The sequence below is a fragment of the Pedobacter cryoconitis genome (assembly GCF_003259615.1).
Classification (GTDB): domain Bacteria; phylum Bacteroidota; class Bacteroidia; order Sphingobacteriales; family Sphingobacteriaceae; genus Pedobacter; species Pedobacter cryoconitis.
Genome location: NZ_QLLR01000032.1, coordinates 1 through 57,671 on the forward strand (window position 1 = coordinate 1; position 57,671 = coordinate 57,671).

The window sequence follows — 57,671 nt, forward strand, 5'->3', positions numbered from 1 at the left end:
GTTTTTTCAAAAATAAACTTCACGCCTCCTTCAATAAAGGATTTTAAGTTCAGTTCCAAGCCGATTTTTATTTTCGTTGTAGCTACTTTAGAATCCGTATTCTCTGTATCAACCTGACCACCGCCCTCAACTTTAGTAAATCTATTCCCGTTTGTTGGTGGATAATAATTCCAAACGTCAAAAGGATTCAAACAGAAATGAAAACCCGTATCGCAGCATTTTGCACGATTAGTAGTGTAACTTTCACCTAATTTGTATTGGAAATCTCTACATATTAAATTTTCACCGAACCCTTTAAACCCAGAGACCGAATGGATAGATTCAATTACATCAACAAATGACTGTGGTAACGTGATATTGTCAATGTTAACCAGATTCTTAAATAGCGGAGCAACCTCTTCACTTTTAAAGCCAGCAATACCGCAGCCGATTTCGGTTACGAAGAATGTTGTTTTTAGATTTTCAGATGCATATAGTCCAAATTCATTAACGCTATTTTGGAGGTTCTCAATGCTTATTTTAGCCATAGCATAATTAAGCGTTGGAATACCATAAGATTTGCCCTGAATTCCTTTTCCTTGGTTTTCAATTGCGCCAAATGACTCTTTTGCTAATTTAGCAGCGCCGCCAATATGATGTCCATTAAGATTAGAACCAAAGACGAAAACCTCGTTTTTCTTGAGTTTGCTAATGTTTGAAGGGGTGATTTTTTGTGTTAACATAATTGTTATTTTAAAAAGTTTGAGATTAATTTTTAAGCATACCCCTCCTTCCAGCCTTTTGAACTACTGCAATTCAGAGAAATAATGTTTAGTTTATTTTTTAAGGGTGACTTAATGCCAGGTTTGCTGCAACAGGAAGAAAAGTATTAAGCCTACCGTCACAATAGCTATTTCAGCCCATGGAAATGAGTTTGGATCTTTGATCTTGTTTTTCATAAGCGAACTTTTATTGAGTTAAAACTAGGATTATCTTCCGCAATCCGCAGCGACTCTAACAGCGATCTGGTTATCTCCCAGTTATCCTTTTTGGTTTTACGGATCTTGCGCTCTCTTATCCATCGGTCTACTCTTGGGCGGCCATATTGTCTATATGCTTCCTGTTTAGAGATCCCAATTTTCATTGCGCCCGTTTTTTCAAGCATCATAGTGACGGTTAGCTCTGCAACACCGTGCATTAAGGCTGCTATATTATGAGGTAGCATTGATTCTATTTCTCCGGCCATGTCTCTAGATGTTTTGTTATAAAATTGTTAATTTCTTCAAGCTGACTCCGCTCTAGTCTAATGTCGTTTCGGCTATTAGAAACCTCGACACCAATAAAAATATCATTACCAGTAAGCTTCAGAACGAAAAAGTCATTTTCGCTATCCGTCTCCCTTGTTATTATCTGATGCTCTAGCATGATTTTACAGCGTTTAATTCTAATAATTTGTTTACAAAATAAACCTGGCCTAACCCGGTAACTTTCGGAGTCTTACTAATTGAAGTATGCCCGTCGGCATGAGAGATTACCGTCTCCTTTATCTCAAAGAATTTCCTATTCATACTTTCCTGAGTAGGCATATTATAATCAGATCCATTCCTTTTTATCAGCCAGCCGTTTTCTCTGAGCCAGATAAAAAATCTGTTTTGACCTATATCAATACCATTTTGTTTTAAAATTTTTGCCAGCTCCCCGACAAGTAAGCTCGTTTTTGAGGCTGAAACAGCATTAGCGAAAATTACTTTTGGTTCTTGGAGTGTTAATTGATTTTTTAAACCTTCATTTAGGTTTTCAGCATCTATTACCATCTGAGCAAGTTCTTTTCTGCTTAATGGACGGGTTTGAATTGCTAACGCGGCTTTTTCACATGCTATAAAGTATTGACGAGCTTGCTTGCCTTTGTCAGTACGTTGAAGCATTGATATTTCTTTTGCAGTATCAAGTGTTAAAGCGTAATCGTCAACCTCTCTTTTAGCTCCATTATTTACAACTGTATAATTTTGTACGCTTGTAAAATCTTGATTTTCGATAAAACCATACTGAAACATTCTATCAATCCAAATAGAAAACCTCTCCTTAGACTCCAGATAATTATATAGATCCCTTGCAGAAACGACCTGCTCTCCGTTATTATCTGTTATTTTTATTAATTCGTTTGTCATAATTTTTTGAATTTCAAATAATAATTAAGCTAACCTGTCTGCAACTGGACCCGTTTCGTCTACATATACACGTATCCATAAACTTGCATTTTCCTTGTGTAATAATGCTTGACGATTGCGCCAGTAACTAATTGAACCGATAACCGGGATTTTATCCCCAACTTTTAAACTTCTTAAAGTTGTTTCCACTTTTGAGGGGGATCTTTTGTTTAATCTTTTAATTCTTTCTGCCATTGCCTGATATTTTTTCCAATTTATTTTCCAAATGTGAAACTATATGTTATATTTGCAGCGCAACACTGAACAACATATCATCTTCACCGATTCAAATGTAGTGATAAACTGAACACATTTGCAAATTAGTGTAGTGAATAACCATACACAATTATGCAAACACTTGATTATCAGGGAAAAAACTTTAATAATTTTCTTACAAAAAAGAAGATATCCAAAGTAGAGGCAGCAAAAATGTTAGGCATTTCCAGGTCGGCTATATATGATTATTTTAACAGCAAGAATCTATCAAGGGAAACTGTGCAAAAAATAACGTCGGCGTTTAATACTACGGAAGAGGAAGTTTTCAATAGTAAAAACAACGAAACTATTTTACATGAATTAGAAAAATTCAGGCTTAAAAAAGGGTTTACATATTCAGAACTTGCGGATATAATTAATCTCGATGAAAACACATTAAAGAATGTAATATCAGGAGTACGACAACTCCAAGAAGGTGAAGCAAATAAGATATATAAAGAGTTAGGTATTTCACTAACCCAATACCAACCGAATTTAAGCCTAAATATCGTAGAAGAAAATAGTTTACCACACGAAAAAGGAGGTGTATCCATCAACAATCAGCCTAACGCTATACCATTTGCGGGTGATTTTGATACATTAAATATGTACGTAGTCCCAGTAAAGGCTTACGGAGGTTTCTTATCTGGATATGAAAACCCTGTTTTCATGGAAAGCCTGACTAAATCATCTTTCCCGTTTATTAAGGGTAAGTGCTTTGCTTTTGAAGTTGATGGATTTTCGATGTACCGGGACTTTGTTCCTGGAGATTGGGTAATAACAACACTAGTGGAGAACTTCAACTGGCTATCTAAAGGCAAGGTATATGTTTTTCAGACTATTGACGGAATAATTATAAAATGCTTTGATAAGATAGAAGGAGAGTACATTCACCTATATTCACTAAATGACGAATTTAACCCGGTTGAGCCTATACACTTAAAGGATGTGAAAAAGGTCTATTTCAAAGAGAAGGTTTTAAAAAACTAACATGAACATTATTGACAAAGAAATCGGGAAGCGCCTGAGGGATGTGCGGGTGAACATCCTTAAAATTAGATCTACCCATAAAATGTCGGAACTAACTGGCATCCCTCAATCAACGTATAGCGGATATGAGCGGGGAACTCTTGGTGTTTACACCGGGTTCCTTGTTAAGCTTCACCGAATTTATGGGGTTAACCCAAACTACATCACTTTAGGTATAGGAAGTATTTTAACGACCAAAGAGGATAAAACCCCGGTAAAATCTCAGATAGCGGAATTAAGAAGCCAGGTATTAGCTCTCTCCGCTGTCGTTGATTATCTCGCTAAAAGGGGGAAGTAAGGCAATGACTGCCGCTTGAATTTGATCTACAATAGCCCACGACCTACGTATATAACCCCTCGTAACTTTGTTTTCTCTTCCGTAGTGATTTAACATAGCTCCTACTTGTTCGGTTGAGTAGCCGCATTCGTTAGCCGCTATACTTGCAATTGAATGTCTTGCTGAATACATATCCAGTTTTTCAAACCCCGCTCCTAAAATCTTCCTCAACTCCTTTATCCCGTAGTGTAGAGATAAATTTAGGCTACCAATATTAGAATAACGAACCTGCATCTTACCCATGTATTTATCATGTAGAGATACCGCCTCGTCAATTATATTTACGCTCATTAGCGCCTTATCAGTTCGCTTTCCTTTTGTTTTCTGCCTATTGTAAACTACTCTCTCAACATTTTTTCCTGAATTATGAAATATATCCACAGAGTTCATCCCGCACAAATAAAATGACAACATCCAAATATCTCTCGCTAATTCAGTTCTTGAGTTAACTTTAAGCTTGCAATCTCTTATCTTAACAATTTGATCAATTGAAAAATCACGATCTTCAACCTCGTCCCTGGCGACAATTTTATATTTCTTAAACGGGTTGTTAGGAATTAGAATCACCCCCTCGTCTTCATCATTGTATTTTTCTTTTGCAAGATTGTGCAGTTTTCTAATATTATTCATCTTTGCATTAACCCCACTATTTCCTAGACCCGCCCTTTCAGTCTTAATAAGCTTGCCATTAACTAAACGAGCTACCTCACGATCAGATCTCAGGAATTTTTCATACCCTTCTAGAAACACAGGAGTTATTTCAGTAGCAGGAATATCAACGTGGTTTAAATAGTCTGATAAACTTTGATAGGTAGTTTTGAGTATTTTGTATGTACTGTACTGCTTGAGCTTGATGCTTTCTGTGTGTTCTTTTGCGAAGTTTAAAAACATTACCTCTTCACCTGGTTTATATTCATTTCCTATACCAGTAAGTAGCTCTTTTAATTGTAAGTGGTCTATATGCGGGAGTATAGATTTCTTTTGTTTCAGGATCTCGTTGTATTCATTTAAGATATCAGTTAAATGACTTACCACAAAACTTGTTTTAATATCCCATTCTTTGGTTAAATGTTTTTTTGATACAAATTCATCCGTAGAAATATAAGCACTCTTACTTTTATGTCCGATTCTAATTTTAACATTCCACTCGCCTTCTGCGTTTGGTTCTTCGTCTAATATTACTGGGGTTAACTTTGCCATATCTACTAAAGTTTTACTAAAGCTTTTGCTGTAAAACTAATCAAATAATGTTGTTTTTCCTGCGTATATTAACTAATATACTTAGTAAACAAACATGGAAAATGAGTAAAATAAACGACAAAAAGCCTCTTAATGATCATTAGGAGGCTTTTTTGATAGATAAAATTTATTAAAAAAATTATACTAATAATTGTAGGTGTATGGATAATAAGAGTCCATTAATAGCGGAATTCTTTAATGAAATCAATCGCATACTTCACATTATCAAAAGGAATATCAGGCATGATACCATGACCTAAATTAAATATAAACCCTTTCTCACCGCGCATGCGCTCAAACAACTGTAAAATATGTTTCTTAATCACCGGCTTATCAGCATATAAAATATGCGGATCAAGATTTCCCTGAACAGCAATGCCAGCAGGTAAAGCCTGTTTAATATTTAATAAATCAGCATTCCAATCCACAGAAATCACATCCGGTTTTGCAGTAGCCATAATAGGTGCAAACACAGAACTACCCTTACAGAAAGAAATTACAGGAATATCTTTTCTATTTAAATTAGCGATGATCTCCTGAATATAACGGTGAGAAAACTCCTGATAATCATTCCATGACAAAGCCATAGCCCAGCTATCAAAAATCTGTATCGCATTCACACCAGCAGCAATCTGTAAATTCAGATAATCAGCCGTTACCTTTGCAATCTTCGCCAATAACTTGTGTGCAACCTCAGGATGATTGTGCATCAATAACTTCGTCAATTTGAAATCTTTCGAAGAAGCACCCTCAACCAGGTAACTCATTACCGTAAACGGAGCACCAGCAAAACCGATCAAAGGAATACTTCCATTCAAACGCTGCTGGATTACTTTAATCGCATCAGCTACATACTCCAGCTGATCCAAACAATCAACATTCAGATTTTCTACATCCTTCAACGTACGTACAGGATTCGCAAAACGAGGCCCTATACCCTGCGTAAAGCTCAGGTCACCGCCCATTGCCTCACCAGTAACCAATATATCACAAAACAAAATAGCCGCATCAATACCCAATAAATCTACCGGTAACATCGTTACATCAGCAGCAATTTCAGGCGTTTTGCACATTTCTAAGAATGAATACTTGTTTTTAATCTCCCAATATTCCGGCATGAAACGACCAGCCTGACGCATCATCCATACCGGTGGACGTTCAGTTTGTTTGGACCATGCTGCATCTAAAAATAAAGTGTTCATCTAATCTTAATTTGTTGGTAAGCTATTTGCTTCTTTTTCTATTTTATTAATTATCTCTTTCGTTCTCTCCGTATTCGCAAGATCCTTTGCTTTATCAGCATAGGCCAATGCTCTTACCTTATCCTTTTTGCGCAGCGCAAGATTAGCCAGATGTATCAATACAAAAGACTTATCACTTTTTGTGCCCAGAGGAAACCTGCTCGCTACCTGAAAATGATATTCAGCAGCCTGGTAATCCTCCTTCTTCAGCGCGATATTCGCAATCATAAATTCATAGTAACCACGCCTGTTTTTGGCCAGACGATCCGGATTTGGCACTTCTGCCAATAATTTCTCAGCCCTGTCGTAATCACCATTCTTAAAATACTTCGAAGCAATTAAGATCGAGCTGCTTTTAAAATGGCTCCAGACTACAAATCCCGCCATTAATCCTGAGATTACTGACAGCTGGAACTGGTCATAAAAAAGGCACACCCCAGCGGCAATCACAAAAATTGCCATCAGAGCATACCTGCCTTTTGCGTTATACATTAGTTATGAATATCCGTAAATTTATAGCCTACACCACGGATTGAGTGGAAATAAACCGGGTTTTTCTGATCTGGTTCAAAATACTTACGGAAAGTAAGGATGAAATTATCAATCGTACGTGTCGAAGGATAAACATCATAATTCCAAACCGTCTCTAAAATCTGCTCTCTTGAAACCGCTTCGTTTTTACGCTCAATCAGTAATTTAAGCAACATCGTTTCCTTTTTAGTTAAAGGTACAATCACACCATCATCCTGTTTCAGCTCAAAAGAATTGAAATAGATAGTTTTTTCGCCGATTTTATAAGAATTCAATTCCTTTAAATCATCAGACTTCATGCTGCGTTTAACCAGGATACCAACTCTTAAGATTAGCTCCTCTAAATTGAAAGGCTTCACCAAATAATCATCAGCACCTTTCTTAAGGCCCATTACACGGTCTTCACTCGTGTTTTTAGCCGTTAAAAATAAGATAGGAACCTCCGTATTTTCTAAACGTATAGTTTCACAAACCTGGAAACCATCCATTTCAGGAAGCATCACATCCAGGATGATCAGGTTAAAACGTTCCTCTTTGAAAATCTTCAAAGCCGTTTTACCATCCTTCACTGCATGGACTTTATAACCTTCTAATTCAAGGTTTAATTTTATAGCATCTAATAAATGGTCTTCATCTTCGACCAATAAAATTCTTAATTTCTGTTGCATAATGATCAACTAAATGTGATTTCAAAAATCGTACCCTGCGGCACATTGTCTCTTACGCTAATATCAGCGTCATGTTTTTGCAAAACTTCTTTGACTATAAATAATCCCAGTCCCGTTCCCTTCGCTTTCCTTGTATTCTCTTCACCAACGCGGTAAAACTTATCAAATATGAGCATTTTTTCCGCATCCGGAATACCAGGCCCTCTATCAGAAACACTCAGGAAAGGATGTCCATCACGCATTCCCAGTTCAACACCCACTTCAGCACATGGGCCAGAATATTTCACCGCATTTTCTACCAGGTTGGTTACTACAGAAGAAAGGGTAAAAGGATCTCCCAGTACGATTACATTCGGCTGGATCACAGGATTGATCACCTGTTCACATCCGCAAGAATGAATTTGTAACCTGTCAGTTATTTTGGTCACCAGTTCTGAAAAATCAAACTCTTCCTTAGGGAAGGAATACGAGCGGTTTTCAATTTTTGTAGCCAATAGCATATTCTCCACCAGATCATCCAGACGTTCAATATCCTTCAATGAATTGTTCAGTAAAGAAGTTTGACGTGCCTTATCCAGATCACGTTTCACAATCGTCTGAAGTGATAATTTAATAGCTGCCAGAGGCGATTTCAATTCATGCGTAACAGAAAGCAGGAAATTCTGCTGCTGCTCCCTTAACAAATCCTCTTTTTTGATCGACTGATGCAGGAAATAGGCCCCCACACACAAAAGAAACAAAAACACAGATCCCTCTCCCATCACCATGGCCATTCTGGAAGGCTGGAGCTTCACGACAAGCGTTCCCCAGGAGATCAGCTGTACCAAAGAGTACAGCAACATGAAATAAAATATGATAATTGATTTCTTCAAAATGTCTAATCTCTTGGAACTGTTCAAAATCAAACAGTTCTTAAATATACGCTAATTTACTTATTTCCTAAAAACAATGTCCAGCGCTTCAAGAATCGCTCTTTTAGCTTTTTCCAGCTCTATTTTTGTATGCGCAGCAGAAACAAATCCTACCTCGTAACCCGAAGGGCCCAAGTAAATGCCCCTGTTTAACAATTCACGGTGCATGATCTTGAATTTCTCCATACTTGCCGGATCAATATCCTCCGCACACTGTATCTTATCCTTGTCCGTAAAAGCGAACCAGAAAATAGAACCTACATGAAACACTTTGAATTTATAGCTTCTTGCTGTAGCAAAACGCTGAATACCTTCGGCAAACTCAGTAGCTTTTGCATTCAGTTCTTTATAGAAACCTGATTTCAACAACTCAGTCAGCTGGGCCACACCCGCAGACATCGCTACAGGGTTTCCAGATAAAGTACCCGCCTGGTAAACACCGCCATCAGGAGAAATATGTCCCATGATTTCCGCAGATGCCCCGTACATTCCTACCGGTAAACCACCACCTAATATCTTACCATAAGTAACAATATCCGGCTTCGCGTTATAATAACCCGCAGCACCTTCAAAACCTAAACGGAAACCTGTGATCACCTCATCAAAAATCAGCAAAGTACCATTGTCCTTACAGATTTTCTGCAGGAATTCAATATAAGCAGGGTCCTGGATCAATAAACCATTATTTGCAGGAATACCTTCAATAATTACTGCAGCAAGCTGATCTTTAAACTGTGCAAAAGCCTGGGTTAAAGCTTCCGTGTCATTTAAAGGAACAACAATCGTTTCTTCCGCAAAAGACTTTGGAACACCTAAAGACGAAGTCTCACCAAAAGTAACCAGGCCTGAGCCCGCTTTTACCAATAATGAGTCACTGTGTCCATGATAGCAACCCTCAAATTTCAGGATTTTATCTCTTTTAGTATAACCACGTGCCAGACGGATTGCAGACATTACCGCTTCCGTACCAGAACTCGTAAAACGAATTTTCTCTACGTGTTTGTTATTTTTGATAATCAGTTCAGCCAGCTCATTTTCCAAAGCAGTAGGTGCACCGAAGCTCATTCCATTCTGCATGGTTTCGATTACTTTCTCTCTTACTTTAGGAGGATTATGACCTAGAATTAAAGGTCCCCAACTACCGCAAAAATCAATAAATTGATTCCCGTCAGCATCCCAAACGAAACAACCATCACCTTTTTGGATGAATAACGGTGTTCCGTAAACAGATTTAAACGCTCTTACCGGTGAATTTACGCCACCAGGGAAATAGGTTTTTGCCTTTTCATACAGCTCTTTGGATTTCTCTCTTGAAATATCTGGTTTACTTCCAGTATTTACAGGCATATCTCCTTCGTTGCCGGAAAACATCTTTTTTAACGATTCTAACATAGTATTACATCCAGTTCTTTTCTACAATATCTCTTATATGGTAAGTGGTAATTATGCTTGCTCCCGCACGTGCGAAGGCATACATAGTTTCCATTACAATCTTTTGCTCATCAATCCAGCCCTTTTGCGCAGCCGCTTTCACCATAGCATACTCTCCTGATACATTGTAGCAGGCAATAGGCAAATCAGTATTTTGTTTCAGGTTATGGATTACATCCATATAAGCCAATGCCGGCTTCACCATTAACACATCCGCACCTTCACTCTGGTCAAGCAATGCCTCACGTAAAGCCTCCTCAGGATTTCTGAAATCCATCTGGTAAGCCTTCCGGTCACCTTTACTTGGTGCACAATCCGCAGCCTCTCTGAACGGCCCGTAATAAGCAGAAGCAAATTTAGTCGCATGCGACATAATCGCTGCGTTTACATAACCATGCTGATCCAGCAAATTCCGCATCGCACCAATACGTCCGTCCATCATATCTGATGGCGCTAACATATCTGCCCCCGCCTGTGCATGTGTCAAAGCCATTTTAGCAATCACCTCTACCGTTTCATCATTCTGCACATAATCATCTTTTAAAATACCGCAATGACCATGTGTGGTATAAGAACAAACGCATACATCAGTAACTACATATAAATCATCACCAAAGTTTTTCTTTAATTCACGAACAGCAGCAGGTACCAGTGAATGATCATGATAAGCAGAACGCGCATCATCAGATTTTTCATCCCCCACACCAAAAAGCATGATCTTATTTACCCCCAGCTCAAGGCCCTTTTCAACGTCTCTGATCAGCATATCCGTTGAAAAATGGTTTACTCCAGGCATCGAATCGATACCATGTTTCACTCCATTTCCAGGAACGATAAAATATGGATAAACAAACATGTCTTTCGACAACTTTGTTTCGGCCATCATTTCTCTTACAATTGGGTTCTTTCTTAATCTACGCGGACGGTGCAACATAATCAACCTCTCTTTTTTATTTAATATCAATTCCGAATACTGCTTCTGCAAGGCCGATTTCATCAGGTGAATACGGAAGGACATACTCCACTCCCATTTCCTCAAATTTCTTCCCTGTTGAATTTCCGATGGCAATTACCTTTTGTCCCGGGTCCAGTAAGTTGTCAGCGAAATAAGCTTCCACATTGGATGGGCTGGTAAAAATCAATACATCAGCATAAGTATGATCTATATTTTCTTCAATGACCGTCTCATAAATAGGCAGGTCAATGATTTTTGTGTCTTCAGCTAAAGATTTCTGGATGCTTAACAGTGAATCCTGTGCACGCGGGAATAAAACAGTCTGGTTTCTCACCAATACTGCAAAATCTTCCGCCACCTCAGTAATATCACCGCTTTCACCTACATAATCAGCTTTATGACCATGTTTTCTAAGTGCATCTTCTGAACCTCTGCCCACTACACCAAACTTTACATGTTTAGGCAGCACAGGCTTCAGTTTAAAGAAGTATTCTACCCCATTGCGGCTACTGAAAAATATCCAGTTGATATGTTTCAGGTAAAAAGGGTCCAGTACATTGACAATAGGGAAAGTACGGATCAATGATCTGCCTTCTATCTCTATTTTATTGACTTCAAGCGCTCTTCTGAAGTAATTATGTTCCCCGATTTCTCTGGAAATGAATACCCTTGCAGGCATTTTTCTGTCTTTATCATATTTAGCGACGATCTTTTCTGCTAATCCTTCCAGGTTATCTACCCTGAAAAACAAGCGGTTCGGAAAATCATCAGCCGTTAATGCTTTGGAAGTCCATACTTCATATTTGCCGTTTTCTTTCTTGCAGTAACAACCTAAAGGCATGTGGCAACCACCTTCAAAAAGGTTCAGTACTTTACGTTCCACACCAATTTCTTCCGCAGTATCTGCGTTATGGATTCCTTGCAGCACATCATATAACTCATGGTCATTTTCTCTGATTTGAATAGCCAGGACCCCTTGTGCAGGAGCAGGAATCAGTTCAGTAGTGTCAATTACTTCCATATGGAATTCTGACAGATCAAGATTCAGACGGTTTACCCCTGCTTTTGCCAATAAAATAGCATCATAATTTTCATCCCTTAATTTTTGAATACGGGTATTTACATTACCACGCAAGTCTTCAATATTAAGATCTGTTCTTAAAGCAAGCAATTGTGCTTTACGTCTGTTGGATGACGTACCAACCTGTGCACCTGTTTTCAAAGAAAGTTTTTGCGTAACATCTACACAATCTTTCAAAATCAGTAATAATTCTGAAGCATCTTCCCTTTCAGAGACTGCAGCGATGGTTAACCCTGCAGGGTGTGTGGTTGGTAAATCTTTGTGAGAGTGTACAGCAATATCAATGCTGCCGCTTAATAATTCTTCTTCAAGCTCTTTGGTAAAAAAACCTTTTCCTTCAAGTTTGTCCAGCCTCAGGTTTAGTATTTTATCACCCTGGGTTTTAATGATCTTCAGTTCAGCTTCGACACCAATTTCCGCAAGTTTGTCTTTCGTATAATTGGCCTGCCACAATGCAAGATCACTGCCTCTTGTTCCGATAATAAGTTTCTTCATCAGTATATATTTGTTCTTTTATAAAGTTTCCGCCAACCGTTAACAAACAATTGAGTTAAGCTTTTGTAGCTATCACGTATTTAGATTCGCGCAAATTTAACCTAAAAGAGCTATAGTCTTAAATAATAAACAAATAATGTATTTGTGCTGACTAATCTACCCCGGAAGGTTAGCTGTTGTTGACCAGAATTTCTTTTGCCATGATCATCGGTACGCTAATATATTTCTTTTCCATGTAATCCATCACCCGTTCAAGAACCAGTCTTGAATTTTCATCCAGTGTATTGATTTCCTCTGCAAAAACAATGTCCAGTGCTTTACTTTTAATTGCTTTAATTTTCTGAGGGACTTCACTCATCGCGATTTCTATTTTGCGCTGGCGAAGAACTAAATCAAATTCTTTGATATTCTGATCGATAATTTGCTCTGCATTAACCAGTTCATCATAACGTTCCTGAATATTTTTGCGGGCGATCTCTTTTAAAGATTCAACCTCAATATAATGTACAGGGAAGTTTTGGATAACAGCTGGTGCAGTATCATTAGGAATTGCAAGATCTACAATAACTTTTTTGCCCGTTTCGCCATTTAATAGCTTGCGGTAAATTTTTTCTGTGATGATTGGTTCAGTAGCACCGGTACAGGTAATGATGACATCAAAACCCTGATCGAAATTTTCCAGTGCAGTCAATGGATAAGCAATACCATTTAAATCTTTTGCCAGAGATTCTGCATTTTCTACCGTTCTGTTGAAGATAGAAAAATTAGAGTACCTGTGTTTTTTAAGGTATTGCGCTAAGTTTTTGTTAGTCTCACCAGCTCCGATAATCAGAATTCTTGAGCTGGCAGTTATAGTCAGGTCCCTTAATTTGCGGTAAGCTAAAGACACTACCGAAACCGGGTTTTTAGAGATATTCGTATGGGTATAAACTTCCTTTGCCGTTTTGACTACGCGGTTCATGATCATTCGCATATAATCGGCTGTAAAGCCAGAAACACGACATGCCTCATAAGCCCGGCGTACCTGGGCAAGGATTTCTTTTTCACCAACTACCAGACTTTCCAAAGAGCAGGAAGTACGTAATAAGTGATTGAAAGCTTCCACTTGTTCATAAACAGAAACGCTTTCCAGGAACTTATCCATATACGCTTCCGGGAACCCCATGTCAAGCACAGTCAGGAAACGAAGGATGAATTCACGGTCCAGTTCGTGGGCAGTGGTAAAAACAAACTCAACGCGGTTACACGTACCGATATAAAAAATTTCTTTTACATCCAGTTCATTTTGAATATTCTTCAGTCTGTCATCCAGTGTCTGCTCACAGATAACTAATTTCCCTAAAGACTTTAAGTCAATTTGTTTATGAGTGAAAGCAAGTATCTTTAAATATTCCAATTTGGGTTTGTGTTGTGTTTATATAGTGGAAACAAAAGTAACAAGACCACCCTTAGTGTCTGTCATTATGCTGTAATTAAGATTAATTTAGAAAGATTTTAAATTAAATATTCTCAGGAAAAACAAGAGATCATTATGTTTGTTAATAAGCTAACCACCTATAAAAGAAAGTTATGATTAAAAAAGAGCACTTTATTCTGTCCGGATCTAAAGATAAAACCATTTCAGGTGACCTTACATATGACGATAAATATACAAACCAACCCTGCATTTTATTCGTACATGGCTTCAAGGGATTTAAAGATTGGGGTGCTCATAACCTCGTAGCGTCCTTTTTCGCCTCCAATGGCTACCGTTATTTCAAATTTAACCTGAGCCATAATGGCGTAACAGCACAAAACCCAAATGATGTTACTGATTCAGAAGCCTTTGCTGCAAACACAGTCAGCATGGAGCTCAAAGACGTAGATACCGCCCTGAATTATATTGCCCACACCTACCCATTAAGCCCTGTTTATGTAATTGGCCATAGCCGCGGTGGTGCTTTGGTTATTTTAAAAGGTGCAGCCGATGAACGCATCAGCAAAATCATTACCTGGTCTGCCATTTCAGATTTTAGTTCCTTATGGAAAAAAGAACAAGAGAAAGAATGGTTATCCTCAGGCAGGATCTTCGTGGAAAATGCCAGAACAAAGGAGAAAATGCCATTGAACAGCACACTACTGGAAGATTTCAATGCACACAAAAATGAATTCGATTTGCTCCATGCTGCCGCAAGCGTTAAAATCCCCTGGTTAATTCTGCACGGCGATGATGACATTAACGTAAAATTCAGTGTAGCACAAGAACTCGCACAGGCACAGCCAAAGGCCCAATTGCAGAAAATCAAAGGCGCTAACCACGTATTTGGTGCTTCACATCCTTACACAGCGACCGAATTACCTGCTCAACTGCTGGAAGTATGCGAAAAAACCCTTGCCTTCATCAAAAATGCCAGCCTTATAAATTAATACAAGCTGGCATTTCAATGCTTTACAACAAAAAAACTTTATTTCACTTCTGTCCAATTTCCGTCCTCTTTGATCAGATCGATCAGATCATCCAAAGCTTTGGCAGAGCTTACATTTTTTTTCACTACTTCTTTACCACGGTATAAAGTAATTTTACCCGGGCCTGTGCCTACATAACCATAATCGGCATCAGCCATTTCACCGGGCCCGTTCACAATACAACCCATAATTCCGATTTTGATCCCTTTCAAATGATCAGTTCTCGAACGGATCAGCTGTGTTGTTTCCTGTAAATCAAACAATGTTCTGCCACAACTCGGGCAAGAAATATATTCCGTCTTCGAGATCCTTGTGCGGGTGGCCTGCAGAATTCCAAAACTTGTAGAATTCATAACCGGAAGACCAACTGTCTCAGGAGCATCAATCCACACTCCATCCCCTAAACCATCTGTAAACAGCGCCCCTAAATCAGTCGCCGCATATAACTGCAAATCGTCTGCACTAATCGCAGCATAAGATCTCTTCACAATAACCGGGATCTGGTTCCCGCTTTTCATCAGGTCAATAAAAAAGGCTCTCTGCTCAATAGTCCCCTCTTCAGAAGAAGTCTCCAGAACCAGCACTACCGTTTCATCCAGCAGCGCTAACAGTACCTTACTATAATTCTTTGCATTAACAGCAACAAGATTCAGGATAGGATCTTTCTGAACAGCAGAAGCATAATCTTCCAGTTTAATCAGCGGATGACAATTGCCTTTATCCTTCAGTACTAACCATGTTCTGTAGTTATAAATCTGGCGTAAATTGCCCGGAAAAGAGAAAGAAGGTAATTCATCGCCCAAATAAACAAGATCACAAGCCTGATCGGCCATGTTATACTTATCTAGTCCTGCACTGTATTTATACCCCACCTCAGTCAGGAAATAAGGATCTTTTAAATTCTTTGAAGACACATCCAGCATCACTACCGGATGATGATGCCCCCCAATATGCTGCACAGGTAAAGTTACCCTGCGGCTATATCCATAAGGATTATAAGGTAAATCCCGGATCTCAATTCTTTCCTTCTCTACCACATTCAAAGCGCGGTTTACATAACGATCGGCAAGCGCCTTAGCTACCGGAGCTTCAAATTCAGGATCTTCCGTTAAAGAAACCCTGATAGTATCTCCCAAACCATCTTCCAGTAAAGTACCAATACCAACCGCAGATTTGATTCTTCCATCCTCTCCGTCACCTGCTTCAGTAACCCCAAGGTGCAGCGGATAATTCATCCCCTCCTTCACCATCGTTTCTACCAGCAAACGATAAGCCTGAACCATCACCTGTGTATTACTTGCTTTCATGGAAATCACCAGGTTATAATAATTCAGGTCCTCACAGATCCTCATAAATTCCATGGCCGATTCCACCATACCGCGTGGTGTATCTCCGTACTGGCTCATAATCCTGTCTGATAAAGACCCGTGATTTGTACCAATACGCATTGCAGTACCATATTCCTTGCAAATTTTCACTAGAGGTGAAAACTTTTTATAAATTCTTTCCAGCTCGGCCTGATAAGCCTGCTGCGTATATTCTATATTTTCAAAACGCTTCTTATCTGCATAATTACCCGGATTAACCCTTACCTTTTCCACAATACGGGCAGCAGCCTCAGCAGCATTGGGCGTAAAATGTATATCGGCTACTAAAGGGACATTATACCCCCTAAACCTCAGCTCCTTCTTAATATTAGCCAGATTTTCAGCCTCCTTCATACTCGGCGCTGTAATCCTTACATACTCACAACCAGACTCTACCATCCTGATAGTCTGTTCTACCGTTCCCAGCGTGTCCATAGTGTCAGTAGTGGTCATAGACTGTATCCTGATTGGATTCAATCCGCCCATAGGAATATCCCCTATAGAAACCTCACGTGTTAAGAACCTGGAATACTGGTTTAGATAATTACAATAACCCCCGGCCAATTCTTTTTGTGCTGCTACGTTTTCCATAAGGGTACAAAGATAAAGATTATGTTTTATATGTGAATTCACATAGAAATTATAAAGATTAAGTTTTGTAGGTGAATTCAGATAAATTCCAAAACAGCCCTGTAATCCCAATAAATGGTGGAGGAGAAAAAATAAAAAAGGAATAGCCACATTCCGGACATTGTTCATTCTTCATGAACGCCGACCGGAATGTGGCTATTCCTTTTTTGTTTTTAGATCAGGCGATCTTTGATAACCAAAGTCCCTGCAGCAACGTCGTGAAAACACTGTTGCTTCTTATTCAAAAAACTATACAGATACCCAAAAAATAGTGGTGCAACAGATAAAATCTTCCCCAGGTTCCTTACAAAAGACAAACCAATACTCACCCTTGCTCCCCCCATATCCGTTACCTTAATACTTAATAACCTTTTCCCAATCGTCCCCTGCTTCGCAGAAGCCTCCGCAAATACACCATAAACAAACTTGAACACCGGAATCAGCGGCAAAAGCAACAAAGCGAAAGAAATCCTTTCCCCCTGCCCATTCACAAAAGCAAAACAACAAAGCACCACTACAATATAAACCAAAAACAAAATAAAGTAATCAATCACAGCAGCCAGCAAACGCTGATCAAAAGAAGCAAAATACTGCGGAGCGGTCTGTTCATAGCTGAAACCAAAAAGCGCACGGAGTTCAGGGAACTCGTGCGCTTCTTTATAATCGTCCATTCCGGGCTTTCTCACAAAAGTTCCCGATACAATACTCATATCCTTTAAATGTTCAAAATCGTATGGCCCCTCAGGCTTTCCATTAACGACTACAATATAATTACGTTCCAATAGCTCTTAATGTCTGGTTACTTCAAAATTACTCAATCCACCATCCAGATTAATAAAAATCTTTTTAGCAGATCCATTATAATTTGAAGTCTCGTAATTATTATTGTCAATCTTGATAAAACCAGGAAAATCCTTTGCAGAAAGACCAGTTTTAGTTTTAATCCTGCAACCCGAAGCCTCAGGAATACTGATCTCTACCGAAGCCACCCCTGTTTTCACCGCTACATCAGTAATCGGCAATAAAGACCCTATCTTCACATCAACAGAAGCTGCGCCACCATCAAACCTGAAACTTCTTACCTTATAACCAGTCAGGTCTAAATCTACCTCACCAGCACCCATATTCATATTCACAGTCCATTCAGGTCTTTTATTCAACCTTAAATCAACATTGTTCCCTCCATTTCCAAGCGACCAGTTTCCTTTTTTCTCTTTCATTTTAAAAGTCACTGTATTCACAGAATCTGAACTCTCTTTCTGTAAGATGAAATTTCCATTTTTGCGCTCTACATCCGCTGTAACCAGCTCATCCGTTTCCCCTTTCAAATTAAAAGACGTTCCTCCGCCAGAAATATTCAGCACCGTCTTTTTCAGGCTATCCGCAGCAACAAACGGCTCTGTAAATTTGATATTTTCCGTTTCTTCATCCCCGGCGCTGTCTAAATCCAGGTCAAGATCTTTAGTGAACCGGTCACCAATCCAGTTTTTATGAAGCGGAGGCTGTTGCCCTCTGTAAAATACAAAACCAAGCATCAGGACCAGTACGCCCAGAGAGATCATGTTTCCAGTCTCCGACTTGTTCCTGTTAAACAGGATATTTACTCCCGCAATGATTAAAAATACAGGCCAGAAGCTCCATACATTTCTCCAGTAAAAATTAATGACATTAAAGTTCTCTAATAAAAGGACTGCACCTACAAACAGTAGTATCACACCCCACATTACTCTATTCAATTTCATAAGCTTTATTAGTTAAGGGGTTTTACAATTGATTATCAGGAGTCTGATCTGCAGGTTTCGCAGGTTCCGGGGCAACAGGCTGCTGCGCTGTGGTATTCAGATCCTCAGGCTGCTCAGTCTTCCATTCTTCCCATGTATTTTTACGTTTTGCTTTCAGAATGAAACTTAAACCGATCGCAACGAACAATAAAGGCCATAATTTACCCAGTCTGAACCAATAAGGGATCAGGTTAAACTCATTCATCAGAAAATATAAACCGATAACCAAAAGGACTAATCCTCCGACAGTCCGGCCCGTATCATTATTTTTTGGCAGAGATTTAAAATCTACCGGATTCTGCCATTCCTGTGCAGGTGCTGCTTTTACATCCGGATTTCCCGGTGCAGCAGCTGGTGGTTGCTGCCCAAACGGCGGCGTATTAAATCCCTGAAAATCATTCTGTTTTTTGAAATAATCATTAAACTTTGAAAATTTCGCAGCCGGATCATTGTTGACCGGTACTACAATCCACATCACCAGATAAACCAGGATACCAGTTCCAACCAAAAATATAGTTGACAATACAAATAATAACCTGATAATCGTTACATCTACCTGCATATACTCTGCTAATCCTGATGAAACGCCTGCAATTATCTTGTCATGTTCGTTTCTTAACAATCTGTTTTCCATAAATCACTCTCCTATATTATTAACAATAAAATCATTAACGGTCTTAACAACATTTATAATGTTTAAGTTTCACAAGCTATAAACATTGATTAAGCCTAAATACACAATTAAGACTAAGCAAGTTCTATTTAGTTACAAAAGACTGCAAAGCATTTTTTCTCCCCCTTGAAAATTCTATAGATCAAATCCTAACCGGCTGCAAAAAACCGCATTATTCATCAAATAGCAGAATATTTTTTTGAAATAAACAAACCCACAACATTTTTTGTTGTTTCTTTGTATTATTATAGTATTAATACATTAGCTAATTTCTTACTGAATGAACTTCACCAATTTTGGTAGATACCTGTTGCTGTTGAGAGCAGTTTTCAGGAAACCCGAAAAATTTAAAATATATCTTAAGGCCATCTTTCAACAGATGGATTTTGTAGGTGTCGGCTCCCTTGGTTTGATTGCTATCATTTCTACCTTTATCGGGGCGGTTATGACTTTACAGATCGCATTCCAGCTGGTGAGTGACTTTATACCTAAAACTATTATTGGTTCGGTGACAAGGGATTCAAGTATTCTGGAACTCAGCCCGACGATTACAGCAATCGTACTTGCGGGTAAAATTGGTTCTGCCATTTCTTCGGAAATTGGGACCATGCGGGTGAGTGAGCAAATTGATGCGCTTGAAATCATGGGGATCAATTCACCAGGTTACCTGATCCTCCCTAAACTGATTGCAGGGATTACCATGGTACCGGTTTTGGTGATTTTTGCCATGGTATTAAGTATAACAGGTGGTTATCTGGGTGGTACTTTATCAGGCGCAGTAACTCCGGCAGAATATATTCAGGGTATTACTACTGATTTTAATCCTTACACCATTGTTGTGGCACTGGTCAAAGCATTTGTTTTTGGTTTCATCATTACGACGGTTCCTGCATACGAAGGTTTTTACGTAAAAGGCGGGGCATTAGAAGTAGCTCAGGCAAGTACAAGAGCGGTTGTCGTAAGCTGTATCAGCATCCTGGCTTGTGATTACATTGTAACCCAATTATTATTATGATCGAAATCAAAGACATTGAAAAATCTTTCGGGTCCAATACTGTCCTGAAAGGCATATCAGGTATATTCAAAGAAGGTTTAACGAATTTGATCATTGGTGGTTCGGGTTCAGGAAAAACTACCCTGCTGAAATGTATGATAGGTTTACATACCCCTGAAAAAGGGAGTGTACAATATGATGGAAGAGAGTTCATTGATATGGATTTCGAACAGCGTATTGAAATCCGTAAAGAAATCGGCATGCTTTTCCAGGGTTCGGCACTTTTTGACTCGATGACTGTGGAAGAAAATATCATGTTTCCACTGAATATGTTTACCGATCACAGTTTTAAAGAAAAACTGGAACGTGTTAACTTTTGCCTGGAAAGGGTTAACCTGGAAGGTAAAAACAAACTTTTCCCGGCTGAACTTTCAGGAGGAATGAAAAAACGTGTGGGAATTGCCCGTGCGATTGCCATGAACCCCAAATATCTTTTTGTGGATGAGCCTAACTCAGGGCTTGATCCGAAAACATCAATCGTTATTGATGAGCTGATTAAGGAAATTACTGAAGAATATAATACCACTACAATTGTAGTTACCCACGATATGAACTCGGTTATGGGAATTGGTGATTATATTCTGTTCTTACACGAAGGAAAAAAATTCTGGGAAGGTTCTAATAAAGAGATCGCCCATACAGACATAGCAGAACTTAATGATTTTGTTTTTGCCAGCCGTTTCATGAAAGCTGCCAAGAAAAACTTTTAATAACATTTGTACAAAAATATTTATGATAAGCCTACTTACCCCCACGCACTGGAAAGATTATGAGTTGATTGACTGTGGAGATTTTGAAAAATTAGAGCGCTTTGGCAATCTGATCCTTTGCAGACCTGAGCCTCAGGCTGTGTGGAAAAAAATGCTTCCTGAACAGGAATGGAAAAAACTAACACATATCAGGTTTAAAGGTCGTTCTGCAACTTCCGGAGAATGGGTAAAATCTACTGGAAATGTTCCTGACCGCTGGAATGTAGAATACAAAAATGAGGAGGTAAAAATTAACCTTCGCCTGGGTTTAACTTCTTTTAAACATGTAGGTGTTTTCCCTGAGCAGGCAGTAAACTGGGATTATATCTCTTCTTCGATTAAAAAATTCAAAAACCCAAAACCGAAAGTACTTAACCTTTTTGCTTATACTGGTGCAGCATCATTGATTGCACAGGCTTCAGGTGCGGATACAACACATGTGGATTCAATCAAACAGGTAGTAAACTGGGCTAACGAAAACCAGGAGTTATCTCAGCTGAAAGATGTAAGATGGGTTGTGGAAGATGCTTTGAAATTTGTAAAACGTGAATTGAAACGCGGTAAAAAATATAACGGTATCATTTTAGATCCTCCTGCATTCGGACATGGCCCAAATGGAGAGAAGTGGAAACTGGAAGATCATATCCAGGAAATGATGCAGGATGTAGTACAATTACTGGATGAGGAAGAACACTTCCTGATTCTGAATACCTACTCTTTAGGGTTCTCTTCTGTCATTGTAGAAAATCTGATTAAAACTTCTTTCCCCCAGGTAAGAAACCTTGAAACTGGTGAATTATATCTTCAGGCCACTTCGGGCATCAAATTACCATTGGGTGTATTTGGAAAATTCAATACTTTCTCTTCTTAAGAAGAGAAAGTATTTTTTGTCTGAGCTGATTAGGTGGTTCCCGGAATAATTGCCGCCTCCACCAATCTATATTCTATAACTGGTGCTCCCGCTACTCCTCCATCGGCATTACTGGAACTTACAAACCTGAGTTTATAAAAGTTTCCATCTGCATCTTTAATCACATAAAAACGATCTCTGTTCACGACAGGTCTATCATCCGGGGTTAATGATCTCCATTTTACCCCAATCGCTTCACGTGTATTTAAATAGGTAAGTCCGGCCAATTTACTTTTATCGAAGTTCTCATATTCTTTCGCCGACTGATCTTTGATCATCACTTCGGAAGAAGTTACGCCCCCTAAAAAGTTAATGAGTACAAAATCATGGGTGGCTATAGCTTTACCATCTGCGGTATTAGAGGTAGTCCATGTCCATTGTATATCCCACAAAGATTGTGCAGGCTCTCCGATTGGAGAAGGGCGGTTAAAGCTGAAAAAATTAAAATTATAGGAAAGATCTTTATTGACTGTAAACTCTGTAAAAGAAGGATTATCATTACTCATTGGTGCAAATTTGATGCGGTATCCATTGGTTCCTTTATAAACTTTCACTTTAAACCACGGCCTTTTAAGAGGTACAGACGGAATAAGCGGTGTGGTTGGCGTAGCAGGTACAGCAGTAGTCATTGGCGGCAGTCCTGCATAACCAGTGTTCACAATATAAATCTTACTTGATGCTTCATTCTCCCCTACTTCAATTGTTGTCAGCTTAGACAAATATTCGGTCGGTGTGCCGGTTACCGGATCTGCAAGTGCAGCGCTACCAGCAGCATTAAGCTGTAATGATTCAATTACCTTAATAGAATCTGCCTGTAATACATTGGCGAAACTTGTTTGACCTGAATAAACAGCCAGCGCCCCCATGGTATGGTTGAGAATAACTTTAAAATCTGATCCGGGATAAAGACCAAGATCCCAGTTTGCCCGCGTTACCGGAGTCACTAAACCCTTACTAAAATCGACAAAAACGCCGTTGGCAGCATTCACACCGAGCTCAGTTCCAGCCACACCGGGAAGCGTTACCTGCTGTCCGTCAAATGGCTTCGGGTATCTGTAGTCGACGCTGTCTTTTTTACATCCGGCAAAAGCTAAAACTACACTGCAGCAAATAATAAGTATATTATTTTTATTCATGTTAAATCTCTAATTCTCTAAAAACGCTAAGAAACGTAAAGATAATATTCCTGACCTTGAAATTTTCACAAATCTGGTGCGGAAAAGGCAGATTATCTCAGTTTCAGAGGTCTGAGTGTTATTAATCTGATAATTCTTTTACGGATTGGAGATTTTGTCAGCCGAATGTGTAGTTTTGCAGCCACACGAATTCATATTAAATCACTTTATAACCTATGAAAATACCACAACTCGCGGGAACATTATTAATTGCATTTACAACAGTCACTCTTTTTGCCAATTGTACTTCTGGTACAGATAAAAAAGGTGAAAAAACAAAAACGACTATAAGTGCATCAGGAGATTCTTCGGAAGTTGCTGTTACTGATACCTCACGTAAGCCTATTGATACGGCAAAATACAATGCTTTAATGTTAAAGCTTGCACATGGCGACACTACGGGAAGATGGCCGGTTAAGCCTCAGCCTTATCCGCTGCCTGGCGCAATTTTACCTTACAAAAGGATTGTTGCTTACTACGGAAATATATATTCAAAAAGAATGGGTGCTTTAGGGGAATACGCACCTAAGGAAATGTTATCCAGACTGGATGTTGAAGTAAAGAAATGGGAGAAAGCTGATCCTTCGACCCCTGTTCAGCCTGCTTTGCACTATATCGCTGTGGTAGCTCAGGGTGATCCTGGTAAAGATGGCAAGCACAGATTCAGAATGCCTGATAAGCAAATTGATTCAGTACTGGCTATTTCAAGAATGCGCAAAAACATGATTGTGTTCCTTGATATTCAAGTATCGTTAAGCACGATCAGAGATGAATTGCCTTTATTGGAAAAATACTTGAAAATGCCTAATGTTCATTTGGGTATAGATCCTGAATTCTCTATGAAAGAAGGTGTAAAACCAGGAAAAAGAATAGGTACATATGATGCTGCTGATATTAATTACTGTTCACAGTTCCTGGCTAACCTGGTAAAGAAATACAATTTGCCTCCAAAGGTTTTTACGGTTCACCGTTTTACAAAGAGAATGGTTACGAACTACAAAAATATCAAGTTGCGTCCTGAGGTTCAAATCGTCATGCACATGGATGGATGGGGAGAACCTGAACTTAAAAAAGGTACTTACCGTCACTTCATCTTTAGCGAACCAGTTGAGTTCACAGGTTTCAAATTGTTCTATAAAAATGATTTGAAAAAAGCGCCAAACAAATTGATGACTCCAGAAGAGTTAATGAAACTTACGCCTATACCTGTATATATACAGTACCAGTAGGTCTGCTGATTTTTCTATAAAAAGCGCCCTGTTATTAATTAACAGGGCGCTTTTTTATTGCTGCCAAACCGGGTATCTAAAACGGTTATGCTGTAATATTATTGTTTGTTGCCTTTGGGCCCCAACAATTATACTTTCATTGTTAATTAAAAATTAATAAGTTTGATCTATGCAGGATTTCTCGTTATACTTCGAATTGGGTTGGCAACATATATTAAACTGGAGGGGATATGACCATATTCTTTTTGTGATAGTTTTATGTGGTGCTTATACTTTGACGGATTGGAAGAGGGTATTATTACTGGTTACTGCTTTCACTATAGGTCATAGTATTACACTTGCTTTAAGTGTGTTAAAGGTGATTACAGTTAAAACTAATTTAATTGAATTCCTGATTCCGGTAACGATATTGGTTACTGCGGCTTCGAATATACTTGGGGGTAAGTCGTCAAGGCCCAAGGGTGTGCAGCTGAAGTATATACTTGCCCTGTTCTTCGGATTGATCCATGGAATGGGCTTTTCTAATTATCTGAATAGCTTATTAGGTAAAAGCACCAATATTGTAGCAGAGTTATTTGCTTTCAATATCGGGCTTGAATTCGGTCAGATTCTTATTGTAACCGGGATATTGCTGATTTCTTTTGTCCTGGTCAATATCTTCAAGGTCAAAAAGTGGAATTGGAATTTCTTTTTATCTTCCGCAATATTTGGTATCTCCTTTATTATGGCCGCAGAGCGATGGCCTGACTTATTCCGTTAGAATAAGCCAAGCTGACCTTTATCGTCAATCTCTACATCATCTGGATTAGTGATTTCGAATTTAACATTTTTATTGAGTGAAGCTTCTTTGGTGACTTTACTTTTAGCATCGTCAGTTTTCTTTTGCTTCGCTGGTTTAGCTGCTGGTGTTTCAGTTTTTTCAGGAGCAGCAGGAGTAACTGGCTCTTCTGCTTTCACAGGAACAACTGGTATTTCCGCTATTTCAGGAATAACCGGCGCTTCTGCTTTCACAGGAACAACTGGTGTTTCCACTATTTCAGGAGCAACTGACTCTTCTGCTTTCTTCCTGCGTTTTACTGGAGTCTGTACAATTTCTTCAACAGGCTGTACTATATTTTCCTTCCTGATCCATTCCTTTTTAACAACAGGGGCCTCTTTTTCTTCTTCAACTACAGAAGGACTCTCGGGGCGTTCAGCAACACTATCTTCAATTTCAACTATTTCTTCCTCAGCGGCTATTTCTTCAGCATCTGTACCGGTTTGTCCGGCTTCTTCTTCAACCGGCGTAACGTCATCGCCAGTTTCAGTTTCATCATCGGTTTGGACTTCGGCTTCAGCTTCGGTTAATCCTGCTGAAACCGCTGGCTCCTGATCATCCTCAGCAATCTCTTCTGCTGCTGCTGTACTTTCTTTAACCTCTTCTTCAAGAACCGGCTCATTCTCTTCCGCATTACTGATGGTAATAGTTTTCACATCATGCTGGCTTAACCGGTTACCGTTAGCTTTGATACCTTTTAAATCTATAAAGTCTGCAAGCACGATTTCCAGTGTCTCAGGAATCTGTGTTTTACCTTTTAATACATCAACGGTCAATGTTGCCTCAGGATTACTGGTCAGGTGCAGGAATCTCGAACCAGTTTCCTCACTGATCAGCGTTTGTTTTTTACCTATCGCAATAGGTTCAAAAACAAAGCGTTTAATAAAGTAGTTCTTAGCCTTTCCTTCATACTGTACTACTGCAAATGGTTTTTCAGGATCAAATTTCTGGATCAGCAGCAGATCGGCATCGAAATGGTTACTCAATTCAAAAGAACTCAGTTCATACCAGCCTTCTTTATGAACTTGCAGGATCTTATCATCCCCATCAAATTCACCCAGGTATTTACCTCTGCCATCCACATTTAATCTTCTTAGTAAATCATCATACCAGATTTTCAGACCAGACAGCGTTGAAACACCTTTGCTCTTTAATAAAACCTTTTTAATAGGATATTTGGAAACTATATTTCCCTGAGAAGCACGTCCTTTAATAGCAATATCTGCAAAGTCAATATCAAACTGCAATTTCTTCAGTTTGGTATGCGGTTTAAGCAATACGGTAATGATCTCAGCCTCCCCATTAGGATTAGGTGTGAAATACAACATCTTCGATCCTTTACTTCCTTTTGTTAAATCGTACTCTTTGTCACGGGTCACACCCATTACAGCGAAACGTTTGATATAAGAAGTACCGCTTGCGCCATCTTTGTAAATCAGGTTATATATAGTACGGTCATCATTCTTTTTAAAGACCTGTGCGTAAACAATCCCTTTTCCTACAAATGTTTTGTCTGCTACTTTAGTAATAGTGCATTTACCGTCTTCCCTGAAAACAATGATTTCATCCAGGTCAGAGCAGTCGGCAATAAATTCATCTTTTTTAAGCCCGGTTCCGATAAAACCATCTTCCCGGTTCATATAGAGTTTAACGTTGGCCAGAGCAACTTTGGAAGCCTCCACCCTGTCAAACAGACGGATTTCCGTTTTACGTTCTCTTCCTTTTCCGTATTTATCTTTTAATTTCTGATACCATGCAATCGCATAATCGGTCAGGTGACGAAGGTGGTTTTTCACTACCTTAATATCATCCGCCAATGCTTTCATCTGGTCATCTGCTTTTTTAACATCAAAGCGGGTAATGCTGCTCATCGGTTTATCGATCAGCTTTTTAAAATCTTCCGGTAAGATCTCTCTGTACAGCTGTTCTTTGAAAGGGGTAAACAATATATTCAATACCTCTACTACAGCATCGAAATTACTCGCATTCTCATATTCAGCATGCTTGTACATTCCTTCCTGAATGAAGATCTTCAATAAAGAACTGAAGAAAATCTTTTCCTGAAGCTCATGCAGCCTGATTTCCAGTTCCTGTTTTAACAGGTTTTTGGTATTCTGAGTATTTTCTAAAAGGATAGTATTTACACTCAGGAACTGAGGTTTATCATCTTTAATAATACAGGTATTCGGAGAAATAGAAACCTCACAGGAAGTAAATGCGTAAAGTGCATCTATAGTCACATCCGGTGATATACCCGGCGCAAGCTGAATGACAATCTCCACATGTGCGGCTGTATTGTCTTCAATCTTCTTGATTTTGATTTTACCTTTATCATTAGCAGAAAGAATACTGTCAATGACAGAGCCGGTAGTGGTGCTGTAAGGGATTTCAGTAATGACCAGGGTCTTCTTGTCCTTTTCAGTGATTTTAGCACGTACACGAATCTTACCTCCACGCATTCCTTCGTTATAAGCAGAAAAATCTGCCATACCCCCGGTAAAGAAGTCAGGAAGGATATTAGGTTTTTCACCTTGCAGAATGGCAATGGAGGCATCAAGCAGTTCGATAAAGTTATGCGGCATAACTTTAGTAGCCAGACCTACTGCAATTCCTTCTGCTCCCTGTGCTAATAGCAGCGGGAATTTTACAGGTAAAGTAAGCGGCTCATTATTCCGTCCGTCATAACTTAATTGCCAGATAGTTGTATCTGCGTTGAAGACAACTTCTGTGGCGAATTTTGACAGACGTGCTTCAATATAACGCGGCGCGGCTGCACTATCACCGGTAATCGGATCTCCCCAGTTACCCTGACAGTCAATCAGCAGGTCTTTCTGACCAATCTGCACCATGGCATCCCCAATAGAAGCATCCCCGTGCGGGTGATATTTCATGGTATTTCCAATCACATTGGCTGCCTTATTGAAACGTCCGTCGTCCATTTCTTTCAGCGAGTGCATAATTCTACGCTGAACGGGCTTCAATCCATCATTAATATGGGGTACTGCCCGGTCTAAAATTACATAAGAGGCATAATCGAGGAACCAGTTCTCGTAAAGGCCATTAATAGGTATTACGGTATGTTTTGTCTCTTCGTTTACGTTATTATCTAATTCGTCGCTCATCAAGAAAGGGGTTTGGATGGCGTAAAGATAAGGCATCCGCTCAAATTTTGAGAACACAATTTCCCAACAGTTTTAAAAAAAACTGCCGGGGTGCTTAGATTCTGGAATTAATCCGCCAAACGGTCTTCTACAAAGACAAAAGGCAATAAGCTTTTGATACCTTTCACTTTTAGAACCTTACCGTCCAGGCAATAAAAAATCACTTCTATTTCTTTATTTTGTTTCCTTTCAAATTCGGCCATCACCTGTAAACAAGCGCCGCAGCAGGTAATGGGCTGCTCAATTTTAAAGTTATCGGTATGGGCGGTAATCGCCATAGTTTCTATGATCGCATTGGGATAAGTTGCCCCAATTGTAAAAAGAGCGACACGCTCTGCACAAAGTCCTGATGGATAAGCCAGGTTTTCCTGGTTACTACCGGAAACGACCACACCATCATTTAACCTTACCGCTGTGGCAACTTTAAAATTAGAGTATGGAGAATAAGAGGTTTTAAGCGCTTCCTTTGCTTGCACACATAAGGATTGATCAGCTGCGTTCAGTTCTGCTAACTGATCGTAGGATTCATAAGCAATGGAAATATTTAATTTATTCATATAAGTTAAAAATTAAAATAACAGACATCATGGTTGATGGTTCATGCCTGGTAACAATTATATCCCGATAAAAAATGGGGGCTCACAATATACGTTGTTAATTTGAAGAGATCCTAAATAACATAAATACATGTAATAATAAAACATATTGTTTCCAATATAGATAAATATTACCAACAATAGAGAAATGCAGAGTAAGTTGGGCATAAATCAATTGAATTATGCCAGATAAGATGAACAAGTATATTGATCCGTTGTCAGATTTCGGTTTTAAACACCTTTTTGGCGGTGAGCCGAACAAGGATATTATGATTGAATTCCTAAATGCGCTATTTAAAGGGCAGAAAAACATTACCGATATTGTATATAGTCCAACGGAGTATGCAGGTGATGACCAGGAGTACAGAAAGGTTTCTTTTGACTTATTATGTACGGGAACACAGGGAGAGCAGTTTATCGTAGAAATGCAGCGGGTTTCGCATTCCAATTTTAGTGACCGGTGTATTTTTTATTTAAGCCGGCTGGTCCATCAGCAAAAGTTACTGGGTAAAGGGAACTGGAATTTCAAGCTGAAGGAGGTCTTCCTGATTGCCATACTGGATTTTAAAATGAAAAGCAGCACAAACGACCATTATCTGCAAAGTATTTCACTGGTGAATACCGGTACAGGTGAAATATTCCACAATGGACTGGGATTTAAGTTTTTGGAACTGCCTAAATTTGATAAAAAAGAAGATGAACTGGAGACTGAACTGGACAAATGGGTTTATATGCTTAAACACATGCAAAGTCTGGGTAAGATCCCGGGTTATCTTGACAAACGTATTTTTCAAAAAATATTTAATGTAGCTGAAATGAGCAGACTAACAGCCGAACAACGATTTATACATGATTTAGATCAGCAGAAAAAATGGGAATATCAATGTATTCTTGATGAAACCCTCCAAACAGGAATGGAAAGAGGTGAAGCAAAAGGGCTGGATAAAGGAATGCAGCATGGGATTGAGGAAGGTATTGAGCGGGGATTCAAGAAAGGAATACTGGAGGGCATCGAAAAGGGAATTGAACAAGGTCTTGAACAAGGAAAACTCGAGATTTTCATTGAATTGGCAAGAGAAATGAAAAAAGAAAATTTTGATATGCTTAAAATCGCACAATTCACGAAGTTATCCTCCGAAGTCATTAAAAATCTATAATCCTTATATTAAATATATAAAGACCTTGAAACCGGGTCTTTATATATAGTTTCCTATATTTATTTAAACAATGTTTTGGTTTATTTGTAGTATACTACAGGTTAAAACAGGCTAATGGCATAGTTTTTATACCTTGGTTATTCATAAATTTCTCAAAATCTACTTGAATTGAATAAATACGTACGTAAAAGTTTAAAGGTTGTACTCTGGATAATCGCCACAATCATCTTATTGGTTGTAGGAATTGCTATATCTTTAAATATCCCTGCCGTTCAGGACTTTGTTAAGGGCAAAGCTATTGCCTACCTGAAAAATAAAACCCATACTGAAGTTAGTCTGGAAAGTATTAAAATTGCCCTTCCTAAGGATATTGTGCTCAATAAATTCTACATGGAAGATAAAAAAGGCGACACTTTATTGTATGCACAGAAATTAGCTGTCGATATTAGCCTTTTTAAATTGCTCAATAATAAAATCGAAATTAATAATATCGAACTGGAGAAAATCCGGGCAAATGTGACCCGTATTAATCCGGATACCACATTTAATTTTTCTTTCCTTCTGGATGCTTTTCTGTCTGAACAGAAAAAGCCGGAAGACGAAGTTAAAAAGGATACTACTTCTACCATGAAGTTTTCTATCAGTAAAATAAGCCTGAAAGATATAGGTATTGTTTACCGTGATGATGTTGCAGGTAATGATGTGAGTGTATATCTTGGAGAATTTCAGACCAATATCAAAGATTTTGACCTGGACAACCAGCACTATGTAATTAAAGACCTGATCCTGAAAAATACCTCTCTGAAATATTTGCAGCAAAAACCACTTACCCAGCTGGCGGCTCATTTGGAAAAGAGCATTGATACTGCAAAAACAGCTTCAGGAAAACTTCCATTAGTAGAAATACAGGATGTTAATTTTAACAATGTAAAGATCAACTTCAATGACATGCTTTCAGACATGCGCGCTGATCTGAATATTAATGAACTTAACCTGAAAAAACTCTTCGCCGACCTGACTAAAAGTGATTTCAAATTAGAGGAGGCTACATTGAATAAATCCAATATTCTCTTTGCTTTTAAGCCTCTTTCAGTTGCTTCAGGAACAAAGTCTGTAGATAGTACAACAGCTAAACCTTCTGCTTTAGCTGTTCTGGTTAGCAAATTAAACCTTGCAGAAAACAATATACAATATGATAACCTTGCCGTAAAACCTACTGCAAAAGGACTGGATTATAACCATTTAAAAATCAATGGACTTGGTTTAAATGCAGAACAGCTCTCCTACAGTCAGGCCGGAATCAAGGTAAATGTTAAAAGTGGCGCATTCAAAGAAAGAAGCGGCTTTGAACTTTCAAAGTTGCAGGGTGACGTAATTTATAGTGATAAAATGGTTAAACTAACCAATCTTGTCTTTAAAACACCTAACACCAATATTGAGAATAATACCACGCTAAACTATACTTCACTGGATGATTTAACTAAACATCCCGAGAAAGTAAAAATAAATATAACATTAAAAAACGCTGTACTTGGCTTAAAAGATGCAACCTATTTTAGTGATGCTATACCTGCAGACTACCGCAATGAAAAGATTAAAATAACTGCACGCGCGAATGGATATATGAATAATCTTTCTATTCCTCAATTGCAGATTAGCGGATTAAAAAGCACCAATATAGAGGTTAATGGTACTGTTAAAGGTTTGCCGGATGTCAATAAAACATTCCTGGATCTTAACATTAAGCGCTTCTCTTTAACTAAAAGAGATCTGCTGGTTGTTATTCCTAAAAAATCTCTGCCTGCTAATATTGAATTGCCCAACACGATCGTAGCTAACGGAAAGTTTAAAGGGTCTATGACCGATTTCAATACCGATTTCAATATCAATACAGATATGGGTGCAGCCAAATTAATCGCTGGCATGAAAGGACCTAAAGGAAAAGAAAGTTATACTGCGAATATTAATCTGAATAACTTTAATGTTGGCCGTTTACTAAAAATGCAGCCACAGTTAGGCCGGATTAGTGTAAAGGCGACTGTAAATGGAACAGGGTTAGACGCAAAAACAGCTAATGCAAAAATTAATGCACAATTATTAAGTGCTTATTATAATAAATATACCTACAGAAACTTATTGCTGAGCGGTACTTATTCAGGTCAGAAAATGAATATCAAAAGTGAAATGGCAGATACCAATGCTAATTTCAATTTAACTGCTTTTGTAAATATGGCTGGCAAATATCCTGCAGTTAAAGCAGATCTTAACTTAAAGCAGGTTGATCTGCAAAAATTAAATTTCAGTGCGACTGAATTAAGGATGGCAGGTGTTGTTAAAGCAGATATTAAAACCGCCGATCCGAATTACCTGAATGGTGATGTAAGCATCAGGGGTTTACAACTGGTTAAAGATGGACAACGATTTAATGTAGACACGATCGATGCACATGCTGAAGCTACAGCTAACCATACCCTATTGACTTTAAAATCAGAACTGCTGAGTGCACGTGTTGACGGGCAGTACCAACTTACCAACCTTGCTCCGGCAATGATCAATCAAATTAATAAATATTATGCGTTTGGTGAAGTAACCAGGATACCAGATCAGCGTTTCAGATTCAATATGAAAATTTACAATCCTAAGTTCATTAAAAACTTTGTTCCTGAACTGACCACCTTCTCCCCTTCCAGGATCAATGGTTTACTGGATACAAAAAAAGATAGCTTAGTCATGAATGCCTGGATTCCACAAGTAGTTTATGGTGACTATCAGGTGGACAGCACACGCCTTACTGTGGACAATGCCAATCAAAAACTGAACTATAAATTATTGGTAAAACATGTACAAAGCAAATCAATAGCCTTATACAATACGGAACTGAGTGGTGAAGCGGCTAATAATATATTAGGGGTTAATATCTTCCTTAGAGACAGCAAACTGAAAGATAAGTATGTGCTTGGTGGTACATTTAAATCAATTAATAAAAACTTTCAGTTCAGTTTCGATCCGCAGAAGTTACTGCTGAATTATGATAAGTGGAGCGTTTCCCCGGAAAACTTCATCCAGTTCGGGGCTTCGGGTATCCTGGCAAACCAGTTTAACCTGAGCAAAGGCGGACAGTTACTGAGTGTGAATAGTTTGAACTCAACACCGGGTTCACCACTAAAAGTAGAGTTCAAGAATTTCCAGATAGAAACCCTGACCAAGTTTGCAGAGCAGGACAGCTCTTTAGTAGGCGGAGCGATTAATGGAACAGTGGACGTGAAAGAATTAACGGGCAGCCCAAAATTTGAGGCTAACCTGACAGTAGACCACCTTCGTTATCAGAAAGATCAATTGGGAACGTTACGTGTCGCGGTAAATAACAATACGGAAAACGCATTTGAAACGAATATCGCTTTAACCGGGGTACATGAGTTAAGGGTTAACGGATTCTATTATACGAAAGCTGAAAATGCTTTAGATCTCACTTTGAATATTGATAAGATAGATCTTAAAGCACTGGAAAGTGTTTCCATGGGACAGATTAAACAGGGTTCAGGAACAATAACCGGGCAACTTTCTATTAAAGGGGCCATCGCTTCACCAAAGGTATTAGGGGATATTAAATTTAACCAGGCTGCATTCAATGCAACTTATGTGAATTCATATTTCAGAATGCCGAATGAGACGATCAGCTTTACTGAAGAAGGTGTTAAATTCAATAACTTCACCATCATTGACTCGCTGAATAAACAAGCTACAATAAATGGCGGAATCCTGACCAAGGATTATAGGAACTTCAAGTTCAATATGGATATTAAAACTGATAATTTCAGGGCACTGCATTCTACAGCGGCAGACAATGAAATGATTTATGGAACGGTCTTCTTATCCAGCCTGATCAAGGTAAGAGGTGACTTAAACCAGCCGGATATCAATATGAATGTTCAGGTAGAGAAAGGGACTAAGTTCTTTTTCGCATTACCTCCAGATGATCCTTCGGTAATCAGCCAGGAAGGGATTGTACAGTTTATTGATGCGGATGCGGCACCATTTAATGGCCAGAAAGCACTGAAAGCAGACAGTATCAGTAAATCGCCGATTAAAGGAATTAATCTGAGTGCCAACATTAAAATTGACCCGGATGCAGAACTGAATGTGGTGGTTGACCCTGCTAATGGGGATGCGCTGAAAGTCAAAGGAACAGCCAACCTGATTGCAACGATGGACCCTAGCGGTAAGACAAGCCTAACGGGCCGTTATGATCTGAATGAGGGTTCTTATAACTTATCTATCGGTGGTCTGGCCAAAAGATCATTTAAACTGGTTAAAGGAAGCAGTATCATCTGGACAGGAGAGCCTACAGAAGCAAATGTAGACCTGACTGCACTGTACGAAGTAAGTGCAGCGCCAATTGACTTGCTGAACCAGCCTGATATGGTTCAAGCTAAAACCAAGCTGCCTTTCCAGGTTTATTTATATATGAAAGATCAGTTGATGAAACCTACCATATCCTTTAAACTGGATATGCCAGTAAATGAGCAGGGTGCTTTGGGCGGACAGGTTTATACGAAGATACAGAATGTAAACAGGGATGAAGGGCAATTGAATAAACAGGTATTTGCTTTATTAGCACTAGGCCGGTTCATTGCAGACAATCCATTTGAGAGTCTTGTTGGCGGCGGGGGCGGTGTATCCTCAATGGCCCGTTCAAGTGTGAGTAATTTACTGACAGATCAGTTAAACAATCTGGCTTCTGATTTGGTTAAAGGCGTAGATATAAACTTCGGAGTGAATTCATCTGAAGATTACTCTACAGGTTCATTACAGCAAAAAACAGATCTGGAAGTAGGTTTATCTAAAAAACTACTGAATGACAGGTTAACAGTAACTGTGGGAAGTTCATTTGGTCTGGAAGGCCCGCAGGCACCCGGACAGAACTCAACCAATATTGCAGGTAATGTAAACGTGGAGTATGCGCTTTCCGCTGATGGCAGATACCGTTTAAGAGCTTACAGACGTAATCAGAATGAAGGTGTAATTGAAGGGCAGATTATTGAGACAGGTGTTGGATTTGCTTTAGTTGTTGATTATAATAAATTCAAAGAGATCTTCCAGAAAAGAAGAAAGCGGAATCAGATCACCACGGAGCAGAAACCAAAAGAAAAAGCTGTGAATACTACACCAGCAAAAAGTGAAAAATAAGATTTAATATAAAAAACAAAGGCTTCTGCAGATTTAAACCTGCAGAAGCTTATCAAACATAAGTACTGAATGAAAAAAATAGTTCTACCCTCTTTATTAATCATTTCATGTTTAGTGTGGGCTGCCTGCAGTAATACTAAGTATCTGAAACCCGGACAGACCTTATATACAGGTGCTGAGGTAAAGATCAATCCCGATTCTTCTTCAAAAATTGCAGATGAAAAGAATGTAAAGAGCGATTTAGAAAGCAAAACAAGACCTGCACCTAATAAGACGATCCTGGGTTTAAGACCCAAATTATATATTTATAACCTTGCCGGTGAGCCTAAAAAACCTAAAGGTATCCGCCACTGGCTAAGAACTAAGGTTGGAGAGCCACCTGTATTGCTGAGTGATGTCAAATTAAAAAGCAACAATGCCATATTAACAAGTTATCTGATTAGCCAGGGATACCTGCAATCTGTAGTCACAGGGGACACTATTGTTAAGAACCGTTCAGCTAAAGCTGTTTATACAGCAGAAACAGGTACGCGCTATAAAATCAACAACATCACTTTTCCTAAGGACACAGGGAACCTGGCCAATATTGTGAACCAGAACAAAGGAAAAACACTGCTTAAAAAGGGAGATTTTTATAACCTTGAAGTCTTTAAAAATGAGCGTATCCGTATTGACAACGACCTGAAAGAAAATGGTTATTTCTATTTCAGTCCGGATTACCTGATACTTCAGGTAGATAGTACTATCGGAAAAAGCCAGGTTAATATTACAGTGAAAGTAAAGGATATAGCACCTGACGCAGGTTTGAAGCCTTATACAATCAAAGAGATTAAGATATATCCGAACTATTCCTTAAGAAGGGATTCTGTACTGAGGAAACTGCAACCTATTGAGTATAATGATTTCGAGATCTATGATGATAAAAAAACATTTAAACCTCGTTTATTTGATAGACTGGTCTTCTTTAAAAAAGGGGAAACTTATAACAGAAAAGATCATAACCAGTCTTTAAACAGAATGGTTAATATCAATGCTTTCCAGGCTGTTAAAGCGGAATTTCTACCGGTTGACAGTTTTAAAAATAACCAGCTGGATTTGAATATTTATCTGACCCCTTTAAAGAAAAACTCTTTATCATTTGCGGTAACAGGAACAAGTAAATCAAACAACTTTGTAGGTTCGGAAGTGAAAGTAACACAAACTACCAGGAACCTGTTCCGGGGTGCTGAACAACTAGATGTAAGTGTTGGCGGTGGCTTTGAAACACAGGTGAGCGGACAAGCACAAAACCTCAATTCTTATTCATTTACAGCGCAGGGTAAATTAACTTTTCCAAGGTTTATCGTTCCTTTTTACAAACCAAGCAGTACCACAGCCTTTATTCCAAAAACTATTGCGTCTTTATCTTATGAATTGTTAAGCAGAGGATCTTTATATGACTTAAGTTCATTTAAAGCGGAATACGGCTATTTATGGAAAGAAAACTTGTATAAAGAACATACTTTTAATCCTATATCGCTTACTTATGTCCGCCCAGGTATAAAAACTAAGGACACGGCTGGCTTATATGCGGCTAATCCCGGGCTAAAAAATATTCTGGACAGACAGTTTATCATTGGAAGCAGTTACAACTTCACCTACACCAATCAAATGGAAGATGCCAGAAGAAATAATATCTATTTCAATGGGAACATACAAACAGGTGGAAACGTTTGGGGATTATTCGTCCCAAAGAATAGTGAAGGTGACAAATCAATTTTTAACGTCCCTTTAACGCAATTCATAAGACTGGAAACTGACCTTAGAGATTATTATAAAATCAATAGAAACGTGATTTGGGCTAATCGTCTTAACCTCGGGTATGGCTATGCTTACGGAAACAGTACTTCCATGCCATTCGTGAAACAGTTTTTTGCGGGAGGAACAAATGATATTCGTGGGTTTGCCTCAAGATCGCTTGGCCCTGGTACCTTTAAGGTGCCAGATACAGTACAATTCGCTGATCAGAGTGGTGATATAAAAATTATGCTGAATACTGAGCTGCGTTTTAAATTAGTCAGTGTTTTATACGGTGCCTTGTTTGCTGATGCCGGAAACGTCTGGCTGCGAAAAGAAGATCCTTTAAGACCAGGTTCAGGTTTCAAATTAAATAATGCTTTAAGCCAAATGGCAGTCTCTACCGGAGCAGGTTTACGTGTAGATGCTAAAATCTTTGTGGTCCGTTTAGACGTGGCCTTCCCCATCAGAAAACCATACTTACCAGAAGGACAAAGATGGGTAATTGATCAGGTTGCTTTCGGTGATAAAACCTGGAGAAAAGAAAATTTAGTTTATAACATAGGAATTGGCTATCCATTTTAACAATCAATATTGCTGGGACGAAAACTTCCTCTAAGACCTCTATCTAATGAAAATAATACATAAAATCAAACACTTCTTTATTGCGCTGTACCATTTGTTTGTGGCGGCCGGTGCAGGATTTATCGAAGACCGTGTGATGAAATTAAGCGCGGCACTTGCTTACTATACGATTTTCTCTTTAACTCCACTGATCATCATTGTTATTGCAGCTGCAAGTATATTTTTCAACAATAAAATAAATCCAGGTACCGAATTATTTGCGCAGATCAGTGACATGGTAAGCCCTGAAGCGGCCAAACAAATACAAGGATTTGTAGCGAACGCCAATCTTACCGGTAAAAGCACTATCGGTTTGATCATTGGAATCGGAACTTTGATTGTTGGTTCCACCGCGATCTTCATAGAAATACAAGACAGTATCAATATGATCTGGAAAGTGAAAGCTGTCCCTAAAAAAGGCTGGTTAAAAATGCTGACCAACAGGTTACTTTCCTTTTCACTGATTATATCAATGGGTTTCCTGCTACTGGTTTCACTGGTTATTAACAGTATCGTAGTCGGGCTGGGTTCTAAATTGGGAGAGTTAGTGAGCAGGAGCAAAATAGGTGAAGTTATTCCTGTAGCCGATACTACCACTACCCTATTGATCTATATCCTGAACAATGCTTTCACTTTAGCGGCTGTAACTGCCGTGTTTACCATTATTTTCAAAGTATTGCCAGATGTTATTCTACGCTGGAAATCTGCCATTATAGGCGCATTATTCACCGCGCTGCTCTTCAGTTTAGGTAAATACCTGATTGGCGTTTACATCGAAAAAGGAAATCCGGCATCAGCATTTGGGGCGGCAAGTTCGATTATTGTGATCTTGTTATGGATTTATTATACCTCCATTATTTTGTACTTCGGAGCTGAGTTTACGCAAGCCTACGCAGAGAAATATGATAAAGGGATAAGACCAAGTAAGTATGCAGTGCATACTCAGATTACCGTGGTCGAAGCGAAAGTGGATGTTTTACCTCCGCAACATCCAAAGGATACAAAAACTACAGAAACAGAATCGGCTTAAGCCGATTCTGCAATTTCGTCTGCTACTATATCTTCAGAAACTGCCGCTGTCGCCGCATCTAAATCAGCAGAGATTAACGCTTCTACCGTATCTTTCTCTACCCTTAAGTTTCTGATAATATGCTGTTGTCTGTCTGGTGTATTTTTACCCATATAGTATTCCAGCAAATTCTTAATCGTCTGATCTTTCAGAATCACCGGGTCCAGGCGAATATCCTTACCGATAAATAAGCCAAACTCATCAGGAGAGATCTCTCCCAAACCTTTAAATCGTGTAATCTCAGGCTTATTTCCTAATTTCTCTATTGCTTTCTTACGTTCATCATCGCTATAGCAATAAATAGTTTCTTTTTTATTACGTACCCTGAATAAAGGAGTCTGCAGAATATATACATGTCCGGCTCTGACCAGGTCAGGGAAGAACTGCAAAAAGAAAGTCATCATCAATAACCTGATGTGCATACCATCCACATCGGCATCGGTAGCGATCACGATATTGTTATAATGCAAACCTTCCAGTCCGTCTTCAATATTCAGTGCGTGCTGCAATAAATTGAATTCCTCATTTTCATAAACCACCTTTTTAGTCAGCTCATAACAATTCAAAGGTTTACCCTTTAAACTGAATACGGCCTGGCAATCCACATCCCTTGATTTGGTAATAGATCCTGATGCAGAATCCCCCTCGGTAATAAACAAGGTAGTTTCATAACGTTTTTCATGCGTACTGCTGAAATGGACTTTACAATCTCTGAGTTTTTTATTGTGAAGCGATGCCTTTTTAGCCCGGTCATTCGCCAGTTTCTTAATTCCGGCAATATCCTTACGCTCGCGTTCAGATTGCAGGATACGCTTTAATAAAGCGTCTGCAACATCAGTATGCTTATGGAGGTAATCATCCAGCTCTTTCTTGACGAAATCGTTGATGAAAGTACGTACAGAAGGTCCTTCAGGTCCCATATTCTGAGAGCCTAATTTAGTTTTCGTCTGTGACTCAAATACCGGCTCCTGCACACGAACAGAAATCGCAGCGATAATGGAAGAACGAATATCAGAAGCCTCGTATTCTTTTTTATAGAACTCACGGATTGTTTTCACGACCGCTTCTCTGAAAGCCGCCTGGTGTGTACCACCCTGGGTCGTGTGCTGCCCATTCACAAAAGAATGATAATCCTCTCCATACTGCTGACCATGGGTCATTGCAATTTCTATATCATTCCCTTTCAGGTGAATAATCGGATAACGGATATTCTCTACATCGGCTACCTTATGCAGCAAATCATACAGACCGCGTTCCGACAAGTATTTTTGATTGTTAAAATTAACCGTTAAACCAGTATTCAGGAACACATAGTTCCAGATCATACTTTCTACAAAATCAGGGATATAATGGTAATTCCTGAAAATAGTCTCATCAGGATAAAAAGTAATGGCAGTACCATTTCTTTGTGTCGTATCAATAATCGGATGATCCAGGGTGATCTCCCCTCTTGAAAACTCTACCTTTTTCGTTTTTCCATCACGGTAAGATTGCACCACGAAATTAGTCGATAAAGCATTGACTGCTTTCGTACCCACCCCGTTCAGCCCTACTGATTTCTGGAAAGCGTTACTGTCATATTTACCACCGGTATTGATCTTCGACACACAGTCAATCACTTTACCCAATGGAATACCACGGCCATAATCACGTACATTCACCTTAGAATCAGAAACAGTAATATCAATTGTACGACCGGAACCCATGACAAACTCATCAATAGAGTTATCCATGATTTCCTTGAGCAAGACATAAATACCGTCATCCTGAGCGGAGCCATCACCCAACTTCCCGATATACATACCAGGGCGCAATCTGATGTGTTCTTTCCAGTCCAGTGACCGTATACTGTCATCGTTATATATAGGTTCAGCCATAATCTTTGTGTAGAACTGCAAATTTAATGAATAGCTACCTCAATTAAACATCAAAGTTTCAACAAATACACATTTTGCCTTACCTTCGTGCATTTACCTCAGCTATACATGCAGCCTAAAAAACAACTTTCCCTTTTCGATCTGTCTATGATCGTTGTCAGCCTGGTCATCGGAATGGGCATCTTCCGTACACCAGTTAATGTAGCTGCTAAGGCACAGATCCCTGAATTATTCTTTCTGGCCTGGATTATAGGTGGTTTAGTGGCCTATTGCGGCGCACTCATCTATGCAGAAATAGGTTCACGTTTTCCGGTAACCGGCGGTTATTACAAGATCTTTTCTACCTGTTACCATCCTTCGGTAGCCTTTGCCATTAACGGTGTTGTCGTGTTAACCAATGCCGCTTCTATGGCGGCTGTAACTTTAATCGGTTCAGAATACCTGAGCAGTGTTATTTTTCCTCCAGCAATGCAGACCGACTTTTACCGGCTTGTGGTCGCTGCGGTAACGATACTTATATTTTACAGTATCAACCTCATGGGCTTAAAAGCAAGTTCAAAAGTACAGAATGTATTAACGGTCATTAAAATAACTCTTGTACTTACCTTGATTTGCGCTATATTTTTCGGCGGACAAACCGAAACCATCACCCCTGTATTTAAAACCGCCTCAGGTGTTATGCCTGTCTGGTCAGATTACGGGAAAGCATTGGGGATTTGCCTGATCGCAGTTACTTTTTCTTTTGCCGGATATACACAAACTATCAATTTGGGTGGTGAAGTTAAGGATGCCAAGAAGATCATCCCCAAAGGAATTAAAATAGGTCTGTTTATGATCATTTCCCTATACCTATTAATCAATTATGCTTATGTCAAAGTGATAGGATTTGAACAGCTGAAAACTGCCCATAGCATTGCAGCGATATTAGCAGGAAAGATTTTCGGTCCCGCAGGCTTCACTATACTTTCTGCGGTTATATTTTTATCTGTTCTGGGTTATGTTAATGTGAATCTGCTGAGTAATCCAAGAGCTATGTTTGCCATGGGTGAAGAAAAAGCATTACCTTCTGTTTTTGCACAAAAGAGTAAGAAAACAGAGGTGATGGTAGTGAGCCTGACTACTTTTACTGCGCTGGTGATGACTACGCTCTTTTTCGCACAGACTTTCGATAAAATTGTCAACTACTCCATTATCCTGGAATGTATCGGAACAGCAAGTTCAGCAGCTACTTTATTTATCCTGCGCAGAACTACTGCTCATTTAGATAAAAGCAGTATATATAGGATGAAATGGTATCCTGTGCTCCCTGTGCTATTTATTTCTTTTTATTTATTCGTTGGGATCAGTATTTATCAGGATGATCCATCGGCTGCTATCAATGGATTGTATATATTTATAGGATTCGTAGCCATTTATTTTATTTCAAAAACATTCAACAAAAAGAAGAAAATAACCGATGCAGCAGAAGGAACTGCCCTTAAGTAAAGAAATCACGTATGCAGCCGGAATGATGGGCTGGAGCATTATGACCAATATTATTATTGTGATGCTCCCCTATTTCTACCTGCCGCCTACCAATTCCGGCTTAACGCCTTTAGTTCCTCAGCTGATTGTATTCGGGATATTTAACATCTTGTCGCTGATCGCGGCATCAGGCAGATTATTCGATGCCTTTTATGATCCTTTTATTGCCTCTGTGAGCGATGGAAGTACAAATCCCAAAGGCAGGCGTATCCCGATTATGCGTTATGCCATTATCCCCGCAGTTATTTTCTGCAGTTTGATCTTTCATCCGCTGGTTAAAGCAGAGTCCACCGCAAATGCCTGGTGGCTTACCCTGATGCTTATCGGTTTTTTCATGTCGGTTACTACCTATATCATACCTTACAATGCCTTACTGGCAGAACTTGCACATACAGCAGAACAAAAAGTTAAGCTATCGACTTTTCAGCAGGTTGGTTTTGTGATGGGGATGATCCTCTCCGCCATGATCAATAACTTTGCTGATCTGATTCAGTTTGTATTTCATATTCAGCAAAGGATGGAGGCGCTTCAGTACACCATTATCGGGCTCAGTATTTTTTCCGGACTGGTGATGATCCTTCCTGTAGTAACCATCAACGAAAAAGAATACAGTAATGGTAAGCCTACACATATCCCATTGCTGCCGGCGATTAAAAATACTTTCCGCAATGCGAATTTCAAATATTACCTGATTTCAGATTTCGCGTATTACACAGCGCTAAGTATTATTTCAAGCGGTTTACTTTATTTCGTCAGCGTTTTATTGAAATTGCCTGAATCAGATGGTGGAAAATATATGGGGACGATGGTTTTTCTTTCCCTTTTATTTTATCCTTTCGTCAATTCCGGCGCAAAACGTTATGGCAGAAAGGCCCTCGTCATTGCTGCCTTCGCTATCCTTAGTCTTATTTTTGTCACTATTTACTTCCTTGGACACCTGCCTTTCCCGCCGGCCATGCAGATGTATATCCTGGTAGTCTGTGCTTCTTTTCCGCTGGCCGCTCTTGGTATTCTGCCCAATGCTATCCTTGCCGACATCGCTCAAAAAGACACCAGGGAGACTGGTAAAAACCACGAGGGCATGTTTTTCGCCGTTAAATATCTGTTTGTTAAACTTGGGCAAACGCTGGGTATTGCACTCTTTGCGATGCTCACTATCTACGGAAAAGATCCCGGACATGATTTCGGACTGCGTTTAAATGGTGTTGCAGGCTTTGTTTTATGTGTCCTCGCCCTATTGTTTTTCACCCGCTTTAAAGAAGACAAATAAGTTACGGAACTTATATGTATATTTGCGCCAGCGAAATGTAACTCTTTAAACAGCAAGGAATTCATTAATTAAACACCTGCTGATTGTTAACGTCTCCTCATTATTATACACATTAAAATTCAAACACATTGTTATTCGAAGAATTAAACCTGATTGAGCCTATTTTAAAAGCGCTGCAAGCAGAGGGTTATACTAACCCAACCCCTATACAAGAACAATCTATCCCTACTATATTAACAAGCAGAGACTTACTAGGCTGTGCGCAAACCGGAACTGGTAAAACAGCGGCTTTTGCAATCCCTATGTTACAACTGCTGAATAAAGAACATCAGAATACCAAAGGCCCAAGACCGATCCGTGCCCTGGTATTAACGCCAACGCGTGAGCTTGCCATTCAGATTGAAGAAAGTTTCAAAGCTTATGGTAAAAACCTTTCTTTACGTCACCTGGTTATTTTTGGTGGTGTTGGACAAAAAGCACAAACTGATGCTTTACATCGCGGAGTAGATATTCTGATCGCTACACCAGGCAGATTGCTTGATTTAATGAACCAGGGTTTTATTAACCTTAAAGATGTTGAAATATTTGTACTCGATGAAGCAGACAGAATGCTGGACATGGGTTTCATTCACGATGTGAAGAAAACTATTGCAAAGCTGCCTGCTAAAAGACAGACTTTGTTTTTCTCAGCAACTATGCCTGGTGAAATTCAGAAACTGGCCAATACGATTTTAACTGATCCGTTAAAAGTAGAAGTAACGCCTGTATCTTCAACTGCAGAAAAAATTGAGCAGTCTATCTATTACGTAGATAAGAATGATAAGAAAAATTTATTAATCCATATTCTTAAGGATAAAACGATTACTACAGCACTTGTTTTTACCCGTACAAAACATGGTGCAGACCGTATCGTTAAAGACCTGATTAAAGTTGGTGTAAAAGCTGAAGCTATTCACGGTAATAAATCACAGAATGCGAGACAAAGAGCTTTAACTAATTTTAAAGACAAAACTACCCGTATTCTTGTGGCAACTGACATTGCTGCCCGTGGTATTGACGTGGATGAATTAACACACGTAATCAACTACGAATTGCCTAATGTTCCTGAAACTTATGTACACAGAATTGGCCGTACAGGCCGTGCTGGTAACAGTGGGGTTTCCTTCTCTTTCTGTGATGGAGAAGAAAAAGAATACCTGGATGATATTGAGAAATTAATCGCCCTTAAAATCCCTGTACAGGAAGATCATCCTTATGCAATGAGCTGGCAGAGCCTGATGTCTGGCGCTGCAGCAGCAAAAGTAAAAGGAAAAAGCAAGCCTTCAAGAGGCGGCCGTCAGGAAAGAACTGAATATAAGCCAAATCTTAGCGGAGCAAAAAGAACTCCGGGCGGTGGCAATGGTGGTGGCGGTAACCGCAGATTCAGTGGTTCAAGACCTAAAGCTAAAACAGATTAATTTAAAACATTAAGATCTTGAAACCGTTTCCTGTTATGGGAAACGGTTTTTTTCGTTTAAGGATTTATAGAATCATTTTTCATCGCCTTATTTATACTATATAATAAATCAATTAGATTTTAAAGAATTTATAAACAACTTTAAAGAACTATACCTAATTATCATGAAAACAAGTATATTAGAACAATAAAAAATCCGTATAATTATTTAGATCCCGGTTATGGAGAAAGGCAATAAAAAATTTCCCTTGGGCATCTTACGGAAATATCCAGGGGCGATTATGTGGCGAATGCAAAAACTATCAGTTCAAATGCAGCTCAAAATTTATAATCAAAAGAAAGCGTAAAATGTCTAAAATAACCAGTCTTATCCTTTTAAGCATCGGGCTTTGTTTGAACTTATCCTGCCAGAATAAATCTGAATCTCCTATGAAAAAATACGCGTGGATACCAACCGAATGTGCACCTAAAGACTATCCGATGCGCGTTTACAGTGGGTACCTATATTATGGAAAAGAAGGGAACACCTACGTTCCTGGTGATAAAACAATAAACTATGGCTGGGGGGCATTAGGATCTATAGAAATTTCAGGAGATAAATTAAAAGAGGCTCCTGATACGCTGGACCTGACCTGGATTTCATTTACTGAAAATAAAAATTACACAGGCAAATTCCCTTTAAATGTAAAATTAATAGACTCCTTATTCAGCGCCGGCTATCCTGCTGGGGATATACCCGCAGGGCATGAAGATTTTTGCTACTTCCAGGTAGGAATGGCTCCGGGTGGCGTGGTTGTTCTTTGGCTCAGCGGACCAGGTAAACAGGTAGAAATTGGCCGTTACCAGGGAAAAGAAACAAATGAGGTGGACTGGAAAAGTGAAATACCGGGCTATAAGGGGACCATGAAAGAATATGGCCAGGATATTATAGCCGGTTTACCGAAAGAAGTACAGCAGCAGATCGCTCAGCATAAAATCCCGTTTGGGAAATGGGATCACTGGAGAAGACGGTTCAGCTGGAAGCCGGTGATAACCGGTGAGGTGAATATTCTTAGGCTAACGATGTTTACCTTCAACAAAGAAATGGACTTTTTAGTGGGTAAAAGATTAAATCCCGTTGACTATATCCAGCGGGGAGCAATTGAAAAACTCTATATATTCTGGGTAGATCACCAGAAACGGGAAATGAGATCTCAGGTAGATTTCGATGAAACAGAAACAGATCAGATATTTTCCGCATTACAACCAGGCGAAAACTCTGACCTGCTGCTCCATGTAACCAATGATGGCGAGGTTACAGTAAATTTAAAAACTGCTGCCGGAGTAATCCCATTCAAAAAAGCGAAAGTCAATACCTATTTGCGCTAAGGCATGAATACGATAACCATAGAATTATTTAGAACAGAATGAAATCAACAGCCAGTCTGATTAGCATAAGCATCGGGCTTTGCATTATTTTTTCCTGTCAGAATAAGTCCACTATAAAAAAGTACGATTGGATAGCGACTGAAAATGCGCCTAAGGAATATCCGATGCGCATTTATAGCGGAATTTTTTATGCAGGAAAAAACCCTGTAAATGCTGTCCCTTCAGGATCAATCATAAATTATGGATGGGGAGAAACCGGATCAATTGAATCTTCCGGAGAGGATTTGAAAGAAGCGCCAGACACTTTAAGGTTAACCTGGATCTCATTTACTGAAAACAAAAATTACACGGGTAAATTCCCGTTGAATGTTAAACTCATAGACTCCTTACTCAGTACAGGATACCCTGCAGAAGATTTACCATCCGGACATGAGGAGTATTTTTACTTTAAAGTAGGGATGGCTCCGGGCGGAGTGGTTGTCCTTTGGCTTGGTGGGCCTGGTAAACAGGTAGAGGTGGGCCGTTACCAGGGAAAAGAAACAAATGATGTAGACTGGAAAAGTGAAATACCGGGCTATAATGGTACGATGGAAGAATATGGCAAACATATTATAGCCGATTTACCAAAAGAAGTCCAGCAGCAGATTGCTGACCATAAAATCCCGTATGGGAAATGGGATCACTGGAGAAGGCACTTCAGCTGGAAGCCGGTAATAACCGGGGATGTGAAGATTCTTAGCTTATCGATGTTCATGTTCAACAAAGAAATGGACTTTTTAATGTCCAAAAGATTAAATCCCGCTGGCTATATCCAAAGAGGAGCAATTGAAAAGTTATATATATTCTGGGTAGATCACAAGAAACGGGAAAGGAGATCTCAGATAGATTTTGATGAAACAGAAACAGATCAGATATTTTCTGCTTTAAAACCAGGAACGCATAGTGATTTGCTGCTCCATGTTACTAACGACTACGGGCCTGCTGTAAGCTTAAAAACTGCTGCCGGGATAATTCCATTCAAAAAGGCAAAGATTAACTCTTATATACGTTAATACATTTCTGCTATCCCTTAAGTTTTCTCTCAAACCTTTATACTATCCCCCAAAACTCTGTAGATTCCAGGTAAAACTCAGTAAAAAATACCTGGTAATCTGGTTAGTCCTGCTTTCTGTAGTCGTGTTGTCTGTAATCGATCTGGTCAGGTTATTTCCCTGATTTAAAAAGTCATTCCCTTCCAGCTTCACAACAGCCCGTTTATTCTTGAAAAATGTCTTCTCTATAAAGCCGTTAATGATCAGTGGGTTCGTGGCACCAACCGAAAAACCCTCATTGAGTGTTTTCCCTGCATTTACCCCAAACATCAGGCTTTTTAAAATAAATATCCTGCTATCCATATTAAACGTCCAGATCTGTAACGTATTTGAATTAAAGCCTCCGATTGAATATTTATTGCTATTGTAATTATAGTTCACACCGGTATTCAGCATAATCCATTTCCGGTACATCCTTAGTTCTGCTCTTTGATTGATATTAACACCCTGGCCAATATTTTTCATTTCCTCTGCAAATGAAACCCGGTGCATGTAATTAATACCACCTATCAATTCAAACGTATATTTCCTTTTCCCAAAAGGTAAAGCCCAATAATAATTACTGCCGAAATTATAATTGCCATTGGTATTCAGATAATGTGTTTCCTGGTTAAAGTTCTTCAGCGAATCGGGAGCCAGCTTATCCGGGATCAATAGAGTATTCGATACCACTTGGTTTTGCGTGACTGATCCTCTGATTCCAACCTGTAAATTACTTCCGTTTTGAGGGTTACTATGGTTATAATTCAGGTTAATCAAATGATTAAATGCAGCCTTTAAATCTGGGTTCCCAATCACTATATTATTCAGATTACGTGTATCCCTTACCGGCTGAAGCTGGTTAAAATTAGGCTCTACACTATTCCCGGTATAAAATACATTAAACTGATTTTTAGTGGAAACCATATAATTTAAACGGGCAATCGGCGAAAAGTTAAAACCAGCACGGTAAACTCTGTCCGTCCGCCCGTCATAAGCTCCGGTTAATAAACTCGGCTGCCCGGTTACCCCAAGCACATAATTGAGCTTTTTTGTTTCGTAGCGGTAATTGACCCCAATGATATGTTTACTAAAAGAAGAAGTATAAGAATTACTTAAAGAATCTATATCCCTGATATTTCCTGATTGGTCCCTGTCTTTGGTATCCAGGCTATTTCTGGTATGGTTCAAGGAAAAGAAATAGCTAAAATCAAGACTCCTTTTAACCAGTGAATCTTTCTCTTTGTTCAAGGGTTCGGTGAAAGTAAAATTAGCAGTCAGGCTGGTTGTGCGGTTACGGTCCTCAACCAACTGATCCAATAACGAATCTTTAACCGCCACCCCCGTCTTAGGATCATAGTACCTGATCTGATTGTCCAGATCACTGTTGTTTGCCGTAAGACCAGAACTACCATAAATCCCGATAGAGAACAGCCTTCCTGGTTTTTTCAACTTGCGGGCCATAGAAAAATCAGCATTCAAATTAGGATTATGCTGTTTACCAATGCGTTGTGTATTTAAATCCCGGCGGATAACCCCGGTTTGTATAGACTCATTGATGGAAGTACTATTTGTACCCTGTAAAGCCCCTCTGAATCCTCCCCTGATATAGTTATCCTGATCGGTGGACTCCAGGCTCAGGTCCAGGTTATGCCCGTTACTTTTGGAAGAATTCGTATTTGCCGATTGGTCATAGATAATTCCCTGCGGATTTACCGTTTCAATCAGACTTTGCTGTATACTTTCGTTTTTATTGTAAACGTAATTATAGTTGCTGCTAAAAACCAGCTTCTCTTTAACCTTATCCCGGTAGCTGAATCCCATATTGGAATTCGTATTGATCCCTGCCCCCGTATTGGTATTACCCGCAATAGCATTTACACCAATCTGCCGGAGGTCCCGCCACAAATAGTCATTCAGATTCAGGCCATAACGCTTATCCGTTCCCGCACTCACTGTAGCACTGCCAAAATTCCCGTTATTACGGTCTGACTTCAGTACAAGATTTAAAATCTTTTGTGGTTCTCCGGTTTTGATCCCTGTAAAGTTTGCTTTGTCACCATAATCATCAATAAACTGGATTTTGGAAACCGTACCTGCAGGCAATTTTGAAATAAACTCCTTTACATTTCCCGTAAAAAAGTCTTTCCCATTCACGCGTATTTTAGTCAGTGTTTTACCCGCAGAAGAAACATTACCGTCTTTATCCAGCTCAACACCTGGCAATTGCCTGAGCAGATCTTCCACCTTATCATTCTCATGAACAGCATAAGCATCTGCATTAAACTCTACCGTGTCTTTCATGACCCGCATAGGTACTACCTTTGCTTTGATCACGACTTCATTTAATTGAAGTGCCGAAGACTTTAAAAACAGGGTTGGCAAATTTTGGTCCGGCAGTCCGTCTTTTAAGGTAAAGACCTTGCTGTAAGCATAATAACCTATACCACGGATCAGCAATGTAATATTCCCGCTCCTCACATTGGAAAAGCCAAAACCGCCCGTAGTATCTGTATTGCTGCTTAAAGTATCTTTGCCTGTAATTAAACGCACATTTACACCAGGGATACCCACATTGGTTGTATCCTGAACCACACCGCGAACATGAATTCCGCTTTGCGCATTTACTGAAGAAAGCAGAACGCCATTTAAAAATATAACTAGAAAAATCGCTGTATATATCTTCAAAATCTTAGCTGGCAGTTATAAAAAAGATGAATATTAGCTATTAAGTCTTTCTGATCCGGATGATGTGTAACCAGTGCATCACTTTCATCAGCGGATAAGTAGGGTCAAACTCGAACCATTTAGAAGCGAAATTCGGATTGTTAGGTTTTTTATGGTGATTATTCTGGAATAACTCCCCCATCATCAGGAAATCCAGCGGAAGAGAATTTTTACTGTGGTCATTGTTATCATGATTTGAATACCCGTATTTATGGCCGCACCAGTTCACAATTGCACCATGTAAAGGGCCCATCAGGAAATGAACCGGCAACAATAAGAACATCCACCAGGCCGTAGCAAAAGTTACATAGAACCAGATGTAAAAACTAATGAAGACCATTCTTGTAATCCAGGAGTCACCTATTTTATCAATCAGCGGCCATGAAGGGTAATTATCACGGAACTGTTCTTCCGGTTCCTCATTGTATTTTGCATAGTTCAGATAGATATTTTTAGTCTGTATCATCATTCCCCATACATCTTTTACAAAATGCGGAGAGTGCGGATCTTTCTCTGTATCGCTGAAAGCATGGTGCATGCGGTGAAGAATAGCATATGCTCTTGGATTTAAGAAAGAAGAACCCTGAGACAGAAAAGTAATCGTATAGAAAAACTTCTCCCAGAACGGATTCATTTTAAACATCTTATGCGAAGCATAGCGGTGTAAAAAGAAAGTTTGAGAGAAAAGTGACAGGAACCAGTGCAGTAGAAAAAATATTAATATGATCATATTGAATTGGGTATACTATAGAACGGCGCATCCTTTGGGATGTTTCAATTACAAAAATAGAAAAAGAAAAGGGATTTGGCGCGGAATGTTTTGATTATTAATTTTTTGTTGAATACCGACAAGCGCAAAATAGAGAAAAAAAAGGCATGTATCTGATCCTGAAGTCAAACACATGCCGGAATATAATTTATCTGCCGAAATCGTCTGATACACGTACAATATCAGACTCATCAGATGGATTCGAAGGATCAGTATGCTGCCAGATCTCAGAAACAATACCCCAGTCATCCAAACCTACCAGGCGGTGTCTTTCCCCTTGTTTCAATTTAATAGTTTGCTCAGGTATCAGTTGTTGTACCTCACCCTGCTCATCAGTTTCACTGGTAATCACACCTACTGTACCACTTACCACTCTCCATATCTCTGCACGACGGTGATGATATTGCCATGATAAACGTGTATTTGGTGCAACGATTAAAATCTTAGGACTTAATTTTCCTGAGATTTTCAGCTCTTCTACATTTAGTCCGTCAAAGTAAACATTGGCAAACTGTTGTGCTTGTGCTTCATCAATCACGAAAAAACCACCCCAAGGACGGGTTTCATCACGATTTACTACGTTAAAACCCTCAATTTTTAGTCGCTGTGCAACACTGTCGAATATTTCTTTTTTCTGATCTGACATTATATATAAATATTTTAATGCTCAAATATAAGAAACAGTTTAAAATTCATCTGATTATTTGTTCGCACTGAATCCCCCTTTAACTGCCCCCTGCCTTTCGCTATGCTAAACGCATTGCAAAATATCAGTTACACAAATAAACATCCCCGCAATCCATTAAAGAACCCGTTTAAATATAAACACACACAAGCAACATAAATATAAACAGGCTAATATTTGATTTTAATATTTGTATTTTCGCGTCGTAATGGGAAAAACGGTAAATACAGAACCGAATTATACCATTAGGTATTAAATATAATCTTACTTTTGTAGAAGTTTGTATAAAGTTTAAACAGACTTAAAGAGTTAATCAAAGCTGTAAAGGCGATGATCAATCATTAATTTATATATAACATATGTTAAAAAGAGTTGTTATCACAGGGATTGGCGCATTAACGCCTTTAGGAAATGATGTAAATACTTTCTGGAGCAATACCATAGCTGGAAAAAGCGGAGCTGCAAAGATTACCCGCTTTGATGCCTCCCTCTTCCGCACGCAATTTGCTTGTGAACTCAAGGATTATGACGTTACAAAATATTTAGACAGGTCAGACATTAAAAGAACGGACCGTTTTACGCAATACGCTTTAGTAGCGTCTGATGAGGCAATCAAAGACTCTGGATTTGAATTTGACAAAATGGACCCATTTGATGTCGGTGTGATCTGGGGATCAGGACAAGGTGGAATGGATACTTTCGAGCAACAGTCTGCTGAGTTTGCGCTCGGAAATGGTACACCACGTTATAGCCCGTTCTTTGTTCCAAAACTGATTGCTAACATGGCATCAGGGATGATTTCTATCCGTAACGGTTATATGGGAATCAATTACACCACTGTTTCTGCCTGTGCAACTTCTAACACAGCAATTATGGATGCTTTCACTTATATCCGTATGGGTAAAGCAAAAATCATTGTGACCGGTGGTTCAGAAGCGCCGATTTCTGCCTCTTCAGTTGGTGGATTTTGTGCAATGAAAGCGATGTCAGCACAAAATGATACGCCTGAAACAGCTTCAAAACCATTTGACATTAAACGTGATGGTTTCGTAATGGGTGAAGGTGCAGGTGCATTGGTACTGGAAGAATACGAGCACGCCGTAAAACGCGGTGCAACTATTTACGGAGAAATTGGTGGTGCGGCAATGACTGCCGATGCTTACCATATGACAGCAACCCATCCTGAAGGTTTAGGGGCTTCTCATGCGATGAAATTAGCACTTACTGAGGCTGGTTTGACTATCCATGACATTAATTACTTAAATACACACGCTACCTCTACCCCGGTTGGTGATCTTTCTGAAACTAAAGCAGTAAGTAATCTATTGGGAACGGGTAAAAATGACTTGTTCATCAGTGCAACAAAATCTATGACTGGTCACTTATTAGGTGCAGCCGGAGCGATTGAAGCAATTATCTGTTTGTTATCAATGCGTGACAGTATTATTCCGCCAACGATTAATACAGATGAACTTGATCCTGCAATTCCATCAAACCTGAATATCGTGATTAAAGAAGCGATCTCTGCCAAAGTTACCTCAGCCATGAGTAATACTTTCGGTTTTGGCGGTCACAACGGAATCGTTGTTTTCAAATCGTTATAAACAAAAATCATTTCAAGCCGGTATGTTATTCAAACATGCCGGTTTTTTTACGCTTAAAAAAAGGCTTTATACTTTCAGCTGAAGGATAACCGATTCTACGGTAATGAGTATTTTATCCAGATTTGAAGAATGTCCGGTAATTTTCGCAATCATAATCCCCCCTTCAATCAGCGCAATGATGGAATAAGCGACCCGGTCAATATCCGTATCCGCTTTGAACTCTCCGGCTTCCATTCCTGCAGCAATCAGGTTACCAATATCTTTTTTCCAATCGGTTACAGCCTTGGCAGCTTTTGCTTTTAATAAAGTATTGGTATCATCAGCCTCTATGGCTGTATTCAGGATCGGGCAGCCGCCTGTTGGAAAAGGGGCCCCGCTGAAACTATGATAAACCTGTGCATAGACCATCAGCTTATCGTGGTAACTGCCCGCCTTCTGCATGCGCTGAGCGATAGCTTTCCTGATCTTGGACAAATTATAATCAAAAGCTGAAAGTGCAACATCTTCCTTATTCTCAAAGTTGCCATAAATACTTCCTTTGGTCAGGTGGGTAGCCTCTGTCAAATCTGACAATGAAGTCCCCGCATATCCTTTGGTATTAAATATACCCGCTGTTGTTTCAATAATAAACTGACGGGTACGCTCTGCTTTTGACAATACATGATCCATGCAACAAAAGTCCTGAAAATTTCTGTCCCAAACCATAGCTTACGTAACAAATTATCTGCAGAACGCTAAACTGCTCCGTATAATAAATTGCATAATAAAATTATTATACTAAATTTATTTCGATAACCAATTATAAACCAACCTCCTGATAAAGGAAATAGATTACAGGCCATACCCCCTTTAATCTGAACCACTTAAACTATGAATTCATTAGGCACTTACGACTACGTCGTTTTCCTCGTTTACTTCCTCATCGTCGCCCTTTATGGCTGGACAGTTTACCGAAAAAAACAAGCACAAAAAGAAAACTCAAAAGATTTCTTCCTGGCTAAAGACTCCTTAACCTGGTGGGCGATCGGTGCCTCCCTTATTGCCTCCAACATTTCAGCAGAACAATTTATTGGAATGAGCGGATCGGGCTTTACCATGGGTCTGGCCATTGCCAGTTACGAGTGGCTTGCCGCTGCAACCCTGATTATTGTCGCTATATTTTTTATTCCTGTTTATATCAAGAATAAAATCTATACGATGCCACAATTTCTCGGACAGCGGTATAACAGTACGGTAGCCATGATTATGGCTATTTTCTGGCTTTTATTGTATGTGGTCGTTAACCTGACCTCTATCCTTTACCTGGGCGCTTTAGCCATTAACAGTATCTCAGGCATTAATATTACTGCCTGTATGTATATCCTCTCTGTTTTTGCCGTAATTATTACCCTCGGCGGGATGAAAGTAATCGGCTATACGGATGTGATCCAGGTATTCTTTTTGATTCTTGGTGGCCTGGCAACAACCTACCTGGCGCTGGAATTAGTCTCTACACACTTTGGAACCACGGGCGTGTTTAACGGACTTTCGCTGATCAAAGAAAAAGCAGTAGATCACTTCCAGATGGTCTTCCATAAAGAAGATGCACATTATATGGATTTACCAGGTCTTTCGGTATTAATCGGCGGGATGTGGATCGTTAACCTCAACTATTGGGGCTGTAACCAATATATTACACAAAGAGCATTAGGTGCTGATTTAAAAACGGCCCGCAGTGGATTATTGTTTGCTGCATTCCTGAAATTACTGATGCCGGTGATCGTTGTTTTACCAGGTATCGCTGCCTATGTTTTGTATAAAGAAGGTTATGGGGATTTCCATAAAGCCATGTTAAAAGACGGTTCTCTAAATGCAGATTCGGCTTATCCTGTACTGCTTAACCTTTTACCACAGGGGCTAAAAGGATTATCCTTCGCAGCTTTAACGGCGGCCATTGTAGCTTCTCTTGCAGGGAAAGCAAACAGTATCGCGACCATATTTACCCTGGACGTGTACAAGAAAGTTATCAATAAAGATGCTGACGAAAATAAACAGGTTGTCGTTGGCCGGATTACCGTTATTGTGGCAATGGTTTTAGCCATTATTATTGCGCCACAACTCGGAATTGATAAAAAAGGAGGCTTCCAGTTTATACAGGAATATACCGGCTTTGTTTCTCCTGGTATTTTTGCCATGTTCTTACTCGGATTTTTCTGGAAAAGGACCACTTCAAATGCTGCATTATTTGCGACTATCGGTGGATTCATCCTTTCTGTGTTATTTAAAGTACTGCCATCTTTCGCTAACCTGGAATGGTTAAGCCCTTATGGTTTCTCGAAACTTGTAGAACAGAAAAATGGTGCGATGTTATATGAAATTCCTTTCATTGACCGGATGGGCTTCGTATTTGCAATTTGTGTAATTGCGATGTTCATTATCAGTAAACTGGAAAACAGGAACGGAATTAACCCTAAAGGATTGGAAGTTGACCGCTCTATGTTTAAAACCAATCAGAGTTTCGCTATTGGCTCCTTGATTGTAGGCGGGATTATCGTTGCCTTATACAGCCTTTTCTGGTAATCCCCGGTCAGGCATAAAAACAAAGCCCCTCAATCTTAACGACTGAGGGGCTATTGTATCCATTTGTGTGTGTTTGGAATTTCATCTACCCAAAAGTTCAAATTCCTTTTTATTATCAACATTGGTAAGCAACAAAACACACCGATGAAGATCCCTTTGGTAACTACCATTACCCGATTCCGGAGTTCGAATCTAACCTATTACCTGTAAAACGTAAGCAAATCAGCAAACGCTACAGCAATTCAAAATATATTTTAATCTTTTAGCAAATTCGCTTTAGTATACTCCCAGTTCATCCTTGCAATATTCAGTACAGAGATGCCCTGCGGGCATTCCACCTCACAGGCTTCCGTATTGCTGCAATGCCCAAAACCCTCTTCATCCATCCGGGAAACCATTTTCAACACCCTTTTAGCCGCTTCTTTTTCTCCTTGCGGGATTTTGGCCAAATGAGAAATCTTGGCGGAAGTAAAAAGTGCAGCACTTGAATTTTTACAGGTGGCCACACAAGCACCGCAGCCAATACAAGCCGCAGAATCAAAAGCAGATTCCGCAGTTTTATGGGTAATCAATAAAGTATTCGCCTCCGCTGGCTGACCAGTATTAGCTGTAATAAACCCACCCGCCTGTATAATACGGTCAAAAGCAGAACGATCTACTTTAAGATCCCGCTTTACTGGGAAAGCCGTTGCCCTGAAGGGTTCCACATAAATTGTAGCCCCGTCTTCAAACTCCCGCATATGCAGCTGGCAAGCCGTTAAACCGGGAACCGGCCCGTGCGCCTGTCCATTGATCATCATCCCGCAAGTCCCGCAAATTCCCTCCCGGCAATCATGGTCAAATTCAACGGGCATTTCTCCCTTAAGGATAAGCTGCTCATTTAAAGTATCCATCATTTCCAGAAAAGACATGTGGTGATCTACCTGATCCAGCATATAATCTACCAGTTTCCCTTTAGCTTTTGCATCTTTCTGACGCCATATTTTAAGATGTATCTTCATGATTCCTAACTATAACTTCTTACTGATAATTTAATAAACTCGAATTTTAAGTGTTCAGGGTGTAATAAAGGGAGATTGTCTTTTCCCTTCCACTCCCATGCAGACACATAACAATAATTTTCATCATCCCTTAATGCTTCTCCATCTGTAGTTTGATATTCTTCTCTGAAATGTGCCCCGCAGGATTCTTCTCTGCTGAGCGCATCATGACACATCAGTTCTGCAATCTCCAGATAGTCAGCTACTCTGCCCGCTTTTTCCAGCTCACTATTAATCTCACCCGCAGTACCCGGCACAATCAGGTCTTTATAAAATTCTGACCTTAATACTTTAATTCCTTCAATTGCTTCGGTTAACCCCTGTGCAGAGCGCGATAAACCACATTTATCATATAATAACTTGCCTAGTTTCTTATGGAAGTAGTCTGATGTTTTTGTACCCTTAATTTCACAAAGTACGGCCAGCTGCGCGATAACTTCTTTTTCAATCCGATCAAATTCAGGATGATCTGTGGTTATCTTTTCTTTCTTCAACTCCCCGGATAAATAATTAGCCAGCGTATACGGAAGGATGAAATACCCATCCACACAAGCCTGTAACAGGGAATTTGCACCTAGCCTGTTTGCGCCATGGTCAGCAAAATTAGCCTCTCCAATTGCAAATAAACCCGGGATAGTGGTCATCAGCTCATAGTCTACCCATAACCCGCCCATAGAAAAATGTGCAGCCGGGGAAATCTTCATCGGTGCAGCGTAAGCATCATCGGCAGTTATCTTTTTATACATAGAGAACAGGTTGCCGTATTTCTCTTTGATCTTATCTTTTCCCTGCTCTTTAATCGCTTTTGAAAAATCAAGATATACGGCATTCCGCTGTGCCCCAACTCCAAAACCAGCATCAATTCTTTCTTTGGCAGCTCTGGAAGAAATATCCCTTGGGGCCAGGTTACCAAATGAAGGATAACGTCTTTCCAGGTAATAATCTCTTTCTTGTTCAGGAATA

At 39.4% G+C, this 57,671-nt stretch carries 46 protein-coding genes (1 of these 46 running past the window's edge); 19 read left to right on the plus strand and 27 right to left on the minus strand.

The features are described from left to right. From LY11_RS26960 to LY11_RS22150, 4 genes are all read right to left on the minus strand, one after another. Window positions 1-722: A1S_2505 family phage non-structural protein (locus tag LY11_RS26960; RefSeq protein WP_211321636.1), on the minus strand; the 722-nt coding region annotated here is incomplete at its 3' end. A 212-nt stretch (window positions 723-934) separates the two neighbouring features. After that, a complete protein-coding gene (locus LY11_RS22135) occupies window positions 935-1,204 on the minus strand; it encodes a hypothetical protein (RefSeq protein WP_146610894.1) in 270 nt (89 codons plus the stop codon). 193 nt (window positions 1,205-1,397) lie between these two features. Then, window positions 1,398-2,147: a phage antirepressor KilAC domain-containing protein gene (locus LY11_RS22145; protein WP_111635808.1), complete on the minus strand. Its 750-nt coding sequence runs from the start codon at window positions 2,145-2,147 to the stop codon at window positions 1,398-1,400. Between the two features lie 24 nt (window positions 2,148-2,171). Further along, window positions 2,172-2,381 carry a hypothetical protein gene (locus tag LY11_RS22150; protein WP_111635809.1) on the minus strand — a complete coding sequence of 70 codons (210 nt, stop codon included), beginning with the start codon at window positions 2,379-2,381 and terminating at the stop codon, window positions 2,172-2,174. A gap of 153 nt (window positions 2,382-2,534) precedes the next feature. Between LY11_RS22150 and LY11_RS22155 the strand changes: the two genes are divergently transcribed. Both LY11_RS22155 and LY11_RS22160 read left to right on the plus strand, forming a co-directional pair. Further along, window positions 2,535-3,431, plus strand: coding sequence for a helix-turn-helix domain-containing protein (locus LY11_RS22155; protein ID WP_111635810.1), 897 nt, complete (start codon window positions 2,535-2,537; stop codon window positions 3,429-3,431). Between the two features lie 82 nt (window positions 3,432-3,513). Further along, window positions 3,514-3,768 carry a helix-turn-helix domain-containing protein gene (locus LY11_RS22160; RefSeq protein WP_146610895.1) on the plus strand — a complete coding sequence of 85 codons (255 nt, stop codon included), beginning with the start codon at window positions 3,514-3,516 and terminating at the stop codon, window positions 3,766-3,768. On the opposite strand, the gene LY11_RS22165 is transcribed toward LY11_RS22160, so the two are convergent. From LY11_RS22165 to hemA, 9 genes are all read right to left on the minus strand, one after another. Next, window positions 3,721-5,007: a site-specific integrase gene (locus LY11_RS22165; RefSeq protein ID WP_111635812.1), complete on the minus strand. Its 1,287-nt coding sequence runs from the start codon at window positions 5,005-5,007 to the stop codon at window positions 3,721-3,723. The genes LY11_RS22160 and LY11_RS22165 overlap by 48 nt on opposite strands. A gap of 218 nt (window positions 5,008-5,225) precedes the next feature. Continuing rightward, on the minus strand, window positions 5,226-6,248 hold the full coding sequence (hemE, locus tag LY11_RS22170) for a uroporphyrinogen decarboxylase (RefSeq protein ID WP_111635813.1): 1,023 nt from the start codon (window positions 6,246-6,248) through the stop codon (window positions 5,226-5,228). A gap of 6 nt (window positions 6,249-6,254) precedes the next feature. Continuing rightward, entirely contained in the window at window positions 6,255-6,779 is a 525-nt protein-coding gene (locus LY11_RS22175; RefSeq protein WP_111635814.1) for a tetratricopeptide repeat protein, read from the minus strand. Further along, complete coding sequence (locus LY11_RS22180; protein ID WP_041887337.1) at window positions 6,779-7,486, minus strand: response regulator transcription factor; 708 nt, start codon at window positions 7,484-7,486, stop codon at window positions 6,779-6,781. Before LY11_RS22180 ends, LY11_RS22175 begins: the two co-directional genes overlap by 1 nt. Window positions 7,487-7,491: 5 nt before the next feature. Further along, window positions 7,492-8,358 (minus strand): sensor histidine kinase, encoded by an 867-nt coding sequence (locus tag LY11_RS22185; RefSeq protein ID WP_068406668.1) that lies wholly within the window; start codon window positions 8,356-8,358, stop codon window positions 7,492-7,494. Between the two features lie 60 nt (window positions 8,359-8,418). Further along, window positions 8,419-9,789, minus strand: coding sequence for a glutamate-1-semialdehyde 2,1-aminomutase (gene hemL / locus LY11_RS22190; protein ID WP_111635815.1), 1,371 nt, complete (start codon window positions 9,787-9,789; stop codon window positions 8,419-8,421). Between the two features lie 4 nt (window positions 9,790-9,793). Next, window positions 9,794-10,762 (minus strand): porphobilinogen synthase, encoded by a 969-nt coding sequence (gene hemB, locus LY11_RS22195; protein WP_111635852.1) that lies wholly within the window; start codon window positions 10,760-10,762, stop codon window positions 9,794-9,796. A 16-nt stretch (window positions 10,763-10,778) separates the two neighbouring features. Continuing rightward, window positions 10,779-12,359: a hydroxymethylbilane synthase gene (gene hemC, locus LY11_RS22200; protein WP_211321637.1), complete on the minus strand. Its 1,581-nt coding sequence runs from the start codon at window positions 12,357-12,359 to the stop codon at window positions 10,779-10,781. A 169-nt stretch (window positions 12,360-12,528) separates the two neighbouring features. After that, window positions 12,529-13,755, minus strand: a complete 1,227-nt coding sequence (gene hemA, locus LY11_RS22205) for a glutamyl-tRNA reductase (RefSeq protein WP_111635817.1) — start codon at window positions 13,753-13,755, stop codon at window positions 12,529-12,531. 173 nt (window positions 13,756-13,928) lie between these two features. On the opposite strand from hemA, the gene LY11_RS22210 reads away from it, so the two are divergent. Continuing rightward, window positions 13,929-14,765, plus strand: a complete 837-nt coding sequence (locus LY11_RS22210; protein WP_111635818.1) for an alpha/beta hydrolase family protein — start codon at window positions 13,929-13,931, stop codon at window positions 14,763-14,765. Window positions 14,766-14,803: 38 nt separating this feature from the next. Here the strand turns inward: LY11_RS22210 and ispG are convergent, their stop codons facing one another. The 4 genes from ispG to LY11_RS22230 form a co-directional block, all read right to left on the minus strand. Further along, a complete protein-coding gene (ispG, locus tag LY11_RS22215) occupies window positions 14,804-16,762 on the minus strand; it encodes a (E)-4-hydroxy-3-methylbut-2-enyl-diphosphate synthase (protein ID WP_111635819.1) in 1,959 nt (652 codons plus the stop codon). A gap of 212 nt (window positions 16,763-16,974) precedes the next feature. Further along, window positions 16,975-17,583: an RDD family protein gene (locus tag LY11_RS22220; protein WP_170132754.1), complete on the minus strand. Its 609-nt coding sequence runs from the start codon at window positions 17,581-17,583 to the stop codon at window positions 16,975-16,977. A 6-nt stretch (window positions 17,584-17,589) separates the two neighbouring features. Then, window positions 17,590-18,543: a LiaF transmembrane domain-containing protein gene (locus LY11_RS22225; RefSeq protein WP_111635820.1), complete on the minus strand. Its 954-nt coding sequence runs from the start codon at window positions 18,541-18,543 to the stop codon at window positions 17,590-17,592. Between the two features lie 22 nt (window positions 18,544-18,565). Next, window positions 18,566-19,216, minus strand: a complete 651-nt coding sequence (locus LY11_RS22230) for a PspC domain-containing protein (protein ID WP_111635821.1) — start codon at window positions 19,214-19,216, stop codon at window positions 18,566-18,568. A gap of 319 nt (window positions 19,217-19,535) precedes the next feature. Here LY11_RS22230 and LY11_RS22235 point away from each other — a divergent pair, with 319 nt between their 5' ends. From LY11_RS22235 to LY11_RS22245, 3 genes are read left to right on the plus strand one after another with little or no spacing between them, the layout of a single operon-like run. Further along, entirely contained in the window at window positions 19,536-20,270 is a 735-nt protein-coding gene (locus LY11_RS22235) for an MlaE family ABC transporter permease (RefSeq protein ID WP_111635822.1), read from the plus strand. Then, window positions 20,267-21,019, plus strand: coding sequence for an ABC transporter ATP-binding protein (locus LY11_RS22240; RefSeq protein WP_111635823.1), 753 nt, complete (start codon window positions 20,267-20,269; stop codon window positions 21,017-21,019). The genes LY11_RS22235 and LY11_RS22240 overlap by 4 nt, the downstream gene beginning before the upstream one ends. A gap of 22 nt (window positions 21,020-21,041) precedes the next feature. After that, window positions 21,042-21,929 carry a class I SAM-dependent methyltransferase gene (locus tag LY11_RS22245; protein WP_111635824.1) on the plus strand — a complete coding sequence of 296 codons (888 nt, stop codon included), beginning with the start codon at window positions 21,042-21,044 and terminating at the stop codon, window positions 21,927-21,929. 29 nt (window positions 21,930-21,958) lie between these two features. Here LY11_RS22245 and LY11_RS22250 read toward each other — a convergent pair whose 3' ends face one another. Beyond that, entirely contained in the window at window positions 21,959-23,104 is a 1,146-nt protein-coding gene (locus LY11_RS22250; RefSeq protein WP_111635825.1) for an HmuY family protein, read from the minus strand. Window positions 23,105-23,319: 215 nt separating this feature from the next. Here LY11_RS22250 and LY11_RS22255 point away from each other — a divergent pair, with 215 nt between their 5' ends. Together LY11_RS22255 and LY11_RS22260 are read left to right on the plus strand one after the other, a co-directional pair. Next, a complete protein-coding gene (locus tag LY11_RS22255) occupies window positions 23,320-24,372 on the plus strand; it encodes a hypothetical protein (RefSeq protein WP_111635826.1) in 1,053 nt (350 codons plus the stop codon). Window positions 24,373-24,541: 169 nt separating this feature from the next. Further along, window positions 24,542-25,132 carry a HupE/UreJ family protein gene (locus LY11_RS22260; protein ID WP_111635827.1) on the plus strand — a complete coding sequence of 197 codons (591 nt, stop codon included), beginning with the start codon at window positions 24,542-24,544 and terminating at the stop codon, window positions 25,130-25,132. Here LY11_RS22260 and LY11_RS22265 read toward each other — a convergent pair. Together LY11_RS22265 and LY11_RS22270 are read right to left on the minus strand one after the other, a co-directional pair. Next, complete coding sequence (locus LY11_RS22265; protein WP_111635854.1) at window positions 25,129-28,311, minus strand: DNA gyrase/topoisomerase IV subunit A; 3,183 nt, start codon at window positions 28,309-28,311, stop codon at window positions 25,129-25,131. The two genes, LY11_RS22260 and LY11_RS22265, sit on opposite strands and share 4 nt — an antisense overlap. 107 nt (window positions 28,312-28,418) lie before the next feature. Continuing rightward, window positions 28,419-28,907: a cytidine deaminase gene (locus tag LY11_RS22270; protein WP_111635828.1), complete on the minus strand. Its 489-nt coding sequence runs from the start codon at window positions 28,905-28,907 to the stop codon at window positions 28,419-28,421. A 233-nt stretch (window positions 28,908-29,140) separates the two neighbouring features. Between LY11_RS22270 and LY11_RS22275 the strand changes: the two genes are divergently transcribed. From LY11_RS22275 to LY11_RS22290, 4 genes are all read left to right on the plus strand, one after another. Further along, a complete protein-coding gene (locus tag LY11_RS22275) occupies window positions 29,141-30,103 on the plus strand; it encodes an Rpn family recombination-promoting nuclease/putative transposase (RefSeq protein ID WP_245952859.1) in 963 nt (320 codons plus the stop codon). A 168-nt stretch (window positions 30,104-30,271) separates the two neighbouring features. Continuing rightward, a complete protein-coding gene (locus LY11_RS22280) occupies window positions 30,272-35,290 on the plus strand; it encodes a translocation/assembly module TamB domain-containing protein (RefSeq protein WP_111635830.1) in 5,019 nt (1,672 codons plus the stop codon). Window positions 35,291-35,359: 69 nt separating this feature from the next. Beyond that, entirely contained in the window at window positions 35,360-37,651 is a 2,292-nt protein-coding gene (gene tamL / locus LY11_RS22285) for a translocation and assembly module lipoprotein TamL (protein ID WP_111635831.1), read from the plus strand. 46 nt (window positions 37,652-37,697) lie between these two features. Next, window positions 37,698-38,720, plus strand: coding sequence for a YihY/virulence factor BrkB family protein (locus LY11_RS22290; RefSeq protein ID WP_111635832.1), 1,023 nt, complete (start codon window positions 37,698-37,700; stop codon window positions 38,718-38,720). Here LY11_RS22290 and LY11_RS22295 read toward each other — a convergent pair. Next, entirely contained in the window at window positions 38,717-40,636 is a 1,920-nt protein-coding gene (locus LY11_RS22295; protein ID WP_111635833.1) for a DNA topoisomerase IV subunit B, read from the minus strand. The genes LY11_RS22290 and LY11_RS22295 overlap by 4 nt on opposite strands. Before the next feature lie 108 nt (window positions 40,637-40,744). Between LY11_RS22295 and LY11_RS22300 the strand changes: the two genes are divergently transcribed. From LY11_RS22300 to LY11_RS22320, 5 genes are all read left to right on the plus strand, one after another. Next, window positions 40,745-42,121 carry an APC family permease gene (locus LY11_RS22300; RefSeq protein ID WP_111635834.1) on the plus strand — a complete coding sequence of 459 codons (1,377 nt, stop codon included), beginning with the start codon at window positions 40,745-40,747 and terminating at the stop codon, window positions 42,119-42,121. Continuing rightward, on the plus strand, window positions 42,093-43,430 hold the full coding sequence (locus tag LY11_RS22305; RefSeq protein ID WP_111635835.1) for an MFS transporter: 1,338 nt from the start codon (window positions 42,093-42,095) through the stop codon (window positions 43,428-43,430). Before LY11_RS22300 ends, LY11_RS22305 begins: the two co-directional genes overlap by 29 nt. 128 nt (window positions 43,431-43,558) lie before the next feature. Then, complete coding sequence (locus LY11_RS22310; RefSeq protein WP_111635836.1) at window positions 43,559-44,887, plus strand: DEAD/DEAH box helicase; 1,329 nt, start codon at window positions 43,559-43,561, stop codon at window positions 44,885-44,887. A 347-nt stretch (window positions 44,888-45,234) separates the two neighbouring features. Further along, window positions 45,235-46,254: a DUF2931 family protein gene (locus LY11_RS22315; protein WP_111635837.1), complete on the plus strand. Its 1,020-nt coding sequence runs from the start codon at window positions 45,235-45,237 to the stop codon at window positions 46,252-46,254. 38 nt (window positions 46,255-46,292) lie between these two features. Next, entirely contained in the window at window positions 46,293-47,306 is a 1,014-nt protein-coding gene (locus LY11_RS22320) for a DUF2931 family protein (RefSeq protein WP_111635838.1), read from the plus strand. A gap of 42 nt (window positions 47,307-47,348) precedes the next feature. On the opposite strand, the gene LY11_RS22325 is transcribed toward LY11_RS22320, so the two are convergent. The 3 genes from LY11_RS22325 to LY11_RS22335 form a co-directional block, all read right to left on the minus strand. Further along, window positions 47,349-50,012, minus strand: coding sequence for an outer membrane beta-barrel protein (locus tag LY11_RS22325; RefSeq protein WP_111635839.1), 2,664 nt, complete (start codon window positions 50,010-50,012; stop codon window positions 47,349-47,351). 40 nt (window positions 50,013-50,052) lie between these two features. Continuing rightward, window positions 50,053-50,781, minus strand: a complete 729-nt coding sequence (locus LY11_RS22330) for an acyl-CoA desaturase (protein WP_111635840.1) — start codon at window positions 50,779-50,781, stop codon at window positions 50,053-50,055. A 187-nt stretch (window positions 50,782-50,968) separates the two neighbouring features. Continuing rightward, window positions 50,969-51,466 (minus strand): cupin domain-containing protein, encoded by a 498-nt coding sequence (locus LY11_RS22335; RefSeq protein WP_111635841.1) that lies wholly within the window; start codon window positions 51,464-51,466, stop codon window positions 50,969-50,971. Window positions 51,467-51,864: 398 nt separating this feature from the next. Here LY11_RS22335 and fabF point away from each other — a divergent pair, with 398 nt between their 5' ends. Then, on the plus strand, window positions 51,865-53,109 hold the full coding sequence (gene fabF, locus LY11_RS22340; RefSeq protein WP_111635842.1) for a beta-ketoacyl-ACP synthase II: 1,245 nt from the start codon (window positions 51,865-51,867) through the stop codon (window positions 53,107-53,109). A gap of 66 nt (window positions 53,110-53,175) precedes the next feature. Here fabF and LY11_RS22345 read toward each other — a convergent pair whose 3' ends face one another. Further along, complete coding sequence (locus LY11_RS22345) at window positions 53,176-53,778, minus strand: TetR/AcrR family transcriptional regulator (protein WP_111635843.1); 603 nt, start codon at window positions 53,776-53,778, stop codon at window positions 53,176-53,178. A gap of 201 nt (window positions 53,779-53,979) precedes the next feature. Between LY11_RS22345 and LY11_RS22350 the strand changes: the two genes are divergently transcribed. After that, complete coding sequence (locus LY11_RS22350; protein ID WP_111635844.1) at window positions 53,980-55,668, plus strand: sodium/sugar symporter; 1,689 nt, start codon at window positions 53,980-53,982, stop codon at window positions 55,666-55,668. Between the two features lie 254 nt (window positions 55,669-55,922). Here the strand turns inward: LY11_RS22350 and LY11_RS22355 are convergent, their stop codons facing one another. Together LY11_RS22355 and LY11_RS22360 are read right to left on the minus strand one after the other, a co-directional pair. Beyond that, a complete protein-coding gene (locus LY11_RS22355; RefSeq protein WP_111635845.1) occupies window positions 55,923-56,669 on the minus strand; it encodes a succinate dehydrogenase/fumarate reductase iron-sulfur subunit in 747 nt (248 codons plus the stop codon). A 5-nt stretch (window positions 56,670-56,674) separates the two neighbouring features. Next, window positions 56,675-57,671: the 3' portion of a fumarate reductase/succinate dehydrogenase flavoprotein subunit gene (locus tag LY11_RS22360; RefSeq protein WP_111635846.1), read on the minus strand. 920 nt of this gene lie beyond the right edge of the window; only the last 997 of its 1,917 coding nucleotides appear in the window; its start codon lies beyond the right edge, outside the window — the gene reads right to left on this strand; its stop codon occupies window positions 56,675-56,677.

Coding starts and splice junctions, on each gene's coding strand:
- LY11_RS22245 (WP_111635824.1), top strand. CDS start 21,042: ATGATAAGCCTACTTACCCCCACGCACTGGAAAGATTATGAGTTGATT.
- tamL (WP_111635831.1), top strand. CDS start 35,360: ATGAAAAAAATAGTTCTACCCTCTTTATTAATCATTTCATGTTTAGTG.
- LY11_RS22300 (WP_111635834.1), top strand. CDS start 40,745: ATGCAGCCTAAAAAACAACTTTCCCTTTTCGATCTGTCTATGATCGTT.
- LY11_RS22295 (WP_111635833.1), bottom strand. CDS start 40,636: ATGGCTGAACCTATATATAACGATGACAGTATACGGTCACTGGACTGG.
- LY11_RS22250 (WP_111635825.1), bottom strand. CDS start 23,104: ATGAATAAAAATAATATACTTATTATTTGCTGCAGTGTAGTTTTAGCT.
- LY11_RS22335 (WP_111635841.1), bottom strand. CDS start 51,466: ATGTCAGATCAGAAAAAAGAAATATTCGACAGTGTTGCACAGCGACTA.
- LY11_RS22135 (WP_146610894.1), bottom strand. CDS start 1,204: ATGCTACCTCATAATATAGCAGCCTTAATGCACGGTGTTGCAGAGCTA.
- LY11_RS22240 (WP_111635823.1), top strand. CDS start 20,267: ATGATCGAAATCAAAGACATTGAAAAATCTTTCGGGTCCAATACTGTC.
- LY11_RS22145 (WP_111635808.1), bottom strand. CDS start 2,147: ATGACAAACGAATTAATAAAAATAACAGATAATAACGGAGAGCAGGTC.
- ispG (WP_111635819.1), bottom strand. CDS start 16,762: ATGGAAAACGTAGCAGCACAAAAAGAATTGGCCGGGGGTTATTGTAAT.
- LY11_RS22265 (WP_111635854.1), bottom strand. CDS start 28,311: ATGAGCGACGAATTAGATAATAACGTAAACGAAGAGACAAAACATACC.
- LY11_RS22210 (WP_111635818.1), top strand. CDS start 13,929: ATGATTAAAAAAGAGCACTTTATTCTGTCCGGATCTAAAGATAAAACC.
- LY11_RS22165 (WP_111635812.1), bottom strand. CDS start 5,007: ATGGCAAAGTTAACCCCAGTAATATTAGACGAAGAACCAAACGCAGAA.
- hemE (WP_111635813.1), bottom strand. CDS start 6,248: ATGAACACTTTATTTTTAGATGCAGCATGGTCCAAACAAACTGAACGT.
- hemB (WP_111635852.1), bottom strand. CDS start 10,762: ATGTTGCACCGTCCGCGTAGATTAAGAAAGAACCCAATTGTAAGAGAA.
- LY11_RS22355 (WP_111635845.1), bottom strand. CDS start 56,669: ATGAAGATACATCTTAAAATATGGCGTCAGAAAGATGCAAAAGCTAAA.
- LY11_RS22270 (WP_111635828.1), bottom strand. CDS start 28,907: ATGAATAAATTAAATATTTCCATTGCTTATGAATCCTACGATCAGTTA.
- LY11_RS22305 (WP_111635835.1), top strand. CDS start 42,093: ATGCAGCAGAAGGAACTGCCCTTAAGTAAAGAAATCACGTATGCAGCC.
- LY11_RS22350 (WP_111635844.1), top strand. CDS start 53,980: ATGAATTCATTAGGCACTTACGACTACGTCGTTTTCCTCGTTTACTTC.
- LY11_RS22315 (WP_111635837.1), top strand. CDS start 45,235: ATGTCTAAAATAACCAGTCTTATCCTTTTAAGCATCGGGCTTTGTTTG.
- LY11_RS22330 (WP_111635840.1), bottom strand. CDS start 50,781: ATGATCATATTAATATTTTTTCTACTGCACTGGTTCCTGTCACTTTTC.
- fabF (WP_111635842.1), top strand. CDS start 51,865: ATGTTAAAAAGAGTTGTTATCACAGGGATTGGCGCATTAACGCCTTTA.
- LY11_RS22275 (WP_245952859.1), top strand. CDS start 29,141: ATGAACAAGTATATTGATCCGTTGTCAGATTTCGGTTTTAAACACCTT.
- LY11_RS22290 (WP_111635832.1), top strand. CDS start 37,698: ATGAAAATAATACATAAAATCAAACACTTCTTTATTGCGCTGTACCAT.
- LY11_RS22345 (WP_111635843.1), bottom strand. CDS start 53,778: ATGGATCATGTATTGTCAAAAGCAGAGCGTACCCGTCAGTTTATTATT.
- LY11_RS22155 (WP_111635810.1), top strand. CDS start 2,535: ATGCAAACACTTGATTATCAGGGAAAAAACTTTAATAATTTTCTTACA.
- LY11_RS22175 (WP_111635814.1), bottom strand. CDS start 6,779: ATGTATAACGCAAAAGGCAGGTATGCTCTGATGGCAATTTTTGTGATT.
- LY11_RS22225 (WP_111635820.1), bottom strand. CDS start 18,543: ATGAAATTGAATAGAGTAATGTGGGGTGTGATACTACTGTTTGTAGGT.
- LY11_RS22160 (WP_146610895.1), top strand. CDS start 3,514: ATGTCGGAACTAACTGGCATCCCTCAATCAACGTATAGCGGATATGAG.
- LY11_RS22255 (WP_111635826.1), top strand. CDS start 23,320: ATGAAAATACCACAACTCGCGGGAACATTATTAATTGCATTTACAACA.
- hemC (WP_211321637.1), bottom strand. CDS start 12,359: ATGAAGAAACTTATTATCGGAACAAGAGGCAGTGATCTTGCATTGTGG.
- hemL (WP_111635815.1), bottom strand. CDS start 9,789: ATGTTAGAATCGTTAAAAAAGATGTTTTCCGGCAACGAAGGAGATATG.
- LY11_RS22260 (WP_111635827.1), top strand. CDS start 24,542: ATGCAGGATTTCTCGTTATACTTCGAATTGGGTTGGCAACATATATTA.
- LY11_RS22180 (WP_041887337.1), bottom strand. CDS start 7,486: ATGCAACAGAAATTAAGAATTTTATTGGTCGAAGATGAAGACCATTTA.
- LY11_RS22320 (WP_111635838.1), top strand. CDS start 46,293: ATGAAATCAACAGCCAGTCTGATTAGCATAAGCATCGGGCTTTGCATT.
- LY11_RS22235 (WP_111635822.1), top strand. CDS start 19,536: ATGAACTTCACCAATTTTGGTAGATACCTGTTGCTGTTGAGAGCAGTT.
- LY11_RS22150 (WP_111635809.1), bottom strand. CDS start 2,381: ATGGCAGAAAGAATTAAAAGATTAAACAAAAGATCCCCCTCAAAAGTG.
- LY11_RS22230 (WP_111635821.1), bottom strand. CDS start 19,216: ATGGAAAACAGATTGTTAAGAAACGAACATGACAAGATAATTGCAGGC.